At 68.2% G+C, this 55,105-nt stretch carries 59 protein-coding genes, 2 tRNA genes and 1 pseudogene; 23 read left to right on the forward strand and 39 right to left on the reverse strand.

What is annotated here, in order from left to right; genetic code table 11:
- Positions 1-681: rhamnogalacturonan lyase family protein (locus tag ACFFR3_RS34570; RefSeq protein ID WP_446686061.1), on the forward strand; the 681-nt coding region annotated here is incomplete at its 5' end.
- A 40-nt stretch (positions 682-721) separates the two neighbouring features.
- Here the strand turns inward: ACFFR3_RS34570 and ACFFR3_RS34575 are convergent.
- Complete coding sequence (locus ACFFR3_RS34575) at positions 722-1,162, reverse strand: hypothetical protein (protein ID WP_379484496.1); 441 nt, start codon at positions 1,160-1,162, stop codon at positions 722-724.
- Between the two features lie 133 nt (positions 1,163-1,295).
- On the opposite strand from ACFFR3_RS34575, the gene ACFFR3_RS34580 reads away from it, so the two are divergent.
- Positions 1,296-1,568 carry a hypothetical protein gene (locus ACFFR3_RS34580; RefSeq protein ID WP_379484497.1) on the forward strand — a complete coding sequence of 91 codons (273 nt, stop codon included), beginning with the start codon at positions 1,296-1,298 and terminating at the stop codon, positions 1,566-1,568.
- Here the strand turns inward: ACFFR3_RS34580 and ACFFR3_RS34585 are convergent.
- The 8 genes from ACFFR3_RS34585 to ACFFR3_RS34620 all read right to left on the reverse strand — a co-directional run bounded on the left by ACFFR3_RS34585 (position 1,552) and on the right by ACFFR3_RS34620 (position 7,050).
- Positions 1,552-2,094 (reverse strand): RNA 2'-phosphotransferase, encoded by a 543-nt coding sequence (locus ACFFR3_RS34585; RefSeq protein ID WP_364385474.1) that lies wholly within the window; start codon positions 2,092-2,094, stop codon positions 1,552-1,554. The two genes, ACFFR3_RS34580 and ACFFR3_RS34585, sit on opposite strands and share 17 nt — an antisense overlap.
- A 169-nt stretch (positions 2,095-2,263) precedes the next feature.
- A complete protein-coding gene (locus tag ACFFR3_RS34590; RefSeq protein WP_345390428.1) occupies positions 2,264-2,632 on the reverse strand; it encodes a nuclear transport factor 2 family protein in 369 nt (122 codons plus the stop codon).
- Positions 2,633-2,689: 57 nt separating this feature from the next.
- Complete coding sequence (locus ACFFR3_RS34595) at positions 2,690-3,019, reverse strand: DoxX family protein (protein ID WP_364385471.1); 330 nt, start codon at positions 3,017-3,019, stop codon at positions 2,690-2,692.
- A gap of 109 nt (positions 3,020-3,128) precedes the next feature.
- Positions 3,129-4,004 (reverse strand): sigma-70 family RNA polymerase sigma factor, encoded by an 876-nt coding sequence (locus ACFFR3_RS34600; RefSeq protein ID WP_364385468.1) that lies wholly within the window; start codon positions 4,002-4,004, stop codon positions 3,129-3,131.
- A gap of 133 nt (positions 4,005-4,137) precedes the next feature.
- Complete coding sequence (locus ACFFR3_RS34605; protein WP_379484498.1) at positions 4,138-4,614, reverse strand: hypothetical protein; 477 nt, start codon at positions 4,612-4,614, stop codon at positions 4,138-4,140.
- Positions 4,615-4,619: 5 nt separating this feature from the next.
- The gene (locus ACFFR3_RS34610) at positions 4,620-5,636 is read right to left on the reverse strand and encodes a methyltransferase domain-containing protein (RefSeq protein ID WP_364385462.1); all 1,017 of its coding nucleotides are present in this window, start codon (positions 5,634-5,636) and stop codon (positions 4,620-4,622) included.
- 74 nt (positions 5,637-5,710) lie between these two features.
- Positions 5,711-6,316 (reverse strand): LysE family translocator, encoded by a 606-nt coding sequence (locus tag ACFFR3_RS34615; RefSeq protein WP_345390446.1) that lies wholly within the window; start codon positions 6,314-6,316, stop codon positions 5,711-5,713.
- The gene (locus tag ACFFR3_RS34620; protein ID WP_345390449.1) at positions 6,313-7,050 is read right to left on the reverse strand and encodes a metallophosphoesterase; all 738 of its coding nucleotides are present in this window, start codon (positions 7,048-7,050) and stop codon (positions 6,313-6,315) included. Before ACFFR3_RS34620 ends, ACFFR3_RS34615 begins: the two co-directional genes overlap by 4 nt.
- 60 nt (positions 7,051-7,110) lie before the next feature.
- Here ACFFR3_RS34620 and ACFFR3_RS34625 point away from each other — a divergent pair, with 60 nt between their 5' ends.
- Complete coding sequence (locus ACFFR3_RS34625; RefSeq protein WP_345390452.1) at positions 7,111-7,728, forward strand: CGNR zinc finger domain-containing protein; 618 nt, start codon at positions 7,111-7,113, stop codon at positions 7,726-7,728.
- A 217-nt stretch (positions 7,729-7,945) separates the two neighbouring features.
- On the opposite strand, the gene ACFFR3_RS34630 is transcribed toward ACFFR3_RS34625, so the two are convergent.
- On the reverse strand, positions 7,946-8,545 hold the full coding sequence (locus tag ACFFR3_RS34630) for a trypsin-like peptidase domain-containing protein (protein WP_379484499.1): 600 nt from the start codon (positions 8,543-8,545) through the stop codon (positions 7,946-7,948).
- 294 nt (positions 8,546-8,839) lie between these two features.
- Between ACFFR3_RS34630 and ACFFR3_RS34635 the strand changes: the two genes are divergently transcribed.
- Positions 8,840-9,337, forward strand: coding sequence for a SigE family RNA polymerase sigma factor (locus ACFFR3_RS34635; RefSeq protein WP_345390458.1), 498 nt, complete (start codon positions 8,840-8,842; stop codon positions 9,335-9,337).
- A 4-nt stretch (positions 9,338-9,341) separates the two neighbouring features.
- Positions 9,342-10,331, forward strand: coding sequence for a hypothetical protein (locus tag ACFFR3_RS34640; protein WP_379484500.1), 990 nt, complete (start codon positions 9,342-9,344; stop codon positions 10,329-10,331).
- Positions 10,332-10,392: 61 nt separating this feature from the next.
- On the opposite strand, the gene ACFFR3_RS34645 is transcribed toward ACFFR3_RS34640, so the two are convergent.
- The 4 genes from ACFFR3_RS34645 to ACFFR3_RS34660 form a co-directional block, all read right to left on the reverse strand.
- Positions 10,393-10,536, reverse strand: coding sequence for a hypothetical protein (locus ACFFR3_RS34645; RefSeq protein ID WP_345390464.1), 144 nt, complete (start codon positions 10,534-10,536; stop codon positions 10,393-10,395).
- Positions 10,537-10,670: 134 nt separating this feature from the next.
- The gene (locus ACFFR3_RS34650; RefSeq protein ID WP_379484501.1) at positions 10,671-10,832 is read right to left on the reverse strand and encodes a hypothetical protein; all 162 of its coding nucleotides are present in this window, start codon (positions 10,830-10,832) and stop codon (positions 10,671-10,673) included.
- Positions 10,833-10,912: 80 nt separating this feature from the next.
- Complete coding sequence (locus tag ACFFR3_RS34655; protein WP_345390467.1) at positions 10,913-11,932, reverse strand: hypothetical protein; 1,020 nt, start codon at positions 11,930-11,932, stop codon at positions 10,913-10,915.
- Positions 11,929-12,285 (reverse strand): PadR family transcriptional regulator, encoded by a 357-nt coding sequence (locus tag ACFFR3_RS34660; RefSeq protein ID WP_379484502.1) that lies wholly within the window; start codon positions 12,283-12,285, stop codon positions 11,929-11,931. The genes ACFFR3_RS34655 and ACFFR3_RS34660 overlap by 4 nt, the downstream gene beginning before the upstream one ends.
- A gap of 327 nt (positions 12,286-12,612) precedes the next feature.
- Between ACFFR3_RS34660 and ACFFR3_RS34665 the strand changes: the two genes are divergently transcribed.
- Entirely contained in the window at positions 12,613-14,049 is a 1,437-nt protein-coding gene (locus tag ACFFR3_RS34665; protein ID WP_379484503.1) for an MFS transporter, read from the forward strand.
- A gap of 373 nt (positions 14,050-14,422) precedes the next feature.
- On the opposite strand, the gene ACFFR3_RS34670 is transcribed toward ACFFR3_RS34665, so the two are convergent.
- Both ACFFR3_RS34670 and ACFFR3_RS34675 read right to left on the reverse strand, forming a co-directional pair.
- Positions 14,423-14,794 carry a beta/gamma crystallin domain-containing protein gene (locus ACFFR3_RS34670; RefSeq protein WP_345390476.1) on the reverse strand — a complete coding sequence of 124 codons (372 nt, stop codon included), beginning with the start codon at positions 14,792-14,794 and terminating at the stop codon, positions 14,423-14,425.
- Positions 14,795-14,958: 164 nt separating this feature from the next.
- Positions 14,959-15,117 carry a hypothetical protein gene (locus ACFFR3_RS34675; RefSeq protein ID WP_379484504.1) on the reverse strand — a complete coding sequence of 53 codons (159 nt, stop codon included), beginning with the start codon at positions 15,115-15,117 and terminating at the stop codon, positions 14,959-14,961.
- 330 nt (positions 15,118-15,447) lie between these two features.
- On the opposite strand from ACFFR3_RS34675, the gene ACFFR3_RS34680 reads away from it, so the two are divergent.
- Positions 15,448-16,377, forward strand: coding sequence for a helix-turn-helix transcriptional regulator (locus tag ACFFR3_RS34680; protein ID WP_379484505.1), 930 nt, complete (start codon positions 15,448-15,450; stop codon positions 16,375-16,377).
- 144 nt (positions 16,378-16,521) lie between these two features.
- On the opposite strand, the gene ACFFR3_RS34685 is transcribed toward ACFFR3_RS34680, so the two are convergent.
- From ACFFR3_RS34685 to ACFFR3_RS34695, 3 genes and pseudogenes are all read right to left on the reverse strand, one after another.
- Entirely contained in the window at positions 16,522-16,647 is a 126-nt protein-coding gene (locus ACFFR3_RS34685; RefSeq protein WP_345390485.1) for a hypothetical protein, read from the reverse strand.
- Between the two features lie 751 nt (positions 16,648-17,398).
- Positions 17,399-17,599: pseudogene (locus tag ACFFR3_RS34690) on the reverse strand (dihydrofolate reductase family protein); the annotation flags it as partial.
- 272 nt (positions 17,600-17,871) lie between these two features.
- On the reverse strand, positions 17,872-18,840 hold the full coding sequence (locus tag ACFFR3_RS34695; RefSeq protein ID WP_379484506.1) for a helix-turn-helix transcriptional regulator: 969 nt from the start codon (positions 18,838-18,840) through the stop codon (positions 17,872-17,874).
- 56 nt (positions 18,841-18,896) lie between these two features.
- Here ACFFR3_RS34695 and ACFFR3_RS34700 point away from each other — a divergent pair, with 56 nt between their 5' ends.
- From ACFFR3_RS34700 to ACFFR3_RS34710, 3 genes are all read left to right on the forward strand, one after another.
- A complete protein-coding gene (locus ACFFR3_RS34700; RefSeq protein ID WP_379484507.1) occupies positions 18,897-20,087 on the forward strand; it encodes an epoxide hydrolase family protein in 1,191 nt (396 codons plus the stop codon).
- Between the two features lie 63 nt (positions 20,088-20,150).
- Positions 20,151-20,993: an NAD(P)H-binding protein gene (locus tag ACFFR3_RS34705; RefSeq protein ID WP_345390488.1), complete on the forward strand. Its 843-nt coding sequence runs from the start codon at positions 20,151-20,153 to the stop codon at positions 20,991-20,993.
- A 58-nt stretch (positions 20,994-21,051) separates the two neighbouring features.
- Positions 21,052-22,197, forward strand: coding sequence for a winged helix DNA-binding domain-containing protein (locus ACFFR3_RS34710; protein ID WP_379484508.1), 1,146 nt, complete (start codon positions 21,052-21,054; stop codon positions 22,195-22,197).
- Between the two features lie 349 nt (positions 22,198-22,546).
- Here ACFFR3_RS34710 and ACFFR3_RS34715 read toward each other — a convergent pair.
- From ACFFR3_RS34715 to galU, 7 genes are all read right to left on the reverse strand, one after another.
- A tRNA-Ala gene (locus ACFFR3_RS34715) sits at positions 22,547-22,620 on the reverse strand.
- Between the two features lie 49 nt (positions 22,621-22,669).
- Positions 22,670-23,254, reverse strand: a complete 585-nt coding sequence (sepX, locus tag ACFFR3_RS34720) for a divisome protein SepX/GlpR (protein WP_345390491.1) — start codon at positions 23,252-23,254, stop codon at positions 22,670-22,672.
- A gap of 127 nt (positions 23,255-23,381) precedes the next feature.
- A complete protein-coding gene (locus tag ACFFR3_RS34725) occupies positions 23,382-24,035 on the reverse strand; it encodes a GNAT family N-acetyltransferase (RefSeq protein WP_364385486.1) in 654 nt (217 codons plus the stop codon).
- Positions 24,036-24,086: 51 nt separating this feature from the next.
- Positions 24,087-24,563: a MogA/MoaB family molybdenum cofactor biosynthesis protein gene (locus tag ACFFR3_RS34730; RefSeq protein ID WP_364385483.1), complete on the reverse strand. Its 477-nt coding sequence runs from the start codon at positions 24,561-24,563 to the stop codon at positions 24,087-24,089.
- Positions 24,563-25,039, reverse strand: coding sequence for a cyclic pyranopterin monophosphate synthase MoaC (gene moaC / locus ACFFR3_RS34735; RefSeq protein ID WP_364385416.1), 477 nt, complete (start codon positions 25,037-25,039; stop codon positions 24,563-24,565). Before moaC ends, ACFFR3_RS34730 begins: the two co-directional genes overlap by 1 nt.
- Positions 25,036-26,223, reverse strand: a complete 1,188-nt coding sequence (gene glp, locus ACFFR3_RS34740; protein ID WP_379484509.1) for a molybdotransferase-like divisome protein Glp — start codon at positions 26,221-26,223, stop codon at positions 25,036-25,038. Before glp ends, moaC begins: the two co-directional genes overlap by 4 nt.
- Positions 26,210-27,112: a UTP--glucose-1-phosphate uridylyltransferase GalU gene (galU, locus tag ACFFR3_RS34745; protein ID WP_345390494.1), complete on the reverse strand. Its 903-nt coding sequence runs from the start codon at positions 27,110-27,112 to the stop codon at positions 26,210-26,212. Before galU ends, glp begins: the two co-directional genes overlap by 14 nt.
- Before the next feature lie 25 nt (positions 27,113-27,137).
- Between galU and ACFFR3_RS34750 the strand changes: the two genes are divergently transcribed.
- From ACFFR3_RS34750 to mscL, 6 genes are all read left to right on the forward strand, one after another.
- Positions 27,138-27,707 (forward strand): 5-formyltetrahydrofolate cyclo-ligase, encoded by a 570-nt coding sequence (locus tag ACFFR3_RS34750; RefSeq protein WP_345390497.1) that lies wholly within the window; start codon positions 27,138-27,140, stop codon positions 27,705-27,707.
- A gap of 25 nt (positions 27,708-27,732) precedes the next feature.
- The gene (locus ACFFR3_RS34755; RefSeq protein WP_345390500.1) at positions 27,733-29,238 is read left to right on the forward strand and encodes a potassium/proton antiporter; all 1,506 of its coding nucleotides are present in this window, start codon (positions 27,733-27,735) and stop codon (positions 29,236-29,238) included.
- A gap of 69 nt (positions 29,239-29,307) precedes the next feature.
- Complete coding sequence (locus ACFFR3_RS34760) at positions 29,308-29,631, forward strand: FmdB family zinc ribbon protein (RefSeq protein WP_345390503.1); 324 nt, start codon at positions 29,308-29,310, stop codon at positions 29,629-29,631.
- Positions 29,632-29,951: 320 nt separating this feature from the next.
- Positions 29,952-30,758, forward strand: a complete 807-nt coding sequence (locus tag ACFFR3_RS34765) for an S-methyl-5'-thioadenosine phosphorylase (protein WP_345390506.1) — start codon at positions 29,952-29,954, stop codon at positions 30,756-30,758.
- On the forward strand, positions 30,755-31,345 hold the full coding sequence (locus tag ACFFR3_RS34770; protein WP_379484510.1) for a CpaB family protein: 591 nt from the start codon (positions 30,755-30,757) through the stop codon (positions 31,343-31,345). Before ACFFR3_RS34765 ends, ACFFR3_RS34770 begins: the two co-directional genes overlap by 4 nt.
- A gap of 23 nt (positions 31,346-31,368) precedes the next feature.
- Positions 31,369-31,767 (forward strand): large conductance mechanosensitive channel protein MscL, encoded by a 399-nt coding sequence (gene mscL / locus ACFFR3_RS34775; RefSeq protein WP_345390512.1) that lies wholly within the window; start codon positions 31,369-31,371, stop codon positions 31,765-31,767.
- 2 nt (positions 31,768-31,769) lie between these two features.
- Here the strand turns inward: mscL and ACFFR3_RS34780 are convergent, their stop codons facing one another.
- The gene (locus tag ACFFR3_RS34780; RefSeq protein ID WP_364385397.1) at positions 31,770-32,714 is read right to left on the reverse strand and encodes a M15 family metallopeptidase; all 945 of its coding nucleotides are present in this window, start codon (positions 32,712-32,714) and stop codon (positions 31,770-31,772) included.
- A 1,021-nt stretch (positions 32,715-33,735) separates the two neighbouring features.
- Between ACFFR3_RS34780 and ACFFR3_RS34785 the strand changes: the two genes are divergently transcribed.
- Both ACFFR3_RS34785 and ACFFR3_RS34790 read left to right on the forward strand, forming a co-directional pair.
- A tRNA-Arg gene (locus ACFFR3_RS34785) sits at positions 33,736-33,808 on the forward strand.
- A 557-nt stretch (positions 33,809-34,365) separates the two neighbouring features.
- Positions 34,366-35,241 carry a hypothetical protein gene (locus ACFFR3_RS34790; RefSeq protein WP_379484511.1) on the forward strand — a complete coding sequence of 292 codons (876 nt, stop codon included), beginning with the start codon at positions 34,366-34,368 and terminating at the stop codon, positions 35,239-35,241.
- Positions 35,242-35,433: 192 nt separating this feature from the next.
- On the opposite strand, the gene ACFFR3_RS34795 is transcribed toward ACFFR3_RS34790, so the two are convergent.
- Entirely contained in the window at positions 35,434-37,317 is a 1,884-nt protein-coding gene (locus tag ACFFR3_RS34795; RefSeq protein ID WP_379484512.1) for a DNA/RNA helicase domain-containing protein, read from the reverse strand.
- 467 nt (positions 37,318-37,784) lie between these two features.
- Between ACFFR3_RS34795 and ACFFR3_RS34800 the strand changes: the two genes are divergently transcribed.
- The 4 genes from ACFFR3_RS34800 (at position 37,785) to ACFFR3_RS34815 (ending at position 45,094) form a co-directional block, all read left to right on the forward strand.
- A complete protein-coding gene (locus tag ACFFR3_RS34800; protein WP_345390524.1) occupies positions 37,785-38,018 on the forward strand; it encodes a hypothetical protein in 234 nt (77 codons plus the stop codon).
- Positions 38,015-40,132 carry a hypothetical protein gene (locus ACFFR3_RS34805; protein WP_379484513.1) on the forward strand — a complete coding sequence of 706 codons (2,118 nt, stop codon included), beginning with the start codon at positions 38,015-38,017 and terminating at the stop codon, positions 40,130-40,132. The genes ACFFR3_RS34800 and ACFFR3_RS34805 overlap by 4 nt, the downstream gene beginning before the upstream one ends.
- Positions 40,133-40,875: 743 nt before the next feature.
- Positions 40,876-44,313 carry an ADP-ribosylglycohydrolase family protein gene (locus ACFFR3_RS34810; RefSeq protein ID WP_379484514.1) on the forward strand — a complete coding sequence of 1,146 codons (3,438 nt, stop codon included), beginning with the start codon at positions 40,876-40,878 and terminating at the stop codon, positions 44,311-44,313.
- A complete protein-coding gene (locus ACFFR3_RS34815; protein WP_379484515.1) occupies positions 44,285-45,094 on the forward strand; it encodes a carbohydrate kinase family protein in 810 nt (269 codons plus the stop codon). The genes ACFFR3_RS34810 and ACFFR3_RS34815 overlap by 29 nt, the downstream gene beginning before the upstream one ends.
- A gap of 51 nt (positions 45,095-45,145) precedes the next feature.
- Here ACFFR3_RS34815 and ACFFR3_RS34820 read toward each other — a convergent pair whose 3' ends face one another.
- The 10 genes from ACFFR3_RS34820 to ACFFR3_RS34865 all read right to left on the reverse strand — a co-directional run bounded on the left by ACFFR3_RS34820 (position 45,146) and on the right by ACFFR3_RS34865 (position 53,254).
- Positions 45,146-46,099: an HD domain-containing protein gene (locus ACFFR3_RS34820; RefSeq protein WP_379484516.1), complete on the reverse strand. Its 954-nt coding sequence runs from the start codon at positions 46,097-46,099 to the stop codon at positions 45,146-45,148.
- Positions 46,096-46,404, reverse strand: a complete 309-nt coding sequence (locus ACFFR3_RS34825) for a PadR family transcriptional regulator (protein ID WP_379484517.1) — start codon at positions 46,402-46,404, stop codon at positions 46,096-46,098. The genes ACFFR3_RS34820 and ACFFR3_RS34825 overlap by 4 nt, the downstream gene beginning before the upstream one ends.
- 886 nt (positions 46,405-47,290) lie before the next feature.
- On the reverse strand, positions 47,291-48,643 hold the full coding sequence (locus ACFFR3_RS34830; RefSeq protein ID WP_379484518.1) for a tyrosine-type recombinase/integrase: 1,353 nt from the start codon (positions 48,641-48,643) through the stop codon (positions 47,291-47,293).
- Entirely contained in the window at positions 48,640-48,831 is a 192-nt protein-coding gene (locus tag ACFFR3_RS34835; protein ID WP_345390569.1) for a helix-turn-helix transcriptional regulator, read from the reverse strand. Before ACFFR3_RS34835 ends, ACFFR3_RS34830 begins: the two co-directional genes overlap by 4 nt.
- Positions 48,828-50,156: a replication initiator gene (locus tag ACFFR3_RS34840; RefSeq protein WP_345390573.1), complete on the reverse strand. Its 1,329-nt coding sequence runs from the start codon at positions 50,154-50,156 to the stop codon at positions 48,828-48,830. Before ACFFR3_RS34840 ends, ACFFR3_RS34835 begins: the two co-directional genes overlap by 4 nt.
- A 235-nt stretch (positions 50,157-50,391) precedes the next feature.
- The gene (locus ACFFR3_RS34845) at positions 50,392-50,553 is read right to left on the reverse strand and encodes a hypothetical protein (RefSeq protein ID WP_345390576.1); all 162 of its coding nucleotides are present in this window, start codon (positions 50,551-50,553) and stop codon (positions 50,392-50,394) included.
- A 12-nt stretch (positions 50,554-50,565) separates the two neighbouring features.
- Positions 50,566-50,898 (reverse strand): hypothetical protein, encoded by a 333-nt coding sequence (locus ACFFR3_RS34850; RefSeq protein WP_345390579.1) that lies wholly within the window; start codon positions 50,896-50,898, stop codon positions 50,566-50,568.
- A gap of 13 nt (positions 50,899-50,911) precedes the next feature.
- Positions 50,912-51,550 carry a DUF2637 domain-containing protein gene (locus tag ACFFR3_RS34855; RefSeq protein ID WP_345390582.1) on the reverse strand — a complete coding sequence of 213 codons (639 nt, stop codon included), beginning with the start codon at positions 51,548-51,550 and terminating at the stop codon, positions 50,912-50,914.
- Positions 51,551-51,555: 5 nt separating this feature from the next.
- Positions 51,556-52,926: an FtsK/SpoIIIE domain-containing protein gene (locus ACFFR3_RS34860; protein WP_345390585.1), complete on the reverse strand. Its 1,371-nt coding sequence runs from the start codon at positions 52,924-52,926 to the stop codon at positions 51,556-51,558.
- Positions 52,919-53,254 (reverse strand): SCO3933 family regulatory protein, encoded by a 336-nt coding sequence (locus ACFFR3_RS34865; protein WP_345390588.1) that lies wholly within the window; start codon positions 53,252-53,254, stop codon positions 52,919-52,921. Before ACFFR3_RS34865 ends, ACFFR3_RS34860 begins: the two co-directional genes overlap by 8 nt.
- 145 nt (positions 53,255-53,399) lie before the next feature.
- Between ACFFR3_RS34865 and ACFFR3_RS34870 the strand changes: the two genes are divergently transcribed.
- Positions 53,400-53,786 carry a GntR family transcriptional regulator gene (locus ACFFR3_RS34870; protein ID WP_379484519.1) on the forward strand — a complete coding sequence of 129 codons (387 nt, stop codon included), beginning with the start codon at positions 53,400-53,402 and terminating at the stop codon, positions 53,784-53,786.
- A gap of 349 nt (positions 53,787-54,135) precedes the next feature.
- Here ACFFR3_RS34870 and ACFFR3_RS34875 read toward each other — a convergent pair whose 3' ends face one another.
- On the reverse strand, positions 54,136-54,456 hold the full coding sequence (locus ACFFR3_RS34875) for a hypothetical protein (protein WP_379484520.1): 321 nt from the start codon (positions 54,454-54,456) through the stop codon (positions 54,136-54,138).
- Positions 54,457-55,105 lie beyond the last annotated feature (649 nt).

Here is a 55,105-nt window from a genome sequence, read left to right on the forward strand (position 1 = left end):
TGGTCCACCCGCACCGGCCACGGCGACGCCCAGCACCTCGGCGACTTCGACCCCGCCAGGTCCGGCCTCGAATACTTCAAGGTCAGCGAGTCCACCTCCCAGCCCGGCTCCCTCTACATCGACCCCCGCAACGGCGGGATCCTCTGGTCCTCTCCATCCGGTTCTGACAACGGCCGCGGCGTCGCGGGCGACATCTCCACGGTCAGGATCGCGAGCGAGTTCTGGTCGGCCGCCGACGCGAACCTGCGCAGCGTCACCGGCAACAACGCCGGCCGCAAGCCGTCCTCGATCAACTTCCTCGTCTGGTGGGACGCCGACCCCGTCAGGGAGCTGCTCGACCAGACCCGCATCGACAAATACGGCACCGACGGCGACACCCGCCTCCTGACCGCCTCAGGCGTCCACTCCAACAACGGCACCAAGGCCACCCCGTCCCTGTCGGCCGACCTGTTCGGCGACTGGCGCGAGGAGGTCATCTGGCCCACCAGCGACAACCGCGCCCTGCGCATCTACTCCACCCCCACGCCCACGGACCGGCGCATCTACACGCTGATGCACGACCCGCTCTACCGCGTCTCGGTGGCCTGGCAGAACACCGCGTACAACCAGCCGCCGCACACGAGCTTCTTCCTCGGCGACCGCATGCCCACGGCCCCCCGCCCCGACATCTACGTCCGCTGACCCCGAGGGGTGGCACCGGCCAGGCCCGGTGCCACCTCCCTCACGCCAGGAGCAGCATGACGGCCCAGATGGTGAGGGAGGACAGGCCGGTCGCCACCCACAGGCGGAAGCGGCCGGGGGCGGAGGCCCAGGCGGCGACCGTGTACGCGATGACGCCGCTGAGCGCGTACACCTCGAAGGAGAAGCGCCCGAGCGCCCACAGCGCCATCAGCAGCAACAGGCCGAGCACGGCGGTCGGCCAGGCCGGGCGGAAACCCAGGAGGTGCAGCAGCGGCCAGGCGAGCAGGGTCATGGCCCAGCGGCCTGTCCGCAACGACTCCACGAGCAGCCCCAGACAGCCAAAGTATTCGCCGCAGTACCGGGAGTCGGGGAAGAGGCGGGCTATCAGCATCGCGACCACCGCGAGCAGGGCCGTCAGGGTGAATCCGGCCAGAGCGCCGAGCAGGAGGCGTCGGCCCTCGGTCATGGATAAGCCGTCCATTTCCGCATGGTGACATGTCGTGATGTGCGGCGACCACGACGGAGATCAGCTTGATGCGAAGCCGTCACCCAGCTCGTCCCGCGTCAAGGAACCCACCCAGGCGTCGACCCGCCTCCCCCGGTGGAAGAGCCGCTTGCGCAGCGTCCCCTCCACCACGAACCCGGCCTTCTCGGCCACCCGCCGCGACGGCGAGACCGTCGCCTGGGACACCCACCCGGGCGACGGCAGCGTCTCGGAGGACGACTCCGTCGAGGAGATCCTCAGGGCATACCTCTACCAGGGCGCGGCCGTGGCCTACTGCTACGCGGGAGCGGGCCTGCTGCCGTCCGACGCCCGCTCGCTGACCGAGGAGGCCGGCACGTGGGTGACGCTCCCCGACGGGGAACAGCTCAGGAGGGAAACCTGAGATGGGACGGCGGCACGTGGTCCACCAGCCACACCCCGTTGACGCTGCGCATGAAGGTGTGCCCGTCGGCGTGCATCGCTCCCGACGCCACCACCAGCACCACCGGCACTCCTCGCCGCGCCCCCACCCGCGTCGCCGTCTCCCGGTCGGGCGACAGATGCACGTGGTGCCGGCTCATCGGCCGCAGGCCCTCCCGCCTGATCGCCGCCACGAACCGGCCGATGGTGCCGTGGTAGAGCGCCTCGGGCGGCTCCACGGCGGGCAACCCGAGCTCCACCGGCACCGAGTGGCCCTGGCTGGCCCTGATCCTGTCGCCTTCGATCGTGTAGCGGCGCTTGTCGTTGGCCGCGACGACCTCCCGCAGCTCCTCTGGCGTGATCGGGAAGCCGTGCGCGGCGGCGGCCCGCAGCAGCTCCCCGACGTGGGCCCAGCCGCCCTCGTCGAGGGTGAGCCCGATGCGGCCGGGGTCGTGGCGCAGGTGCCGGGCCAGATACTTGGAAACGCGGATCAGCCGCCGTTCGTCCATCAACGGCCATGCTGCCCGCTCCCAAGCGCCGTCCGCCAGCCGATTTCTTCGCTGTGAACGGTCGCAGGGGACGGAGGACGGTTTCACCTGGCCCCGCACCTCGCCGCCACCTTCGGCGTCACCCCCTTCACGCTGACGGGTGACATGGAGGTGCGGGGCGCCGGTGTGCTCAGCGGTGTTCGTTCTCCTTGAGCTCGATGACCCAGGCGCGGCGCTCGGCGATCTTCCCGTCCCGCAGGACGAACACCTCCGCCATCGACATCCGCATCTCATCGCCGTCCGCACGCCGTACCCACCCGGTGAGCTCCGCCATGACCACGTCGCCCTGCTCGACCATCCGCACGACCTCCAGGTGCGGCGGGTTGACGAACTCGGGTGGGCCGTCGATGGCCTGGTCGTAGGCGTCCTTGCCGGTCAGGTGGAAGGCGCCGAAGACGGTCCACTCGATGTCGTCGGTCAGGCAGGACAGGATCTGCTCGTGGTCGTTCTTACGGAAACCGTCCAGGTAGGTGTTGACGGTCTCGATGTTGCGTGACATGTCTGCTCCTTTCGCCGTAGGCGAGTCGGAGCGGCCGGAGCGTTCTCGACATCCTCCTCAGATCATGAGGGTGACGGCCACGGGGACGAGGTACAGGATCGGGAAGACGACGGTCTTGTACGACCGGGCGCGCAGCACGGTGACGACGGCGCCGAGGAAGTACACCACCAGCCCGATCCCGGCCAGCACGCCGATCACCGGCACGGCCAGACCGGCCAGCAGCCCCGCCGCCCCCGCGGCCTTGGCCGCGCCCAGCCAGGGCCACCACGAGGCGGGCACCCCGTACGTCCGCAGCGGTTCGACGACCCACGCGGCGCGGGTGAGGATCGCGTACGCGGAGAAACCCACCCAGGCGGCGGCCAGAACGGTGACGATGATGGGAAGCATCGGATGCTCCTTGCTCTCGAATGACGCCGGGCCGGTAGCGCCCGTCACCGCCCTGACCCGCCGCCGGACGGCGATGTGACCGGCGGCGGGAGTGACGTACGTCACCTCGTCAGCCGGGCACCGCCACGTCGAGCAGGCCGAGCCGCTCGGGCTCGGCGACGACGTCGATGGCGGTGATGAGCCCGTCGTCGACGGTGAAGGTGAGCGCCACCCGCAGCCTGCCCTGCGCCGCCATGACCAGGCCGACCGCGCCGTCGAGCAGCGCGGGACCGGTGAATCTGGCCCGCTGCATGGCGGCCATCGCGCCCTTGGCGACGGCCTCGGCCCCCTGGACGGTGACGGGCGCGGCGGTGAGCATGACGGCCGCGTCCGCCCGCAGGGTGACCTCGGGATGCAGCAACGTGATCAGCGCCCGGAAGTCCTGCCCGCGCGTCGCCGACAGGAAAGCCTCGACGATCTCCCGCGTCCGGCCCGGCTCACGGTGCGGCGCGGGCGCCCCCTTGACCCGGCGACGCGCCCGGCTGGCCAGCTGCCGGGTCGCCTCGGGTGAGCGTTCCAGCAAGGGGGCGATCTCCTCGAACGGCACCGCGAACAGATCGTGCAGCACGAACGCCACCCGCTCGGCCGGGCTCAGCCTGTCGAGCACCACCAGCAGCGCCACCCCCACCGAGTCGGCCATCTCCACCTCGGCCTCGGGGTTTCCCGCCGCCGGGCCGAGCAGCGGGTCGGCAGCCTGCGTGTCCAGCGGCTCCTCCTGGCGGTGGGCACGGGAGCGCAACATGTTCAGGCACACCCGGGCCACGATGGTGGTCAGCCAGCCGGCGAGGTTCCGCACCTCCGCGGTGTGGGCGCGATCGGCCCGCAGCCACGCCTCCTGCAACGCGTCGTCGGCCTCGCTGAGCGAGCCCAGCATCCGGTACGCCACCGCGCGAAGGTGCCCCCGATGCTCGGCGAACCGCTCCGCCAGCCACTGCTGTCCGTCCATGTTTCCTCCGTCAGGCGAGGTGAGCACGCTCATCCTCGCAAGCCCCGGAGGTGAGGCTATGTGCCGGTGGCGCCGTTGTGGCGGGCGTACTCACCGTTCATGTGCACGTACGCCCGCCGCAGGCACATCGGACTCACGGCACGACACTCAGGAACGCCATCTCATCCAGGGGCAGCCCCCGATCATTGACCTGCACTCCGCTGCTCTTGAGCGACTCGACCGAGACGATGACGTACGGCCACGCGGCCGACTCCAGCCAGATCTCAGACCGCTCGCGATCCGACACCCGCCAGCCCAGCAGCTCCAGCCGGCGCTCGATCGCGGCGACCACGCCTTCCTTCGCACTCCCTTCGAGGTGGACTACGAATTCGGTCACCTCGACATAGTTGTTCTCCCACTGGTGCATGACGAGAGTCTCTTCATGAACGACCCGGCCGACGCCCCGCACCTCGGTGAGCGCGGCCGCCTCCACCCGCGCCACGCGAGGGCTGAACTGTAAGTGCAGCGCAGCCACCGCCAGGAGCACGACGGCCGAGAAAGCCACGGGCAGCACCACGACCTTCTGGAAGCTCAGCCGCTTCTTCTCCTGCGGCGCCCTGGCCCGGCCCATGGGCCCTAGTCAAGCGCGCGCCGGCCCAGGACGAGGCGGCCAATGGGCGTCGTCGTCACCTCGACGTCCTCGAAGCCGCCGTCCCGCAACTCCGCGGCCAGTTCCTCCGCCGTACGGACGGGTGGGACGCCCCGGGAGTCGGCGACGAGCGCGTCCAGGGCGGAGTGCAGGCGGGCCTCCGGAGCGTCCTGTGCCGGCGGCGTCAGCTCCTGCACCAGGAGCAGGCCGCCAGGGACCAGCGCGCGCCGCGCGGCTTCGAGGGTGACCGCGCGGGCGTCGTCCGGGAAGAACGCCTGTGCCCAGTACGCGACCTCGTACGCCGCCTCGTCGTCGATCTCCTGGGCGTCGGCGCACCGGATCTCCAGGCGGGACGTCACGCCGGCCGCCTCGGCCCGCTCCCGCAGCTCCTTGACCACGTCCTCGGCTCGCTCGACCCCGACCGCCCGCAACTCAGGGAACATCGTCAGCGTCGTCAGCAGCGCTCCCCCGATGCCGCTGCCGATGTCGAGCAGCGGACCGCCCGCGGCCAGCCGGTCGCGGTACGCGGGCACCGCGTCGTACGCCATCGAGAAGATCGCCCGCGTGGCGGCGGCCGGCAGCATGCCCCAGTTACGGGCTACGACCAGCGCGTCCTGCTCCCAGGTCCGCCGCACGTCCGGCGAGAGCGCCGAACGCACCCGGTCGCGAGCCGCCGTGACCATGTCGATCGCGTCGTCCAGCCGCACGCCGGCGGGAGCCCCGTTCAGCGCCGCGAACTCCTCGGTGAGGACGTAAGCAGGCCCCTCCCCATCACGTACGACCCCCGCGGCCACGAACACCTCGACCACCCGCCGCGCCCGCTCGGCGGACACCCCACCGGCCTCGGCCAGCGCCTCGACGGTCGTAGGCGTGGTCAGCAGGTCCAGCCACCCCGCCCCGGACGCGGCACGCAGCAGATCGACCACCAGCCCGCCGTCCGCCCACTGCAGCAGCCGCGCGCGGGCCCCCAAGGCGGCCTGTACGGTACCGAGCTCTTCGTTCATCCTGATCCCCCATGTCGGTGTTCAGGAGGCTAGCCAAGATGGCGGGCGCGGTCAAGACCGAACGTTCTACCCACCTAGGCCGTGGCCGCCCGAACGCCCAGCACGACGAGCACCACCGCCGTCACCTTGCCCATCACGCGCCTGAACCGGGCCCTACGCAGGAGGCCCGCCCCTCGATGCAGCAGCGCCGTCCACCCCAAGAGCCACACGATCATGAGCAGAGCATGGGCACTGGCCAGGGCGAAGATCTGCCCGCCGAAAGGACGCCCGGGCGCGAGGAACTGCGGCACCAGCGTCAGGTAGATGGAGGCCGCCTTGGGATTGAGCACGTTCGCGAGCAGGGCCTGGGTGTAGGCGGAACCGGTGCGCTCCGGCGGATCATCCGGCATGGGAGGCCGGGAACGCCAGGTCCACAGCCCGAGGCCGATGAGATAGGCGGCGCCGGCGAGCTTGACGACGGTGAACGCCTGGCTGGAGTGCATGACGAGCGCCGACAGCCCGGCGACCGCGAGGGCGGCGTGGGCGTACAGGCCGGTGATGGTGCCGAGGACGACGGGTACGGCCTGGCGGCGGCCGCCGGTGGTGACGTGCTGGATCAGCAGGGTCAGGCTGGCGCCCGGCGTGGCGATGATCGGCAGGATCGCCAGGAGGAACCCGGCGACCGCGTACGGATGGATCACGGCAGCACGACGCGGTAGTGCGTGGTGAGGCGGAGGTCGTCGTCCAGGATGTGGAACGCGAGCCCGGGCGGCTGCTCGCGGTCGGCGGGCCGATCACCCTCCCAGGGCAGGCGCAACGTCCAGGTGACGGCCGGCCCGACGATCAGCGGACGTCCCCCGAACATCGACGCGGCCGCGGTGTGCGCATGACCGGTGAGCACGCCGACGACCTGCGGATGAGCGTCGAGCAGCGCGGCGAGGTCGCCGGGCGACTCCAGCCGGCCCGAGTCGGGCAACGGGTGATGCAGCTCGACGGGCGGCTGGTGGAAGGCGATCAGCGCGGGCGTGTCAGGGTCGAGGACGTCGTGCATCCAGGTGAGCGTCTCGGCGTCCAGCCGGCCCTCGTCGCGGCCGGGGATGGTGGCGTCGCACATCAGGATGGCGACGCCGCCGATGTGATGCACCTCATTGACGGGCTCGTCGGCGGGCGGCCGACCCAGCAGCGCCTTCCGGTACGCCGCCCGGACGTCGTGATTGCCGGGACACGTGAGCACGGGGAAGGGCGCGTCCAGGATGCGGGCGGCCTCCTCGTACTCGGCCTCCTCGCCATGGTCGGCGATGTCCCCGGTGACCAGCAGGGCGTCGACCAGGCGAGGCAGTGCCCGCAGATGGTCCATGACCTGGGTGGCGCGCCGGGTCGCCCTGTCGCTGCCGTCGAGGTGCAAGTCGCTGATCTGGGCCAGCAGCAGTCTCATCAGGCTCCTAACGGTTAAACTCAGCTTTAGCGTTAGGGACCATAAGCTACAAAGGACGGCATGAGCAACCGGGAGGTTCGAGTGGAGCGCTGGCCGGCTCTGGAACTGGCGAGCACGATCCGCCACGACGGCAACGGCGGCGTCGCCGACGACCTGGCGACCCTGGATGACGCGACCCACTGGCTCCACCAGCAGGTCGATCCCGCGGACATCACCGTGGACGAGCAGCTCAGAAGCGAACTCGTCGAGCTGCGCCGCGCCATACGAGCCCTGTTCGCGCACGCGGTCAGCCCCGCCCCTCCCAGCCGCGCCGACGCCAACCGCCTGATGCCCCTCGACCAGGCCATGACCCATCTCAACGCGGCAGCCGCCCGCGAGGCGATCGTCCCGCAACTGACCTGGCCGGAGGGCGGCACACCGCGTACGGACGTGCTGTCGACCGAGCCCGACGGGAACGTCCGCCTGATCGCCACCCTGGCCCGAGCCGCCATCGACTTCCTGAGCGGCCCGCACCGCGAGCAGTTGCGCGCCTGCAACGCACCCCGCTGCGTCCGCTACTTCGTCAAAACCCACGGCCGCCAGGAATGGTGCAAACCCTCCTGCGCCAACCGCGCCCGCGCCGCCCGCCACTACCAACGCCACAACACCACAGCCACCGGAGAACGCGGCCGTTCCTGACGCACACCAAAAAATCAGTTCAAGTCACCTGCAGGCGAGCAGAGAACGAAAAGCATTCCAAAGCCGGCAGCACCCCGGCCATCGCGGCGGCCGTCAACATCCTCATCAGGTTCCTCTTTTCCACGGGGAACCCAAAAGGTAGAAGTCCGTGCAGGCAGCACACAGGACACGATCGTCTGGCCTTCCCCCTGAGTTTCGTCAGGTGGACCCTCGTTCGTCACGGACCTGCATCGCACTTGCGTGTCGACACATGCTTCGTGGCTTTGGCCGCGCGCTTGGCGATGGGCAGGATCTCCTCGGCGGCCAGCGCGTACCCGCGCTTCGGATCCTGCTTGGTCGCGGCGACGACCATCCCCGCGACCGTGCCGCCTTCGACGAGCAGCGGGGCGCCGCTGATACCCGGGCGCACGTCGAAGGCGAGTTCGAGCACCGTCCTGGTGACCTGACGTCTCTTGTAGATGTCCGGCCCTTCCGCCTCGAACCGATCGAGGATCTCGACCGGCTGCGCGACGACGCCTTTCGCCCCCTTCGGATAACCGAGCAAGCGCGCATCGCCGAGCGACCCTCCGGGCACGTCCAGCCAGAGTGCAGGGGCAGGCAGATCAGGTACGTACAGGACCGCGACGTCGACATCAGGATCGAACGCCACGACACGCCCTTTATAGACCTCACCGTCAGCAGCCGTGACGCGGACGGACACCGGGCGGACACCGGCCACCACATGCGCCGGGGTCACCACCCGCTGGGGGGCGTACACGAAACCCGTCCCCTCGATCTTCTTGGCACACGACGGCGCCACTCCCGCCAGATGAACCACGCTCCGCTCCCCGACAGCGTCCCCCGGCGCGCCCGCCACCTCACTGGCAGCAGCCGTGGAACGGACGGGCACCGGCGCGGGAGGCGCGGTGGTGGCCGAGCATCCGGCCAGAACGAGAACGACAGATAACCAGCCCCAGCGCAGCACGCCTCGCCACTTCCTCTCATGGGGTCCACCGAGACAGCGTGGATCTTGCAGGATCCTCCCAGAGACGACCGCTTCCTGAGCCTGAGCAACCTTCCGCTCCTCCGGCGGCGTATGGACGGGTGACTGTCGCTCGAGGAAGGACCGTACATGGCGGATGGATCGGAGTACGACGCGTTCGTCGAGGCGTCGTGGCACCGGCTGCTCCGCACCGCCTACCTGCTCGCCCGTGACTGGGGAGCGGCCGAGGACCTGGTGCAGACGGCGCTGCTGAAGGCGTGGCAGGCCTGGCCGCGCCTGGGCGACGAGCGTGAGGCGTACGTCCGCAAGATCATGGTGAACCTGCACATCTCCTGGTGGCGGCGGCGCTGGAGAAGGGCCGAGATGACCAGCGAGTCGCCGCCCGACCAGGCGCAGGCGGCCGACCACATGGGACAGGCCGACGATCGCGAGCTGGTCTGGCAGGCGCTCGGCCGCCTGCCCGCCCGGCAGCGGGCCGTCATCGTGCTGCGGTTCTTCGAGGACCTGAGCGAGGCCCAGACCGCTGAGACGCTCGGCTGCAGCGTCGGAACGGTCAAGAGCCAGGCGAGCAGGGCGCTGGCCAAGCTTCGGGTGGACAAGTCGTTCACGTACGACAGGAGGGGGTAGCGCCATGCCCATCGACCAGCGAGAACTCCGCGACCTGCTCGACGAACGCAGCAGCCCCGCCCTCGACCGCCCGATCCCCTGGCACTCACTGCGCGCCAGGGCGCGCGGCGCGCGGCGGCGCCGGCTCGCGACCGTCGCCGCCGCTGTCAGTTTCGCCGTCGCGGTCGTCGCCGGCGGTACGGTCGTCAGCCTGCGCGGGCCCGATCAGCCGACCACTGCGAACATGACCGAAAAGCTCCCCAGCCGGTACGAGGAGTCGGACGGCACCGTCTACCGCAGGCTCGCCACCGCAACCTTCGACCCAGCGCGCCAGGCATCGGTGCTCTTCGAGGTGGAGGTGAGCGGCAAACCGGTGGCCATCCTGCCTGACTGCCCATCTCCCAAAGCGGCACCACCGCAGGTCATCGCAAGCGTGCCGGGCCTGGACAAGACCTTCACGCTGTCCCCGGCGCCCTTCCTGATGAACGCGTGCGAGCGCGGCAAAGCGGTCGACATGCAGCCCTTCCCCGCCGGGACGCGAACGGTGATATTCACCGTCAAGGGCTCCCCCGAGCGCACGGCTCCCGGGAAATGGCGGTTCGGCGTGTACGAGTGGACGCCGCCGGCCACGATGAAGCCCGCCTCGCCCCCGCCCGAGCCGCCCGCGAAGGTCCGGAAGGAGCTCGACCTGGCCGCCAAGGCCACCACCACCTGGCCCGACAGCCGCGAGGTGACGGTCACCGTGCCGAACAAGGGCCTAGGCCTGGCCGTCGCCACCTCCTGCGGAGACGGTCTCGGCGACCGGCTCAGCCAGAAGGTGTGGGTGAACGGACGCCTGATCAAGGGCAGCGTCGACTGCTCCTCCTCGCCGGTCGGGGGTGGGTTCCTCTACCTGGGCAAACGGCTGCTCAGCGGGAAGACGACCACGATCAGGGTCCGGCTGGAGACGTCCATCCCCGAATACCTGCGACGCCCCGGAACCCTGACGGTGGCCGTCTATGCCGGCGACATGTGACGAGGCATGAGCCCGATCTCAGCCTTGGAGGTCCGCCACCGTACCCGCAGGAAGCAGGCGATCACTGCATGGTGGCCTCGGTCGTCCGCCTGAGGTGCTCGTTACGCAGCAGGATCAGCTTGGTCATGTAACGGCGCAGGACGAGAGCCTCAGCGAGCGTGCCCAAGGGGCCGGCGGGCGCGGCGAAGTCGACGATGTCCTTCATGAGGGTCGCTTCGACGCCACTGTCGGCATCAGGCGTCGATTCGAAGGTGTGCTCGTGGCGCCAATACCGAAAGGGGCCGCGTACCTGTTCGTCGACGAAGTACGAGGGCCGGACATAGGCGCTGATCGTCGAGGTCAGGTGCCAGATGAGGCCGAAGTGCCGCGCTCGCCACCTGACCTGATCGCCCAGGGAGAGCCGTCCGGAATGGAAGAGGCGTGCAGCTCGACTGATAAGGACGCATCGAAGACGACCGGCAGCGGCGCGAGAACCAGAGTGGCCACCTCGAAACGAGACATGCGCGGATCCTAACCGCCGCCCGGCCGGTGGCCCGCGAAGGGCCACCGTCGCCTATACGGGAGAGAGCGAGTTCGGGACGCTAGCTGCCGTCTCGAAGGGGAACAGCCGGACGGGGCAGGACACGCAGCCCCGCAACGAGCAGCGCCAGACACAGCGTCGACAACGCCGCAGACTGAACGATCGCAGTGATGGCAAGCGACTGTTCGGGCCTTTCGACACCGATCAGAAAGACCGGTGACCGCTCAACGGCCATCGACGCCGCGACGATGGCGAGACCCAATCGCCAGGCCGGCGTGGTGTCGCGCACCAGGCACAGCAGGCCTGCCATCAGGAGCGCCGCCACGATCACGCCCTGCGGATCGATCCACATGGCCACCCACGCTGTCGGGTGACCAGGCGTGGCATTTGTGCCCGTGAGGTTGGCGAAGGCGAGCGCGATGGCGATGTACGCGGCGGTCAGCCCCAGCGGCAGTGCGGTCATCGGCAGGGAGCGCCGCACCGGCGCGTCCACGTGGTAGCCGGTCAGCAGAGCCAGGACGGGCACCATGGCGCCCAGGACGTGAGGTGCGGAGTCGATGACCGATCGAGGCCAGGTGAGGGCAGCGATCCCGACCATGACCAGCACGTGCACCAGGCCCAGCACGGCCAGGAGCTTGGCTGCCCGCACCTTGCCGAGCGCGAGCGCGGCGAAGGCGGCGACCTGGGCCAGACCCCCCGCTGTCGCCAGGAGCTGCGGCACCTGCCGGCCAGGGGTGACGACCAGCGATCGTCCCGGCAGGTAGCCCAGGGCGTGTAGCGAGAAGAGCACGTCGATCCAGCCGATCACAGCCTGGTAGCCCAACCCGAGCAGGGCCACCAGCCTGACTGCGTCACCGACGGCGCGGTGGCGGGGTGCGGCGCCGAGACCGCCGAGCCTGCTCCTGACCGCCAGCGCGGCGATGGAGACGGTCTCTCGCCAGCTCGGCCGCGCGTTGTCCTCGTCGCGATCTTGCCCGGCGCCTTGAAGGAATGCCTCGACCATTTCCTCCTCACGCTCGGCCCGGTAGGAGGCGGGCAGCATCTTGAGGATGAGGCGGTAGCGCTGCTCCAGCAGGCTCACGCCGAACCTCCAGCGATCGATGGCCGGCTGGTGAGGCTGCTCCGGCGGGCACCGAGTCGCTCGACGGCGATCTGGAGGGTGCTGTTCAGCCTGGCGAGCTCCGCCGCAAGGGCCTCCTCCCCCGCGTCGGTGATGCGGTAGTAGCGGCGCAGACGTCCCGAGTGCGCCTCTTCGTGGTCGAGTTCCACCAGGCCGTCGGCGGTCAACCGGTCGAGAACGCCGTACAAGGAACCGATCTTGAGCTGCACCGTCCCCGCAGACAGCCGGTCCACTTCCTGCACGATCCCGTAGCCGTGCCGCGGCTCATCGAGGAGTGCCGTCAAGGCCAAGAACATCGGCTCCGTCATAGTCATTTCACCACTATAACCTGTGTCACAAGATATAGGCGCATCCATGTTGCCCTCCCTGGCAAGGCATCGTGAACGGTTCTCAGGAGTGCCCAGCCGATGACGAGCGAGGTCCAGGGTTGGATCACCGGTTGAGGCTTGCCCGTTCGCCGTCCTGGCCGGGAGCGGTGAACGGCGCGAAGGTTTCCGGCGACGGTTCAACGACATCGTGGAACGCATGAGTGCTGACCACGACGAACGGTTCGGCGGCCCGTCATCCGTCCAGCCGCCAGGAGACGAGCGCAACTCCCTCGCGATCTGTGGAGGAGCGCGGAGCGTCCTGGAGGAAAGCCGGTGAACGCCCTTCCGCCCGCCACCCCACCCTCCACGCCGCCCTCCACCCCGCCCGCCTGGCGGGAGCTATTGGGCCGCGAGCATCTCGGCTCGGCAATCGTGCTGGCCGGCGGGGTGCTGGTCGGCGCGATCAACATCTACCTGGCCGCGAGCCTGCTGCCGACCGCGGTGGCCGAGCTCGGCGGAGCGAGCTTCTACGCCTGGAACATGACCGTCTACATCGTCGCCATGGTGGTCACGACGATGCTCACCGGCCGGTTCCTGACCCGGTGGGGCGACGTCGGCGCCTACCTCGCCGGCTTCGCCACCTTCGCCGCGGGCTCGCTGGCCTGCGCGCTGAGCCCGGCGATGACGGTGCTCCTGCTTTCGCGGGGAGTTCAGGGGCTCGGCGCGGGATTGCTGTCCGGGCTCGGATTCGCCGTCATCCGGTCGGCGCTGCCCTCCCGGCTCTGGGCCCGCGGCGCCGCACTGATGTCGGCGATGTACGGCGTCGGCAACTTCACCGGCCCGGCACTCGGCGGCCTGTTCGCCCAGTTCGGCTCGTGGCGGCCGGCGTTCGCGACGATGGCGCTGATCGGGGTCGGATGCTGTGTACTCGTGCTCCGTGTCCTGCCGCGCAGCCGGCGCAGCGGGGCGCGGGTGCCGATCCCGGCAGGGTCCCTGCTGCTGATCACGGCCGGCGCCGGAGCCGTGAGCGTGGCCGGGGTCGTGGCCGGCACGCTGCAGAAGGGCGCCGCCATCGCGCTCGCGCTCCTGCTGCTGGCCGGGTTCGTCGCGCATGAGCGGCGCAGTGAGCAGCGGGTCTTCCCGCGTACGACCTACCGGCGCGGCTCGCCGTTGAAGTGGATCTACCTGACGCTGGCGCTGCTGGCCTTCGGCGTCGCGGTGGAGTCGTTCCTGCCGCTGTTCGGCCAGCGGCTGGCCGGACTGCCACCGCTCGTGGCGGGGTTCTTCGCCGCGGCCATCTCACTCGGCTGGTCGGTGACCCAGATCTGCAGCTCGTCGGTGACCGAGCAACGCACGGTGCGCCGGCTGCGCGTGCTCGGGCCACTGCTGCTCGCCGCCTGCCTCCTCCTTCAAGGGCTGCTCCAGCGTACGGACACACCGGTCTGGCTGGTGGTCGTCTGGGTGCCGGTGCTGTTCGCCGCCGGGGCCGGGATCGGCCTCGCCTATCCGCACCTGTCCGTGGGGGCGATGTCCAGCACCCAGGATCCGGAGGAAGGCGGGCGGGCCGCGGCGGGCATCGCCACCGTGACGAGCCTGGCGATCGCGTTCGGCACGGCCGTGGCCGGGACGCTGATGAACCTCGGCGGGGACTCGATGCTCGACGCGGCACGGTACATGCTGTTCGGGCTCGGACTCATCTGTGCGATCGGCGCCCTCACCGCCCATGCCGCCAACCGCACGAGCCGGACGCAGCCGGACGCGGCCGGCTGATCAGGCTCCGCGCAGCCGAGCCTCGTGACCGAAATCCTCCGAAACGACGAGATCCCGCCCGATCGCGATGATCGGACGGGATCCCGTCAACTTCAGTCCGCCCGTCTCAAGAACGGCCCGAACAGGGGTATACGCGGACTACGTGCTGGAAGAACCCCTGGATATTTGTCCGCGACGTCGCTCAATCCCACATGGCGTACATGAAAGACGGCCATCCGGAAACCACCCCGCACTGACTTCCGAAGATGTCAGTGGCGGTGACGCGAGCTCGCGACCTCAATGCGGGGGCCCGGCTTTCCCGGGGCTGTGCCCCGGAGCCTTGCCGGCCGGAGCGGCGATCGGGCAGGACCGCCGCCCCGATGTCGCCGGCAGTTCAGACGATCCTGATCCCCTGGATGCGGACCCCACCGGGATGGTTCGGCCAGGTGAATACGGTCCACTTCGGGATCGGCTGAGCCGGCTGCCATCTTCCGTCCCCGTACCACTGAACGCGATTGTTACCGGTCGAGATCAGGGTGACCCACCAGACATCCTGGACGTACATATCCGTTCCGGCGTTGGCGTAACAGTAGTTGGCTGACGAGGCGCCGGTTGCGTGGATTGTGGCGCGTACGAGGTCGGACCGGCCGGCGCACGGGACCTCATTGATCGCGTACGCCGCCGTCGGGAGGGCGACGGTAAGCGAGGCCGTCACCGCGACGGACGCCAGAGTGGCCAGGGCCGCGCGTTTGGTGATGCGTTTCATGGACTTCTCCTTTGCAGGTGAGATTCATGCGGTGGAAAGGGAGCCGGACTATCCGCAGACTTGACCAGGAGATCTCTGGCCGCCTGCCGGGGTGGCTGTCTCGCTTCCGGTAGGAACACCACGGCTCACGACCGGCTGCGATGCCACGGGGTGTCAGATCTGCCTCAGACGGGCTGGCCGACCGGCCGGATGGTCAGGGTGTTGAGGTCGACGCCGGCCGGCCAGAAGGCGGTGCCGGTCATGCCGGGGTTGACGAGCGTGACGCCGACGCCACGGTTGGTGGCGTACATCCGCAGGTTCTCGGCCATGCCGGTGACGGCCACGCGTGGCCGCGGTCGAGGAGCAGCCGTGCGGTGTGGGCGCCGATGCCGCTGGTCGCGCCGGTGATCAGTACGGTCTTGCCGGTCATGGTCACTCCCGGGTGCTGGAGGTCCTGGTGGTGCATCACAGGAGGGCGTCGACGGTGATGGGCGGCCCGATCATCACTACAAAAGCTGGTCGGACAGGGTCCATCTCCGTGTCGCAGGTCGCGTTCGATTCGCTGATCCCAGGAAACCCACTTGGCCGGGCGCGAGACAGAGCGCATTTATAGGGGGATAATCGCACCCCCCTTACCGTCAGCGCCTGCGAAGCCCTGCGGTTACCGTGGGAGCATGGACGACCGGTCCGACAACCGCGACCAGATCCGAGATTTCCTCACCATCCGGCGCGCGAAGCTCACTCCGGAGCAGGTCGGGCTGCCCACCGGCGGTCGGCGCCGGGTCCCCGGGCTGCGCCGCGAGGAGGTCGCGGTGCTGGCCGGTGTGAGCACCGAGTGGTACACCCGGCTGGAGAAGGGCCACATCAGCGGCGTATCGGAAGAGGTACTCGACGCGGTCGCCCAGGCCCTTCGCCTGGACCAGGACGAACGCACCTACTTGTTCGACCTGGCCCAGGCCGCCCGGCCCGCCCGCCGCGCACCTTCGCGCCGCAAGGACGTCCAGGTCCCGCCGCGCGTCCAGTGGCTGCTGGACTCCATGACGATATCGGCGGCGTTCGTACGCAACGGCCGCCAGGACATCGTCGCCCACAATGCGCTGGCTCGCGCCCTGCTCGCGTCGGTCTTCGACAGCCCTGCCACCACACGTCACGGCCGCGCCAACCTCGCCCGCTACATCTTCCTCGACCCGGGCTCCCAGCGGTTCTTCGTCGACTGGGACGCGGCCACCGCCGTCAGCGCCGCGCTGCTGCGCGCCGAGGCCGGACGCGAGCCCCACGACCGGGCGTTACGCGACCTCGTCGGCGAGCTGTCCACGCTCAGCACCGCGTTTCGCGGCCAGTGGGCCGCCCACGACGTGCGCATCCGCCACGCCGGCGGCAAGCGGCTGTGGCACCCGCAGGTCGGCGGCCTGGAGCTGACCTACCAGTCCCTTAACCTGCCCATCTCCAGCCAGGCTGTGTACGACCTCACCATCTACACCGCGGAACCGGGCAGCACCTCCGAAGAGCGGCTCAAGTTCCTGACCAGCCTGGCAGCCACCCAGCCGGCACACCCCACCAGCCAGCCGCAGCCGCGGCGCCGCCGGGCACCGCGCGAGTTGTAACGACGCGCTTCGGAAACGCGCCTTGGGGCCGGATGATGACGACCATGTCTGTGTCTGCGGAGAGCATGGTCCGGGGTGCGCTGAAGGCGGACGGGGTGGTGCACCGGAGAGTTTCACGCTGGCCACGTTCGATCCTGAGACCGGTCACCGGAGCGGTCCGGTCGATGCGCACGAGGTCGCGGCGGAAATCGCGGCGTCGGCGAGGTCGGCCAGTTCGCTGGAGGCCGAGGCGGGGTCCTGGATGCTGGAGTCGCGGCGAAGGACGTGCATGAAACAGCTCTCCCGAGCCGGTGGGGAACGAGCCCGACCGCAGCAGCGCCGACGGCTACTGCCCCACCCGCAACGCCGCCGCGCTGGCGGTAGCGCGCTGGCACGATGCGGACCTCGACACGGCCGTACGTCAATAGGCCGCCACTGCTCCACGTACCAGATCCCGACGCGAGAGGACGCGAACCGATGGGATGACTGGACCAGGACAGAGACGCACCGCACGCCGCCCAGCGCCGCCCGCAGGTCGAGGAAGCCCGGCCGGGGCGCCGCTGCCACCGCCGCGCCCGCTGGTGGACTCGGTCGGCGACATCGCCGGATTGCGGCCACGCCGGCGTTCCCGTGACGGCGGTGAGGTGCCCGGCGCCGACGTCGAACTCGTGGACGCGCTGCCCCGCGAGAACGACCTAGCGACCGGACCCTTCTCACCTGCAACTTCCTTGTGGGGTGTTCACGAGTACAGCTGACCTGCGGAGCAGTGGCGTCGTCAGAGATCGCTTCCCGGACAGGAGTTGATCGTTTCCCGGGCTGTCGGGTACGGCCGGGCGTCATCGGCGGGTCCTGCATGTGGGTTTCGCCGCATTCCGGCCACCTTTCCGAGCAAATACATCAACGGTGCGGGGGCGCCCGGGAGGGCCGCGTAAGCCCGCCAGGCCGGGCTCGGCGGCTCCGCGACGACCTAGAGATGAGCGTCCAGCTCCATGCCCCGGCCAAGGCGATTCCGGACAGGCCCGCTCAGCGATGACGGGTCATTTCACGATGCGGTAGAGCAGATGGGTGGCCAGCGGGGTGTCGACCACGTTGACCACCTCAAGCTGGATGTGGTCGCCCCCAGGTGGTCGAAGAGCCGCTGGCCCCCGCCGAACAGCACAGGCACCAGATGGATCCCGATCTGGTCGACCAGCCCCGCCCTCATGAACTGCCGCCCGAGGTCCGCGCCGCCCATCACGGCGACGTTCTTGCCGCCGGCGACCTCCCTGGCCTTGCCGCAGGGCGCTTTCGATCCCGTCCGTCACAAAGGTGTGGACGCCGCCCTCGGGCACGTCCTCGAGCGCCCGGTGGGGGTCCTTTCACGCGGCTGATAGACCTCTCGACCATCCATCTACGCGCCGAACGCGAGCAACCTGCTTGCCTTACGTGTCTGAACGACCCTCAGGCGGCTGACCAGCCAGTTCGCTTGACTACCCCAGATAACCGCAGGCCCACTTGACAAGGGCGCCCGCCATATCAGGTGTGCTGTGGCTCGGTGGCGCGGTGATAGCGGTCGGCGAGTGCACGCACGAGTTCGACGAGTTCCGCGGGCTCCGTCACGGTGAAATCGACGCCGAGCAGGCCGAGGTGAACGGCGAGCGCCTCGATGCTGTCCGCGCCGGTGTCCAGCAGGCAGCGGGTGTCGTCGACCGGCGTGATCGTGCCGATGGCGGCGTTGATTCGTTCGGCGAGCTGTTCGGCTGGTACGTGCACGACGACCTGGGCCCGGTATCGCCAGGCAGCCGACGACACGCCCCGGCGTACCTGGTCGATGGCCTCCTCGGGGAGATCGCGGGGGGTGAATCGGGGACCCGTCGGGGTGCGTGGGTGGAGCCGGTCCACCCGGAACGTCCGCCAGCCGGCCCGCTCGACGTCGAACCCGACGAGGTACCACCGTCGTCCCCAGTTGACCAGCCGGTATGGTTCCACCTCGCGCCGGCTCTCGGAGCCGTCGTGGCTTCGGTAGTCGAATCGCAGGCGCTCGTGATCCCGGCAGGCGGCGGCGAGGGCGCTCAGCGTGTCCGCGTCCACCCGTGGGCCCAGGTCGTCCCGGGGTACCGCGACGGCGTACCGCTGGAGGGCGTGGACACGGCGCCGGAGCCGGGTCGGTAGCACCTGCTCCAGTTTGGCCAGCGCGCGCAGCGAGGTCTCCTCGACTCCGGTGATCGTGCCCCCGGCGGCGGTGCGCAGTCCGATCGCCACCGCGACCGCCTCTTCATCGTCGAGCAGCAGCGGCGGCAGCGCGGCCCCGGCACCGAGCCGGTAGCCGCCCACCGCGCCTCGGTTGCCGTGCACCGGATAGCCGAGGTTTCGCAGGCGTTCCACGTCGTTGCGGATGGTGCGGGTGCTGACCGACAGCCGTTCGGCCAGTTCGGCGCCGGTCCACTCGCGGGGCGTCTGGAGCAGCGAGAGCAGGCGCAGCAGTCGCGCCGAGGTTTCCAACATTCTTCGAGTCTGCCCGTTCATTAGGAACGGGTCTTACCTAATTGGTTCCTACGCTGATGACCATGACGAACGACAGCACGATCGCCCCGTTCCGGATCGACATCCCTCAGGCCGAGCTCGACGATCTACAGCAGAGGCTGGCCCGGACTCGGTGGGCGGAGGAGCTGCCCGCGAGCGAGTCGGCGCCGGTCGGCCCGGTGCCGCCGGATTGGGAGTACGGCGTCCCGGTGGGCTACGTCAAGCAACTGGTCGAGCGGTGGCGCACGGGGTACGACTGGCGGGCCTGGGAGGCGAAGCTGAACGCGTACCCGCAGTTCACCACTGAGATCGACGGCCAGAACATCCACTTCCTGCACGTGCTGTCGCCGGAGCGGGACGCGACGCCGCTGATCCTGACCCACGGCTGGCCGACCTCGGTGGTCGAGTGGCTGGACGTGATCGGCCCGCTCACCGACCCGCGTGCGCACGGGGGCGACCCGGCGGACGCGTTCCATCTGGTCATTCCGTCGGTGCCGGGCTTCGGCTTCTCCGGGCCGACCCGGGAGCGCGGCTGGAATCGGTACCGGGTGGCCCGGGCCTGGGCCGAGCTGATGCGCCGGCTCGGGTACGACCGGTACGGCGCGGCTGGCAACGACGGCGGATCGCTGATCTCGCCCGAGGTGGGCCGGGTTGACCCTGGGCACGTCTGTGGAGTGCACGTGACGCAGGTCTTCTCGTTCCCGTCGGGCGACCCCGCCGAGTCGGCCGGTCTGTCTGAGGAGGAGCGCGGAAAGCTCGCGTTCGCCGAGTGGTTCACCCAGAACCGGGGCGCGTATGACAAGCTCCAGTCCACCGAGCCGCAGAATCTGGCGCACGCACTGGCCGACTCACCGGCCGGCCTGCTGGGCTGGCACGCGCAGCTGCTCGGCGCTTCGCTCGACCCGGATTTCGTGCTCACGAACGTGATGATCTACTGGCTGACCAACACGGCCGCTTCAGCCGCCCGGTTCTACTACGAGGACGCGGCGGCGGCCCCTGTACAGCAGAAGTCGAACGGCCGGGGCACCTCCGTGCCCGAGCCGACCACCGTGCCCCTCGGCCTGGCCAATTTCGCCTGGGACTTTCAGTCGATCCGGACGTTCGCCGACCGCGACCACAAAAATATCTTCTCCTGGAACGTTTATGACCGGGGCAGCCACTTCGCCGCTCACGACGCCCCCGATCTGCTCGTCCACGACATCCGGCAGTTCTTCCGCAAGGTTCGCTGACCGCCGCCGGTTTTTCGGCGGACCCCCCTCAGCCCTCATGTCTTCGCGCGAAAGGAAACACTCATGTATCTCGTCATCGGTGCCACGGCTCACTTCGGACGTCAGGCGGTAGAGGAGCTGGTCGCCGCGGGCGCGCCGGTGCGGGCGCTGACCCGTACTCCGGAGCGGGCGGAGCTTCCGGAGGAAGTCGACGTCGTCCGGGGCGATCTGACCAAGCCCGAGACGCTGCCGGCGGCGCTGGCCGGCGTCGAGGCCGCCTTCCTGGTTCTGCAGTACGGGATGGATGTCGCTCCGCTGCTGGCGGCCGCGGGCCAGGCCGGGGTACGGCGGCTGGTGTTCCTGTCCTCCGGGGCGGTCGTCCCAGGCGCCGAGCGGCAGCCCGACGTGATCGCCCAGTACCACCGCGATGTCGAGCGGGCCATCGAGGCGTCCGGGATCGAGTGGACGTTCCTGCGGCTCCTGTTCCCCGCCATCAACTCGTTGACGTTCGCGATGCAGCTCCAGGGCGGTGACGTCATTCGCGCGCCGTACGCCGAAGCGGCCTTCAGCGCCGTGCACGAGAGGGACGTCGCCGAGGTGGTCGCGCGGACGTTGATCGGCGGCGGGCACGCGGGGCGGGCCTACGACCTGACCGGCCCCGAGTCGCTGACCCAGGCACAGCAGGTCGGCATCCTCGGCGAGATGCTGGGGCGCCCGCTCACCGTCGAGGACCTCGACCCGGAGGCGGTGCTGGAGCAGATGAGCCGGTTCATGGACCCTGAGTTTCTGGCGGCGCTGTTCGGTCTCATGGCGCAGGCGGTCGGCAAGCCCGCGCCGGTCAACGACGTCATCGAGCAGATCACAGGGCACCCCGCGCGCGCCTACGCCCGGTGGGCCGCGGATCACCGGGCCGACTTCGGCGGATGATCAACGAGGCAGGGGCGGCATCCGCCGCGCCTGCCGGATGGACGGAGAGGACGGCACGGTGGCACAGGTGCTGAGGCGACGGGAGTTGGGACGAGCTCTGCTGGCCCGACAGTGGCTGCTGGAACGGGCCGAGGCGACCGCCGAGGAGACGGTCACCCGGCTGGTCGGCATGCAGGCGCAGGCGCCGTACGCGCCCTACTTCGGGCTCTGGAGCAGGTTACGGAAGTTCGGCACCGCCGACCTGGCGGACGCGCTGACCGAGCGCCGCCTGGTGCGGGTCGCGCTGATGCGCAGCACCATCCACCTGGTCACCACGGCGGACTACCGCTCGTTGCGGCCATGGGCGCAGCCTGCGCTCGACCGTGAGCTGGACACCGCGTTCAAGACGATCCTGACCGGTCTGGACCGTGCGGCCGTGGCGGAGTCGGGCCGGGCGCTGCTCGGCGCACGGCACCTCACCCCCAAGGAGCTCAGGGCGGCGCTGCACGAGCGGTGGCCCGATCGCGAGCCCCGTGCGCTCGCCACCGTCGTGCGCAACCTGGTACCGCTGGTGCAGGTGCCACCACGCGCCGTCTGGGGCGTCGGTGGCACCACCCGGTACGCGACGGCGGCCGACTGGACCGGAGCCGAGCCCGCCCCCGCCGCCGACTCCGAACACATCGTGCTGCGCTACCTTGCCGCGTTCGGCCCGGCCTCGGTCACCGACGTGCAGACATGGACCGGCCGAACCCGGCTGCGTCCCGTCCTGGAGAGGCTGCGGCCGCAGCTGGCGGTCTTCCACGACGAGCGCGGGATCGAGCTGTTCGACCTGCCGGATGCGCCACGCCCCGGCGCCGACGCCCACGCGCCGGTTCGCTTTTTGCCCGAATACGACAACCTGCTGGCCTCCCACGCCGACCGCACCCGCGTGATCTCGGAGCAGGACCGCAAACGGGTCATGACGCGCAACGGGATGCGCGCCACCTTCCTGGTGGACGGGCAGGTGACGGGCGCCTGGAAGCTCCATCTGGGCAAGGCATCAGCGACTCTGGAGATCGACCCGTTCCGGCCGCTGGCCACCACCGAGCGCGCCGAGGTCGAGGCCGAGGGCGCCCGGCTGCTGGAGTTCGCCGCGCCCGGCACCGACCACGACGTCCGCAGCGGCAGGGCCACGTTCATCGGCCGCGAGGATGCGGTGACCGGCGAGGAAACCGATCGGCACTGATCAAGCCCCGCTTGAGGAAGTACAGCCGCAGCCCGGGGCGTGGCAGGCTCGCAGCTCGGCGATACCGGGGCCGCCGAACAGGTCGACGGCCTGCTGGGCGATCTCCGCCCGGGCCGTCGCCATCAGGTCCGCCGGACTGTGCGCCCGTACCTGTGGACCTTCACCCCAGGTCAGCTCGCGCCCGCCTGTCGTATGACCCGGAACCACCTTCCCGGACACCTGCTCCGCGGCCCCCAAAACAGGACGAACCCGATTCGCAAACCCCTGAAACGCCGAGATCCCGCCTGATCGCAATGATCAGACGGGATCCCGTCAACCTCAGTTCAGCCGTTTCAAGAACGGCCCCTTGTGGAGATGAGGGGATTCGAACCCCTGACCCCTTCGATGCGAACGAAGTGCGCTACCGGACTGCGCTACATCCCCAAGGACTCGACTAGATTAGCAAACTCCAGAGGGTCCTCGCGCCACCGTTTCAGTCGCCCACCGCCCGCTTGGGTGGTTCGGCGTACTGGTCGAAGAGGACGTCGGCGTGCATCGGCGTGAAGTCGATGACTTCGGCCTCCGCCTCGGCGGCGGCGCGGCGCTGCTCGCGTAGCCGCCGCCGGCGCTCAGCGCGCGCCTGGCGGGCGCGTTCGCGGCGCTCCCTGTCCACCTGTACGGCGATGCGCAGAAACGCCATGTACGTCAGCGTGACGACGACGGACGGCGCCACCCCCCACCACGGGATCATCTCGACCGCGGCCGTCACGATGGAGGCCAGCACCAGCAGCGCGGTGAAGAAGAGCAGGCGGCGCCGGCGGGCGACGATGATGGCGCGGCGCCGGAGCCGGAACTGGCGGACGTCGACCTTCTCGATCTCGACCGGCGGTGTGCCGTCGTCCTCATCGGGATCGGATGGGGCGAGGTTGTCGAGATCGGGCAGTTGGTGCTCGCCGGTGTAATACTCTTCGAGCTCGGCCAGCTCGGCGAGATTCGTCTTGTCTCTGCGCAGCCACATCGGAATCAGGACGCAGAGCCACATGACGACGATGGCGAGATAGAGGAGGACGGGGCTCATGACCACCACCTCCGGGCAGCACAAAGACGCGGTTGTGCTCGTCGCGCCTTGAATGTGCTCACGTCACGCACCGTAAGACCGCGTGTCACTGATTGACGAGCATTCGGTGCGGTGTGTCGCGAGATCGTCAAACCTCTTCGACGGAGGACCCCCCGTGAGCCGCTGACTCACGCGCGCGACGCCATTGCACGAGCAGCCCGCCGGGAACGTCCTCGACGGTCAACGCGTAGCAAATGTGGTCGCGCCAGGCTCCGTCGATGTGGAGTTGGCGCCGCCGAATGCCTTCTTCCCTGAAACCGAGCTTCTCAACCACCCTACGGCTGGCGTGATTCTCGGGGCGGATGTTCGCTTCGAGCCGATGCAATCCGGTGGTGAAAAAGCAGTGGTCAACGGCCATCGCGAGGGCCGTGGGGGTGATGCCGCGGCCGGCCACGGCGCCGTCGATCCAGTAGCCGACCTGGGCAGAACGGGCGGACCCCCACACGATGGCGCCGACGGTGAGCTGGCCCGCGAAACGCCCGTTGTACGTCACCACCCACGGCAGCGCCAGCCCCTGCCTGGCCTCGCGCCGCAGGGTGCCGACCATGGACACGTAGGGGCCGAGACCGGTCCTGAACAGGGGCGTCTCGGGGTTGCTCGGCTCCCACGGGCGCAGCCAGTCGGCATTGCGCACTCGTGTCTCGCGCCATACGCGTACGTCGCCCAACCGTAGCGGCCGGAGGCCTACCGGACCTTCGCTGAGTGTCGCCGGCCAGCCACGAAGTCGATCCACATCTCTCATCATCCCCCTATCGGGCACGATGTCGCCACGGGGTGACCGACCGAATCCCCGTCAGCGCGGATGATCACCGCCGCGGATCTGATCGACGGCATGGCGGAGAATGGGCGCGAGTACGGCGACGCCATCGCGTACGCCACCGGAGGATCCGGGCAAATTTATGATCAAGGTTTCCCCTGCCTGTCCGGCCAATCCGCGCGAGAGGATCGAGGTCGGCACCTTCTCGCGATTAGCCTGACGAATTGCCTCCGCTATACCGGGAATTTCTCTAGAAATCACCCGCGCGGTCATCTCCGGCGTCAGATCCATCGGCGTCAACCCGGTGCCCCCGGTGGTCACGATGACGTCGTAACCACCCGCCACCCCGTCACGCAGCGCAGTCTCCACCGGCTCGCCGTCGGGCACCACCACGGGCCCCTCGACCTCACAGCCGACCTCGTCACGCAGCAACGACGCCAGCAACGGCCCGGATTTATCCGCATAAATCCCGGCCGACGCCCGGTTTGACACCGTGATCACCAAGGCGCGCATCATTCCCCGTCCCGCGTCCACCGGCCGGTCTTGCCGCCGAGCTTCTCCTCCACCCGCACGTCGGTGATCACCGCGCCGGGATCGACCGCTTTGACCATGTCGATCAGCGCCAGCGCCGCCACCGACACCGCGGTCAGCGCCTCCATCTCCACACCCGTGCGGTCGGCGGTCTTCACCCGGCACGTGATGGCCACGCCCCAGTCCTCGACGTCGAGCGTCACCTTCACGCCGTGCAGCGCGATGGGATGGCAGAGCGGGATCAGGTCGGGCGTACGTTTCGCCCCCATGATCCCGGCGATCCTGGCCACGCCCAGCGCGTCGCCCTTGGGCACCTCCCCCGACCGCAGCAGCGCCACCGTCTCGGCCGTCAGCAGCACGCGTCCGCTGGCGACGGCCGTACGGGCGGAGACGTCCTTGGCCGAGACGTCGACCATGCGGGCGGCGCCGGTCTCGTCGATGTGGGTCAGCTCGCTCACAGCCTGATCACCTCCACCGAGGACCCCGCTTCGACCTCGGTCACGTCTTCCGGCACCACGATCAGCGCGTTCGCCGCGGCCAGCGCGGCGAGCTGGTGGGAGCCCTGCCCGTGGGCGGGCGCCACCGTGCCGTCGTCGGCGAGGACACCGCGCAGATAGGACCGCCGCCCGGACGGCGACCGCAGCGGCCCCGCGGTGCGCGCGGTCAGCGTGCGGGGCATGCCGCCGGGCAGACCACGCATCTTGTCGAGAGCCGGGCGGACGAACAGCATGAACGACACGAAGGACGACACCGGGTTGCCCGGCAGGGCGAAGATCGGCACCTGGTCCTCCCCCAGCACGCCGAAGCCCTGCGGCATGCCCGGCTGCATGGCCACCTTCTCGAAGCGGACGGTGCCGAGCGGCGCCAGGGCCTCCTTGACGGGCTCGTACGCGCCCATCGACACCCCGCCGCTGGTGATGATCGCGTCGGCGCGTACGAGATGGGTGTCGAGGCGGTCGAGCAGGATGCCCGGATCGTCCCCGACCGAGCCGGCGCGGAAGCCGTCGGCTCCGGCCTGGCGTACGGCGGCGGTGAGGGTGTAGCTGTTGGAGTCCCAGATCTGGCCGGGCGCGAGCGTGCCGCCCGGCTCGACCAGCTCCGCGCCCGTGGAGATGACGACCACGCGCGGACGCGGCCGCGCCCGCACCCGCCGCCGCCCCACCCCGGCGATGATGCCGAGCTGGGCGGGGCCGATCACGGTGCCGGCCTTGAGCACGACCTCGCCGGCCTGCACGTCCTCACCCGCCCGCCGCACGGCGTTGCCGAGCTCGGCGGCGCGGTCGATGCGTACGGAGACCGTGCCCCCGTCCGTCCACTCCACCGGCACCACCGCGTCGGCGCCCGCCGGCAGCGGGGCACCGGTCATGATGCGCACGCTGTGGCCAGGGCCCACGGCCCGCAGCTCCAGCGACCCCGCCGCGACGTCGTCGATCACCGGCAGCGTCACCGGCGCGCCCGCGACGTCCTCGGCCCGCACCGCGTAGCCGTCCATGGCCGAATTGTCGAAGGGCGGCAGCGGCACCGGCGAGGAGATGTCCTCGGCCAGGGTCGTGCCGAGCGCCTGCTCCAGCTCGAGCTCAAGGGGGGCCAGCGGACGTACAGTGGCCAGGATCTCGGCCAGATGCGCGTCAACTGATTTCATCGAGGAACTCCCGCAGCCACGGCACGAACTCCGGCGCCAGATCCTCCCGGTTCGCCGCGAACTTCACCACCGTCCGCAGATAGTCGAGCTTGTCGCCCGTGTCGTAGCGGCGTCCCCTGAACAGCACGCCGTGCACGGGACCGCCCTCGTCGCGGCCGCGCTGGGCCAGCGTGCGCAGCGCGTCGGTGAGCTGGATCTCGCCGCCGCGCCCGGGGGGCGTGTTCTCCAGGACCTCGAAGACCGCGGGGTCGATGACGTAACGGCCGATGATCGCCCAATTGGACGGCGCCTCGTCGGCCGGCGGCTTCTCGACGAGGTCGGTCACGCGGACGACGTCGTCCTCGGCGGTCGCCTCGATGGTCGCCACGCCGTACAGCGAGACAGCCTCCTTGGGCACCTCCATCAGCGCGATCACGCTTCCGCCGAACGTGTCGCGCACCTCGATCATGCGGCGCAGCAGGTTGTCGCGATAGTCGATGAGGTCGTCACCGAGCAGGCAGGCGAACGGGTGGTCGCCCACGTGGTGCTTGGCGCACAGCACGGCGTGGCCGAGCCCCTTGGGCTCGCCCTGGCGTACGTAGTGCAGCGTCGCCAGCGAGGCCGGCTCGCGGACCTGGGACAACCGGTGCTCGTCGCCCTTCGCCTCCAGCGCCTCCTCCAGCTCGAACGCCCGGTCGAAATGGTCTTCGATCGAGCGCTTGTTCTTGCCGGTGACCATGAGAACGTCGAGCAGCCCGGCGGAGGCGGCCTCCTCGACGACATACTGGATCGCGGGCTTGTCGACGATGGGCAGCATCTCTTTGGGTGTCGCCTTGGTCGCCGGAAGGAACCGGGTGCCCAGACCCGCGGCGGGCACGACGGCTTTCGTCACAGGGTCGAAGTCAGCCATGAGTTAGACCCTAGTGGAGGGATCTGTGGACAAGTTGAACCTCCGTCGCGAGCTGAACGCGGCGCGTATCGCACTCTCCCCCGATCAAGTGCGGGCAAACGCCATCAAGGTCCGCGAAACACTGCTCGAACAACCGTGGGTGCAGATGGCCGGTCTGGTGGCCTGCTACTGGTCAACAGGGTCGGAGCCGGAGACGCACGGGCTGGTGTTCGCTCTCTGGAAACATGGCGCCACCGTCATCCTGCCGGTCCTGCGTGCCGACAATGACCTGGATTGGGCGGTGTACGACGGGCCCGACACGCTCGCGCCCGGCCGCTACGGGATCATGGAGCCGGTCGACACGCGGCGCGGCGTCGACGCCGTACGCACCGCCGCCCTCGTCATCGTCCCCGCCCTGGCCGTCGACCGCGTCACCGGCGTCCGCCTGGGGCGGGGCGGCGGCTCGTACGACCGCGCGCTCGCCCGCGTCGGCCCCAACGTCCCGACCGTGGCGCTGCTGCACGACGGCGAGCTGATCGACGGCGTCCCGCACGAGCCCCATGACCAGCGCGTACGCTACGCCGCCACACCCTCGGGCATCACTAGGCTGATGTGACGGCGGCGCAGGAGGAGGGGGCCAGATGACGCTTGACGTCTCGCTCCTCATCGGCGCCGCCGTCGTCATCGCGGCCATCGCGTCCGTACGGCTGGTGCACCGCACCGGCTTTCCCAGCCTCCTGGTCTTCCTCGGTTTCGGGCTGGCCCTGGAGCTCTCCGGGGTCGGTTTCCCCACCGAGAACCCACAGGTCGCCCAGCAGATCGGCCTGTGGGCGCTGGCGGTGATCCTCGCCGAGGGCGGGCTCACCACCAACTGGTCGCATGTACGCCGTTCCGTCCCCTTGGCCCTGGTACTGGCCACCGTGGGCGTGGCGGTGAGCATCCTCATCGTCGCGTTCGCCATCAAGGGGCCGCTCGGCTTCGACGTGAAGACCGCGCTGATCGTCGGCGCGGTCCTCGCCTCCACCGACGCCGCCGCCGTCTTCTCCGTGCTGCGCAGGCTGCCGTTGCCGCCGCGCCTGGCCGGCGTCCTGGAGGCGGAGTCCGGTTTCAACGACGCTCCCACGGTCATCGCGGTCGTCCTGCTCACCGGCGCTTCGCAGGCGTCGGCGGGCCTTGGAACGTTCCTTCTCGAGACGGCCCTGGAGCTGGTCATCGGCGCCGCGGTCGGGCTCGCCGTCGGCCCCGCCGGCGCGTACGCGCTGCGCCACGTCGCCCTGCCCGCCTCCGGCCTCTACCCCATCGCCGTCCTGGCCCTGACCTTCGTCTCGTACGGCGGCGCCGTCCTCCTGCACGGCTCCGGCTTCCTGGCCGTCTACCTCACCGGGCTCATCCTCGGCAACTCGCACCTCCCCCACCGCGCCGCGACCAGGAGCTTCGCGGAAGGGGCCGCGTGGCTGGCGCAGATCGGGCTGTTCGTCATGCTCGGCATGCTGGCCCACCTCGAGGAGCTGCCGTCGGCCGTCGTACCCGGCCTGATCATCGGCACCGTCCTCGCGCTCGTCGCCCGCCCGCTGTCCGTCGCCGTCTCCTCGCTGCTCGCCCGGGTGCTGCGGCTGGACCGGGTGACCTGGCGCGAACAGGCGTTCCTGTCGTGGGCCGGTCTGCGGGGCGCCGTGCCGATCGTCCTCGCGACCATCCCCTGGGCGGCCGGCATCGAGGGCTCCAAGGACATCTTCAACCAGGTCTTCGTGATCGTCATCGTCTTCACCCTGCTCCAGGGGCCGACCCTGCCGTACGCGGCGCGGCTGCTCGGGGTGAGCGCCCCCGCCGAGGCACACGATCTGTCCGTCGAGTCGGCTCCCCTTGAGGAGCTGCACGCCGACCTGTTGCAGGTCAAGATCCCTCCGGAGTCGCTGCTGCACGGGGTCGAGGTCTTCGAGCTGCGGCTGCCCGCCGGCGCCGGCGTGACGCTCGTCGTACGGGACGGCCGATCGTTCGTCCCCACCGGCTCCACCCGCCTGCGTACCGACGACCAGCTCCTCATCGTCGCCACCGCCGCCTGCCGCGACCAGGTCGAACGCCGCCTCCGCGCGGTCAACCGCCGCGGCAAACTGGCCGGCTGGTACGGAGAGCGGGGGCTGGAATAGGTGTTTGGACCTATCGGTTACCATTAGCAGTCGCATCGCTCGAGTGCCAAAGCTTGTAAGGAGGAGCGCGTGCCGACTTATCAGTACGCCTGCAACGACTGCGGTGAGCAGCTCGAGGTGGTCCAGAAGTTCACAGACGATGCGTTGACGGTCTGCCCGAGCTGCCAGGGGAACCTGCGGAAGGTGTTCTCCGCGGTCGGCATCGTGTTCAAGGGCTCGGGCTTCTACCGGACCGACAACCGCTCGTCGTCCTCGACGTCCTCTTCTTCTTCCTCGTCCCCTTCTTCGTCTTCTTCGTCGAAGTCCGGGGAGAGCAAGTCGTCGTCGTCGGACTCGGGGTCGTCCAGCTCGTCCTCGACCAGCTCCCCCGCTCCCGCCGCCGCTTCCAGCTGATTGCCGCAGGTCAGCTGACCCGCCGTCGCCCGCTTCCCCTGCCGGCCGCAGGTCAGCTGAACCTCCGCGCCTGATCCCCCGCGGCGTGGCTTGCCCGCGCCCGGTCGCTCGCCTGCGCTCTGGGGGCGGAACCCCGCTCTTTCGCCCTAGAGCCGCAGCACCGGTCGCGCACGTCCACAATGGATGCACCGGTCGCCCACGGCTCCTCTCTCCCCCGCACATTCTTCGCACCAGCCGGCGAAATCACCCCGCGGCCGCGTTATCCACAGAACCCCGTTCGGGTTCCATCGCCGCCGGCCACTGCGGCTACTCTCAGCGCCATGGTCACTCGCGCAGACATCGGCGTCATCGGCGGTTCCGGCTTCTACTCCCTGCTCGACGATGCGGAGGAGGTCGAGCTCGCCACCCCCTACGGCCCCCCGAGCGACGTCGTCACCATCGGACGCATCGGCTCCCGCACGGTGGCGTTCATCCCCCGCCACGGCAAGGATCACCGTTTCCCACCCCACCGCATCCCCTACCGCGCCAACCTCTGGGCGCTGCGCTCGCTCGGCGTCCGCCAGGTGCTGGCGCCCAGCGCCGTAGGGTCGCTCAAGGCCGAATACGGCCCCGGCACCCTCGTGGTCCCCGACCAGCTCGTCGACCGCACCTCCGGCCGCGCCCAGACCTACTACGACATCGACGGCGCCGTCCACGTCTCGTTCGCCGACCCCTACTGCCCGTCGGGCCGCGCGGTCGCCGTACAGACCGCCCGTTCCGGCGGCTGGGAGACGGCCGACGGCGGCACCCTGGTCGTCATCGAGGGCCCGCGCTTCTCCACGCGCGCCGAGTCGCAGTGGTACGCCGCCAACGGCTGGTCCATCGTCGGCATGACCGGCTTCCCCGAGGCGATCCTGGCCCGTGAGCTGGCCCTCTGCTACACCTCCGTCTCCCTGGTGACCGACCACGACGCCGGCGTCGAGGCGGGCCAGGGCGTCACCCACGACGAGGTGCTCGAGTTCTTCGCCCAAAACGTCACGCGCATGCGCACCCTGATCGCGCAGACCGTCGAGTCGCTGCCCGAAGAGCGCACGTGCTCCTGCGGCCGGGCGCTCGACGGCATCAAGCTCCCGTTCGAGCTGCCGTGATCGGAGCCTGGCTGTCCCGCTACGGCCGTCGCCGCCGCCTCATCGCGGCGGCGTTCGCCGCCGTCTCCGTCGTGACCGCCTACCTCGCCACCCGCCCGGCGCCCGCCGGCCCCACGGTCCTGGTGGCCGTACGCGACCTGCGCCCGGGCCCGCTCAGCGCCGCCGACTTCCGCCCCGCCGCCCTCGACCCCCCGCCTGCCGGAGCCGTACGCACCCTCGCCCCAGGCCAGGCCCTCGCCACCCCCATGCGCCGCGGCGAGCCGCTGACCGACGTCCGCCTCCTGTCCACCTACCCGTTGCCGCCCGGCCTGGTGGCGACCCCGGTGCGCATCGCCGACCCCGCCACGGCCTCCCTCCTGACCCCCGGCTCGACCATCACCGTCCTGGCCGCCCACGACCAGGCGGCGCCGGCCCGCGAGATCGCCACAGACGCCACGGTGATCACCATCCCTCGGTCCGCCCGCTCTGGCGCGTCCCAGGAAGGCGCCCTCCTCGTCCTGGCCACCACCCCGTCCCAGGCCGCCGAGCTGGCGACTGCCCAGGCCCACGCCCGCCTGTCTATCACCCTGCGCACTAACTTAGAGTAATCACTCGGATACGATTCCCTGTCATGACAGGTTTCCGGAAGTTCCTCATGCAGGGCAACGTCATCGACCTGGCGGTGGCGGTCATCATCGGGGCGGCGTTCAACGCGATCGTGCAGTCGTTCGTGGCCGACCTGCTCACGCCGCTGATCTCGGCGTTCGGCGGGCTGCCCGACTTCTCCTCGCTCAAGGTCACGGTCGGCCAGTCCAACTTCATGTACGGCAACTTCATCAACGCGGTCGTGTCGTTCCTGATGGTCGCCGCGGTGGTCTACTTCCTGATCGTGAAGCCGTACACCCACGTCAGGGAGCGCAACGCCGCCAAGATCGAGGCCACGACGCGCGACTGCCCCGAGTGCCTGTCGGAGATCCCCAAGGCCGCCTCCCGCTGCGCCTTCTGCAGCGCCGACGTGCCCGTGATCTGACGTCAGAGCAGGGTGTCGATCTTGGGGTCGTACTCCCAGTGCCACGGCTCGAACGGGCTGCTGTAGGCCCAGGAAGGATGGAACCACCCATACCGCTTGGAGTTCTTCTCCATCCACACGAACTCCGCCGACCCCGACCTCTCCACCCCTCCACAGAGGTCCACGGCCAGTCCGAGCCCGTGGTTGCTTCGCCCCGGCACCGCCGCGAACCCGGGCCGCCGGTAATAGACCGACTGCTGTTCGCCGAGGCTCCGGTACGCGTCCGTCACACACATCGGCTTGCCGAACCGCCGCCGGTACGCCTCGTTGAGGCTGACGAACGCGATGGTGGCGTCCGCCCGGAGACTGTGCCCCTTCTGCTGGAGCGGGCAGAGCATGCTCTGGGGGATGAGCCCGTTCGGATAGTGGTCGGCGTTGGCCGCCTTGAGCGGGTTGCACCCCAGGGCCGCCCGCCCCACCTTGTCGATCTTGATGCCCAGCTTCACCAGCGCCGCCGTGAGCGACTTCACGATCTTGTCCGACCGCTGCCGCAACGTGTCCACCTCGGCGGCCAGCTGCGCCTCGGCCAGCAGGTTGCCGGCCCGCAGCTCCTGCGCCTCGGCGGCCAGCCGCTCGGCCTCCTGGTAGAGCGCGCTGGTCTGCTCGACGGCCCGCTGACGTACCGACACGATCTGGTTCGCGTCCATGAGCGCTCGCAGCGTCTTCTCATCCGCGCTGCCCGACACGAACGGAATGATCCCGCCCGCCAGCAGGGGCTGCTGGTAGAGCAGCTCGGCCATCTGCGAGACGGGCTGCCGCATCACGGAGAGCCGGTTCTCGAGGCTCTGCAGAGCGGTCAGCTTGCTCTTGAGCGTCTTCTCGGAGGCCGCGATGTCGGCTCGCCGCTTCTCCAGGGCCTTGGTGGCGTCCTCCAACTCCTTGGCGGACCGCTCGGCTTCCTTCCGCAACTCCGTCAGATTGGACGGATCGGGCTTCACCCGCTCTTGCCTCACCTGCGTATGGGCCTGCGCAGGCGTCTGCCCCCCGGGCGTGAGGAGAGAAGCCACCGCCATGACGACCGCGATCAGACCCGCTGATCGAGGGGCTGGCACGTTCGACTCCTCCGTTTGCAAACTCGTTACCCGGGTCAGGCACGCACGTTACTACAGCCCCCCGAGTGCCCGGACCGAACTCCGAAGAGCTGTTATGAGACAAATAGCCCCCTTTGTACAGCCCTCCACCACAAACCTCCCGAGGATGCACGACCAACGCCTGGCCTCATGAGGAAGCGCGCGGCCTCATGAGGAAGTACGCCACCCCACCCGGGGAGGTTCACACCCCCGGCACCCAACTCTCCTCACCGGCCGCCTCCTCTTCCCGAACATCACCGGACTCCCGAGCCCGCTGCTCACTCTCCCAATCCCGACACAAATCCCCCAGCCACGTATCCACCCACTCCCCCGCGCACCCACCCGGAGCCAACTCCACCTCCTGTTCCGCAGCCGCCTCCTCCCGAGCCTCCTCAACAGACCGCTCCGGCACCCGAGGCTCCGATACAACCGGCGCACTCACCTCCTCCCGCACCCGAACCCGCACAACCCCCTCATACCTCCGCTCCGGCACCTCAGGAGCCGGCACCAGCCGCGGCTCCCAAACCACAGCAGCACTGACCTTCCGGGCAGGCGGCGCAACCCACGGCACCTCCACCTCCAGCCCCTGCACCTCCCCCGCCAACAACCCACCCGCAAGAATCGCCGGCGCCAGCAACGCACCGAACAACACCACAGGCCGCCGCCGAGCCTGCGTTCTACGGACCTGAGCACCACGCCTACGAGTCACAGGCAGAAGCTATCCACCCCCGAACACCCCGATTCTGATCACTTGTCATGCCTTTACCGCAGCTCAGAGCACCCATAACCAACGCCACCGAACTGATCGCCCCCTGACGTCGCACGCAGTGCCAGTCTTTCGCTAGGCTTACGAGAGTCCGCCTCCGTAGCTCAGGGGATAGAGCACCGCTCTCCTAAAGCGGGTGCCGCAGGTTCGAATCCTGCCGGGGGCACTCATCTCAACCAGGCTTTTCGCCCTCCGACCTGCGGTTTCTCAGCCGCAGGTCTTTTGCTTCCCAGGACCCTCCAAGGCAGCCGAGAGCAGCCATCTGCAGCCATAGGACAGAGTTCTGGGGATATATGGGGGATGATCTTGACGCTGCAGGTTAGGGACAGCGCCCCCGTTCTGGTCCGCCAGCCCTACAGAGGATGCCATGGCCACGGGCGGTTCGATCATCAATCGAACCGCTCTCTGCAGCAGGCGCCGCAAGCGCTTCGAGCTGGGACCAGGATCAGCCAGGGTCGACTTGCGGAGCCGAAACTCGTCCAAGGTGGGCCGGAAGCCGTGCCCATGACCAGCCTCCTGCCGGCGGCGGTGATTCGTGGCGCGGTTGACCGGCACCGTCCCTTCGACACCGTCGTTGAGCGTTCGCCGCATGTCTGGTGCAGGGAGATAGCACGCACTATTCTTCGTCTCCGAAGCTGAGGATGAGCGCTTTCCTCCCAGGATGGGGAAGTCATGAACAGGGGACGTCCGAGTTGGGGGCGGAGACTTCTCGTGCTCCTGGGCATGATCCTTTACCTGGCCTTACTGACCAACATCGCTCGATATATCAGCCCCTCCGCCGCGCTCGAAACGCTCTTGCTGACCGTCGCTGCCATCACTGGGGTCTTCATCGTGCGAGCACGACGTCGCGCGGCGATCCAGCGCGCCATAGCGGCGCGCAGACTGGCGGCAGCCCGCGACCGCGTTCTGCGCATCAACGACATCGTGTTGGACCCATCCCTGACGGAAGAGGAACGACTGCTCATCATCGACGGATTCATCCCCGAGTTCCGCGCTCAAGGTGTCCCCGATCCTCGGTACGGACCTCTGAATGACCGATTCGTTGTCGTGAGCGATCTGCTGCCCAAGTTCAGACAGGTCCTGGAGCGTGTCCGTAAGGCTGCCTCAATAGTTCACGCTTCAGACGTCAAGCGCTTGGGATTATTGGACGGCGTAGGCAATGACGTCATCCTTCCTCGCGAAACCTGGGAAATCGCCCGACTCTTGCTCAGGCAAACTTTGTTGATACAGCGCCAATCAGAGGCCCGTCGTGGTGTTGTGCTCACCCCCGAACTCAAGGCGGTCCTGGCTCCGCAGGAGGCGGCGTTGGTCCGCTCGTTCGAAGCGACGCTGCATCGAGTCGGCATCGTCGAAGAGTACGCCAGACGGGTCCAAGAGGCGGACGCCGCGCTCCGTGCTCAGGCGTTGCTGGGGGACAACGATCAGTACCGAGCCCTGCTGGCACAGACCGACGACGTCGAGGGCATGCGATACCTGAGCCAGCAGTCGCTAGCGGTGAGTGGGGTTCTCGCAAAGAGCGTCAGAGAGGCGGTCCAAGCGGGTCAGACACTCACCCTGCCGCAGGGTTCTGCCGGTCCGGCTACTGACGTAGGCGTATAGAGAGTCGGTCACCCGGTGCCCATCCGCAGGCCTTCCCCTCGTCGACGTCGCCTGCAGGGGGCGCACCTGAGCCTGCCGTAAGGCCTCGTTCTGAGGATCTTGATGCGGGGATCTTGCGACAGGCGGGAAGACAGGAGCTCGGTCACGTCGAATGCTTCTATTCAGGCCAGCTGAGCGCGGACGAGTTGCTGCTCACATACCCGTCTCCAGCAGTTTCGACAGAAACTCTTGCGTGTCCGGATCGACCGAGTACACGGCGGTGCCCATCATGCCGCGGGTCAGCAGCACCTTGTAGGTGTTGCGAATCAACTGGTCCGCCTGCTCATCACTCACGCCCTTACGCATCAGGGCCGGGTCCTTGCTGGCGCTGCGTACGGTGACCAGCTTGCCGTCACGGTAGACGAGATCTGGGCCGAAGATCACGCCGTTCCAGTCGTACTCGAAGCCCTGCGCTGTGTAGACGCACCCCACCTGCTCGAAACCGCCCGTTGCCGAGGCCCACAAGGCGCTGGCCGGCGCGTTCCCCACGGCCCTGTCGCCCTTGACGTTCCATGGCCTGGCCCAGTCGCCGATCCGGACGTCGGCGACGAGGCTGTCATCGTCGTTGGGGCTGCTCCAGGGCCAGCAGAATCCTGCCGTGATCCGTGCCGAGTAACCCGCCTCAAGCCGCGCCCGCAGCAGAGCCTCCAGCTCGTACGGGGATTCGGTGAGGGAGACGGCGAAGTGGTCGTCTCCCTTCCACACCTCTGGAGCCTCGCCGTCCAAGCCCAGCAGGCGCAGTACCCACTCCTCGTACTTGCGGCTCCCGCCGCAGCGGAATTGCGCGTCCAGATCGACCTGGTGCACGTCGAGGCCGAGCGAGTGAGCGTAGGCGGTGATGTCGGCGACACGTCCCATCTCGCCCGGCCGTACGACCTGATGCTCGTCGAGCAGGAAGACGGGCACCCTTGCAGCGCTGATCAGTTCATCCACCTGCGGCCGGCCCGTTCGCTGAGCAGCTTTGGTGAACCTGTTCTCTGAGGTCTCCCGAATGCGGTGTGCCTCGTCGCAGATGAGAACGTCCAGATCGTTGGGCGTGGCGGTCATGAAGTTGTTGAAGTACTTGAACATGGCCTTCAGCCGGCTCGACCCCTTGGCGACAACTTTCCTCATGGTCTCGGTGAAGGAGCGCGAACCAGTGGCGTGCAGGACCGTGTATCCGCGCTCGGAGACCTCGCCGAGCAGGGACAGCGCGATGACGCTCTTGCCGGAGCCAGGGCCTCCGGTGATGATGACGACCTGCTTGGAGTTGCTCGCACGAGCCTTCTCCACCGCGTGCATGACCATCTCGAAGGCTAGACGCTGCTCGGCCAGCAGGACGAACTGATCACGATTCTTGATCTCGCCGGCAGCAGCCTTGAGCAGTTGCTTGGACGGCCGGATAGAGCTGGAGAGCAGGCGATCGGCCGCGCCTCTTCCAGGCTCGGGTGCGAACTGCGCCTTCAGATAGTCAACGAACTGACCGCGGCGCGTCTTGCTGAAGAGTCGGGTGCGCTCATCCTCGACGTGGTCGTAGAGATCGTGGATGTCCAGGTCATTGGCGTTGTGCAGGTAGGCCACCCCGCGTACCGCGTTCCGGTGCTGGTCCAGCGCTCCGACGAAGTCCGCCAGGTATTCGCAGTAGCCGCGAACCTGCACAACCGGATGGAGCTTGGGCCGCTCAGCCATGCCCGGCACCAGGACGAGTTCGGCATCGTCCTCGTACAGCTCGGCATGGCTCCATTGCTTGAGTTCGACGATCAGGTAGGAGTCGGCTCCCGTGCGTCTGTCGCGGCCGGCCAGGATGACATCTGCTCGCTTGCTGGTTAACGGCAGCTGGTACTCGATGAGCATCTCGACGCCGCCCAGCCCAGCCTCGACCAGGTCCCGGGCCAGGATCGGGATGCTCCTGTCCCATGACCTGCGCTCTCCCTTACCCGGATTGATGCCCTGGCTGGCCCGCAGGTTCTCAGCGATCACATCGCTGAGGACGCGCTCAGGCACGGACTCAGACACCAACTGGACCAGGCTTTCCGCCGAATGCCGGAAAACGGCCACGGACCTACCCCCAGGCAGCACGAAAGACTCGTGCGGTATGGGGGCGTGTCCGCTACCGAGGCGGAAGCCCGTCGGGCCGCATCACCGATACGCCCCGAAGATTACCTAGATCTTGGGCGCTGCGCTGGGCCGAGGAGTTCGTGAAGCAGATCCTGCGATCGAGGAGGCGCATCACCTGGTTGTTTCTCCGACTGCTGCCAGCGGACGTCCCTATTTGGCTGCTACGCCTGCCCTGTCGAGACCGGACCATCCGCTGACTGCGGTTCGACAGTCGTGACGGATGACATGGCGAACACACACCTGCCTGCGACGGCAGGCGCAGCCGCCATTTCTACTTGTACGTACGGCATTCGAGCCCTGGGTCAAACGCATCGGGAGAAATCACAAGAAAGTTGGTTACAGGGGCAATTGACTCGCGCCGGGTTATCGTCAGTTGGGGCCCTTGACAGTTGCACGAGGAGAGCGGCATGCCCGGTCCTGATCGCGAGCTCATCCAGGCAGCGGTGCAACGCATCCAGAAGCTGTCCGACGACAACTGGTGGGCTTTGCATGCCTCCTGCCAGCTCATGGAAGCTGACGCATGGGTGGGGCCAACGGGTGACCGCTTCGGCCAGTCGGTGCACAACTGCCAGCGCGAGCTGCACATGATGCTCGCTCAGGCGGTCGCCATGGCCAGGGACGAGGCGGCGAGGGCGAAATGAGCTACAGCGGAGTCAAACTGCCGGAGTTCGACACGCTCGTCGCCCGCCACACGGCAGCTGCCACTCAGATGGAAGAGCTGGCTGCCCGTTTGTATCAAGAACTCACCGGCGCAGGTCTCGACACCACTCCGGCAGAGCGGATCAGGAAGCTCGCGGCACAGGTCGGTCAGGAAGCCGAAGACCTTCGTAAACGCCAGCGGATCGTCCGCGAGATGGAGCGTCACAAGATCGCCTTCGGAGCGTCCATCGCGACGGGATCCATCATTACGGTGCCGGACTCGCTTGCCGAGGCCCAAGGACTGCTCGATGGAACTCTCGCGGCCAAGGCGGCCAAGGCTGCGGCTGCCGGAGACAAGAATGCGTTGAAGCAACTGCAGGCGTACGCAGCGAAGACTCGGGATCCCTCATTCGCGAAGACCTTCCTCCGCCAGCTCGGAGCCAAGGGGGTCACGGAGCTGCCAGCCGCGATCGCCGCTCAACTGCGTGCCGACGCCGCAGCAGGAAGTGCCGGCGCCACGGCGAGGCAAGCCCAAGGAGCGATGCGATTACTCGCAGAGGCTCTGTCCAAGGGCACCAACCCAAACGATCCCGCGTACATGGGCGATGCCTTCCTCGATGATCTGGTGAAGCACGGACGCAGCGAATTCAAGGTGAACGGCATCTCCTACTTCGGCTACCAGTCTCAGGCACTGATCTGGCGGGCGAGCGAGGGGAAGCCTCCGTTCTCGGAGAAGTTCATGCAGGTCGTTGGACGAGACGCCATCGTCTTCGAGAAGGAGAAGTTCCAGGACCGTTGGGCAGCCTCCAAGGACGCCATCGGCAGTGCCTTGGGCAGCCAGCAAGTACCCATGGCAGACCTGGCCACCGTGCTCGGTGTCACCGAGTGGATGATCCCCGCAACAGCATCGATCGGCCCCGCGAAGCAGCCCGTCAATCAGTCGCCGCACCGGGTCGGCTCTGCAGTCATCGATGATCTGTTCCACGCGGCGTCGAGCAACGCCAAGTCCGCTCAGGCTCTGCTGAATCACACGCCGGCCGGGTGGAAGCAGTCCGTGTTGTCGTACATGCTGACGGACCGCCTCGCCGCGTTCCAGTTCCACGGCAACACCGACCCGTTCGCCGAGGCACTGCGCAAAGCAACAACCGGCAAGGACCCGGTTTCTCTGACCTTGACGACAGAGGCGTTGAACACTCTCAAGGTGCATGCCGACAAGGTGTTCCAGCCGGGTGACGACAATCGGCTCTCCATCGCCGACCGCAAGCTGTACGACCAGTTGAGCTTCCTCAGAGGGCCTATGGGCAGCGCCCTGGCCGCGCACATCGACCAGGTGTACGGCACCTACATCACCAAGTCCAAAGGGTTCGACGGATTGGACAAGGCTGATTTGGATCGACTGCTGGTGCTGGTAAGCAGCGACAGAGACGCTGCGGTCGAACTCCAGGCCGCTGAGGCGGCTCGTGTGGTCGATCGGGTCAACGCCCACTACCCGACGAGCAACGAAAAGGGGATCAAGGAACAGCTCATCCCCGAAGCCAAAGTCTTCGGCCATCTAGTGGAGGCACGCAGGCTGGCCTTGCTTGCCAACGCTTGGAACGAAGAGCAAGCGAAGAAGGATGTGAAAGATACGCTGAACTCCGCGTTCGCTCTGTTCACCTCGCCCATCGGTGCACTTGGCACCAAAGTCGCCGGCGAACTCGGCGGGCTGGCCGGCGGAAAAGGCGCCGAATTCACGTTCGATCGACTCTCGTCGTACATCGCCAATCATATGATCCAGACCAGTGTCACCTCAGGTGAGGCATTGAGCACAGCCTCGGACCAGAATGAGATGGTCGACTGGCTGATGCAGAGCGCCGTCATCAGCGCCAAGATCGCCACAGGTGAGTGGTCGGACGAGGCAATGAAGGATGCCAAGGGCTCCAGTTACGTTACCGACGATCAACCGCCGAAGCTCAAACCCATACAAGAGATCATTGCGAATCCCAAGACCTTCGACGACTTCATGGAATGGGCCCGCCGGCATTCCACCATTGAAAGCACCTCGAACGAGCTGGCGAACACCGTGCACACAGCCCGCGACAAAACGCACGACAACCTCAACATCACCGGATACTGACATGCCGTCTCTAGTTGCCCGACAATCCCGCAGCGCCGTCGCCGGCCTGACGCTGTTTCTCCTACTGACCGCTGGTTGCACCGGTGCCGATCCAACAACATCGCCCCGCCCAGAGGCCACGGCTTCGGTCAGCCCTGTCGTCGACTCCCCGCCCTACTGGTGTGACTTCCTCCCCCAGCAGGCAGTTCGCGAAATAACTGGCCTTAGTGCAGCGATTGAGGAGCGCAAGAGTGGCGTGCCTACGACTCATGGGCAGTGCGCGCTTCGCAACGACTACGACCGGCTCTCACTCGTGTGGTCGATAAGGGATGGCGACAACGTCCTGGACACCGCACGCGAGAATTTCGGCAAGCGCCAACTGGCTGGCCTACCCAAAGATCTCGGCACCGGACTCATCGCCTATACTGCGCGACTGCCGCGCACCAGGCCGTACTACACGATGATGTTGTTTCAATGCGGCGACGAGCGACCGTGGATCAGCGTTGACCTCTCCGAAGTTAGTGATGGGCGCGATCCTGTGAGCGACTTGACACAGTTGCTCACTATTGCCCGCAAACGCTACGGGGAACTCCACAATTGCACCCCCCGGGCAACCTAACGAGGTGGAAGCGACCCGGCGTCCGGTGTAAAACCGATCGAGGACAGCCGTCCTCTCATCTAGGTTTTGCCGTACAACGCTTTCGAAACGCTCGTCTACCCGGGACGGGACACACATTGCTACCCACATACGTACAGGGCTGACCATGCCGATCTTTCACGACGGCGCAGCCCGTTCAATAGTCGCGCACGACCGCTCGCTCGACCTGTTCGCCAACCGCTTCGAGCTGACCCGCCACGTCGTCACCCTCATCAACGACGACCCATCCCCGGAGCGGATCCTCTACCTGTACGGCCTCGGCGGCAACGGCAAGTCGCTGCTCCTCCGCCACCTGGAGAAACGCGCCTGCCTGTACACGGACCGCTGGGCGAACATCAGTGACGCCCCCGACACCGAACTGCTCGACCGCCTCGCCGAGCACGGCCAACAGGTGCCGGTGGGCAGGATCGACTTCGGCGCCCGGCCAGCCGGCGAGAACCGGCCGCAGGAGGCGTTCTCGGCGCTGTTCATGCTCAAGCGCCAACTGGCCCAGCACCGCATCGCCACCCCGCGCTTCGACTTCGCCGCCATCACGTACATGCACAAGCTGGGCTTCGACATCGCCCACCGCATCCCCGAGCTGTTCCCCCGCAGCGAGGTGGACATCGCGCTCGACATCGCCGACGCCGTACTGTCGCTGCCGATCCTCCGCGTCGGCCACCAGCTCCTGCAGCTGCTCAACTCACGCATGGACGAGACCTTCACCCGCCGCCGCATGCGACGCCGCCTCTCCCACGAGGACGCCGACCACATCCTGACCCTGGTCCCTGAACCAGACCTCTTGGACGAGCTGCCACGGTTGTTCGCCCAAGACCTCAACGACGCCACCGCCGACCATCCCAAAATCGTCCTGCTCTTCGACACCCACGAGGCATTCTTCGGCGAGGCGATCGGCGACGCGGACAGCCTCATCCATGCCGACAAGCTGATGCGCGACGAGTGGCTACGCTGCCTGCTCGGCCACCTCGACCTGAGCGCCGGCCTCGTCGCCATCGTGGCAGGCCGCACCCGCCCGCCCTGGCCAAATGCACCCGTCTTCCCCATCCCAGAGCAGTACATCGATCACCGCCTGGTCGGCCACCTCACCACCGCGGACGCGACGCAGTACCTCACCCTCGCCGGCATCACCGACCCCGCCATGCGCACGGCCCTCGTCACCTACGCCTCCACCGCACCGAACGAGGTACACCCTTACTTCCTCGGGCTGTGCGCAGACGTGGCCCTGGCCGCCGGCCCCCGCCTCAACCCCGGTGACTTCGCAACACTGATCGACAAGGAACGCGACCTCGCCCGCCGCCTCCTCCAGTGGACACCCGCCGAAGCCGAGTACGGCATCCTCGCCGTAAGCGCCTGCCGATCCTTCACCGCCGACACCTTCCACCACCTCGGCCAAGCGCTCGACTTCCCGTCCGACCGCAGCGCCTTCGCCAAGCTGACGGCCTACTCCTTCATCTCACCGATCCGAGGCGGTACGGCCAGCGGCACCGGCGCGTACACCATGCACTCCATCCTGCGACGCTCACTGCAACGCGTCCGCCCGGACGAGGTGCGCAAGGCCCACGAAGTCCTGGCCAGGCACTACGGGGAACGCCAGGAGTTCACCGCCGAGTTGGAAGCCGCCTACCACCTAAGCCAACTCGACTCCAGCGAAGGAGTGGCAGCCTGGGTCGCACTCATGGACCGCAGCCTCGCCACCGGCCGCTTCGACCGCTGCCGCGCCCTGGCGAACCTCCTCAGTGACCTGCGCATAGATCGCGACGAGGACAAAGGACGCTGCCTATACCGGGTGGCCCGCGCCCATCTCGGCCTCGGCAACTGGGCCCAGGCCGAAGCCCTGATCGACGGTCTTCCCTTCAGTTCAGCGCACGCCGTCCTGGTACGCGCAGAGGTCGCCTTCTGCCGCGGCGACTTCGACCACGCCGAACACCTGGCACACGCAGCCCTGGCGCTCACAGGCGAGGACGCCCGGGAGGGCTTCCTGTTCCGGCTGGCCGAGATCGAGCTGTACCGAGGACGCTTCGCGGACGGCCGCAGGAACGCCACCGAAGGCATGAGCACCTCCACCGACCAGGCGCCGTGGCAAAAGCTCCTCGGCGAGATCGAGTACTTCTCCGGCAACGTGGAACGAGCGGACACGCTGATCACTCAGGCCCTTTGGGACGTCGCCACTCGCCCCGTCCATCAGCGCGACCAGGCCCTGTACGCCGGCCTGCTCCAGGACGCGGCGCTCGTCGCCGAAGCCACCGGCACCTGGCAGACCGCCCTCGACAGCCAGACCGAAGCCCTCGCCATCCGCAAGGCATCAGAGGACGCCCGCGGCATCGCCCAATCCCTACACGGCCTCGGCAAGGCGCGATGCGGCCTCGGCCAGATGCGGGAAGCCGCACAAACCCTCGCCGAAGCCGGCCGCATGGCCCGCGACCTCGGCGACGGCCTCCTCGCCGCGAAGGTCACCCACAGCGAAGCCGACGTCCGCCGCGCCGAAGGTGACGAGACGGCCGCATGGGAGCTGACCGTACAGGCGCTGCAGGAGTTCGAGCACCACGGCACCCCCTATGACGTGGCCTCCGCTTGCCTCTCCCTGGCTCGCCTCGCCCCAAAGGGCCGGAAACGCGTCCAGTACGCCGACCGCGGCCGCCGCGCCATCGCATGGGGCGGCTTCGGCGTCCTCACCCAGCTCTTCCCGGACCAGATGGTCCCGCCCGCGCAGCGCATCCTCAACGGCCTTACCGGCTTCTGCTGCGGAGACGCCTTCGGCGTCCCCTGGGAAGGCAAACCACCGCAGGACATCCACCTCACCGAGACGATCGCCGCCCGAGGAGACTGGCCACTCGGCAGCACCTCCGACGACACCGAGCAACTCATTCTGCTCGCCCGGAACCTCATCAACACCGGCGGCTCAGAGGTGGCCTTCCTGGAAGCCCTGGCCGCGGCACTGCCAACGATGCGCGGCGCCGGACCCACCACGCGCAGAGCGGTGGAACGCTTCACCACCACCGGAGCAGCGACAGCCGAGGGCGGGGCAACCAACGGCGCCATGATGCGTGTGCTCCCCATCGGCTGGGCCATGCCCGCAACGAAGGCCGACCGCCGCCGCGAGCTGGCCATACGCATGACGAAGACCACCCACGCCGACCCGCGCGCCATCGCCACCGCCTGCGCAGTGGCGGCCATGGGATCGTGGGCGCTGGAGGGCTGCCCCGCCGAGGACCTCATCGCCGTAGCCTGCGAAGAGCTGGATCACTTCGCGATCCCCATCCCCACCGGATGGGTGCTCAGCCCAGGCGGGGTGTCACTGGACGTCATGGACACCTTGGGCGCGATCCTCCACGTACTGCACCTTCACGACGAACCGGTAGAAGCTATGCGGTATGCGGTCAGCCTCGGTGGGGACACTGACACCGTGGCTGCAATCGTCGGAGGCATCCTGAACTGCCGCCAGGACACGGCGGACATCCCCTGGACACCGCAAGTCGCGCTCCCACCAGAGCTGGAGACCCTCGCCGAAGGACTACGTGCCATGCGGCAGGCCGCATATGGCTGACTTCTGGATCATCGGCCCCATCGCCTGGGACCTGGCCCTGTACGTCGATCACATCCCACCCAGCGGCCATTTCGTCCAGGCCAGCGAGAGCGTCGAACGCCCCGGCGGCACAGGCGCCAACGTCGCCGTCGCACTGAGCCAGGCCGGGGGCCGAGTCCACATGGTGGGTTACATCGGAGACGACGCCGCCGGCCGCAACATGACGACGGCCCTGACGGCGGCCGGGGTCAATGTCGACCATGTCCAGGTCCTGCCAGGGCACACGTCCTCAGTGGTCCTGCTCATCGAACCCGACGGTGAACGAACGATCATTGGCATCCACCCCGACCTGTTGCACACCATCACCATCCCCACCGATGAGGTCGCCCCCGGAGACATCGTCTACTTCGCCGCCTGGCACGCCCCCTTCACCGTCCCGGCCCAGACGATGGCAGCCGCAGGAGCACTAGTCACCAGCGTCCCCCCGGGCACAACCCCAGCCATGCGTTACCTGATCGGATCCCGCAACGACTTCTCCGCCATCCCCGAGGACGCGACCGCGATCGTGACCGAGGGGCCCGAGGGCGTCACCGTCCACTCATCAGGCGAGCGCACCCACTACCCGGCCATCCCCACGGAGGCGGTGGACGTCACGGGAGCCGGCGACGCCTTCGCCGCCGGCTTCCTCTGGCAACTCGCCGAGGGACGGACCCTCGCGGAAGGCGTGAAGCTGGGCCTCACCTGGGCCGCAACCACCGTTCAGACGAAGTCTTCTATGCCAAACCGGACCTCGGTTCTCTGACGCGAGCACTACCAGTCCCAAAGTAGAAACTGCCGCGCCTTCCCACCGATGTCACTCGTTCGATGCGGCAAGTCCTACTTTCGCTCGGGCGTACTTGACAGCGGTGTGAAGAACGGGAGGCAAAGTTATCAAGGCCACGACGGCTTCACCGAGGCTGTTCTGCGCGATCTCCAGAACCACCCAGTTCACCAGGAGGACCAAAGGAGTCCACGTGCGCAGGTTGGAGCGCAGGATCCAGCGGGCAATCATCAGCAACCAGGGCGTTGCGATTCGATCTGGTGAGCGGCGCAGGAACAGGGCGAGCTTCGGCATCCCACAGAGCAGGCCGAGCACGAAGCGAGCACGAGCCTGACGGCCTCGCACGACATCCAGCTCACCCAACCATTCGTCGAGGTAACTTGTCCTCAAGGCCATCGGGAGAACGAGCGACCCTACAGCGAGCGCACGACCTGCGATGCCGGTTCCGCTCGGCAGGTAAAGGCGTGCGAGCGTTTCGAGTTCGTCGGCAATGGTCTCCAGGCCGAGATGCCTTGCGGCCGGCGCGATGACATCCAGCGTCTGTCGGCTCTTGAGCTGTTGCCTGTCATGCGTCAAAGATCGGAGGGTACGCATGTTGTGCAGTCGATCGAGTACCTTTAGGGCGAGGACACGATCGTCAGCGGCGTTAAGGACGGCTTGGTCGCCTTGACGGTCTAGGTCGATCATGCCTTGGACTAACCCGGCAACCTCGTAACCAAACTCAGCAGATAACGCCTCAGATGTGCATTCCGTGTCAGCAAGCACGTCATGAAGTAATGCGGCACAGACAAAATCGCAGTCCAACCCTACCTCGGTGGCTATTTCCGCAACAGCGACCGGATGAGTGATGTACGGATCGCCGCTCTTGCGCACTTGGCCCGCATGGTGGTGCGCGGCGAGCTGGTAGGCACGCTGGATCTTCTCTCGTTCCGCAGTTGTGAACCTGGCGCTCTGCTCGACCGACAGCGGCGCCGCTGGGAGGCTCATGACGTCGCCGTCCGGAGTTTCACAGCCGCTCGCTTCCACTTAGCTCGTTCAACGGCAGCGCGCGCTTTGACAGCGCCCTCGTCGGTCAGCAGGTAGTAGTGGCGAGCACGGCGGCCTTCGGCTAGATGCTCCGCAGGAGATTCCACATGACGCTCAATCCAACGGTATTTATGCTCCAACCGAGCCAGGATCAGGTAAACCGTACCGGGAAGCTGGTTAGTCTTTTCGCACAGTTCGAGTCCGTAACGGCGCTCAGTCGGATCAGACAGCAGCACTTGCAGCACCAGCATCGTCTGCAAGGTCATTTTAGGAGCGCCTACCATATGTAGAACATTAGATAGACAGCACGGAGCGTGACAGTATCGCGTCAGCGATACCAGCCTGACCTACTCTTCGGAAACGCGAAGCAGCCGCAAGCCGACTTCAGCCGAGTAGAGCACGGCACGCCTGGTTGCGGATCCGGTGCTCAGGACGGGACGGCGGGAACAGCTCATCGCACCTACCGGCGTACGGCGAGACCTTCCGCGGCTCATGGTGAACGTTCCTACGTTCCTCCGCGCGCTTGGGCCGAGGTTCCGGGTTTCCCCGTTCGACATGGCTGTTCACGGGAGGCGGAACCGGACGCGGCACAACCGGTACTGCTCGTCGCCGACGCTTCCTGTCGTTCTTCGACGCCTTGAGGCGCGGCTTGGGCTTCGCTGAGGGTGGCGGCGTTCGAGTCGCCAGGCTGGAAGGCGAGGAGGTTGGAGAGGGCGAAGGAGGAGGGACGACCACCTCAGCAGGGGGTGTCGGCATCGCGACGACCGTCGTACGAGGCGTGGAGCTGTTGGCGTGCCACGAGATCGACCAGACGCCCACGCTGATGCTCCCGAGCAGCCCGGCGACGATCGCGAACCGCGGCAGCCGAAGACGCCGGCCACGAGGAGCGGGCGGGACCGGGGTCGCGTACCGTCTCCAGCCGAGCGAGTCGGACGCGGCGGTGGATCGGCGGCGGTCGCGCATCGGCAGACCGTACGGCGGGCGCCCCACTCGGCGCGGCTCTTCGGAGGGGTTCTGATCGCTGTTCATGGTCCTCCTCTCGCGGCCCGTGCATGCCAGGGTGGCGCAACGTGACGGGCCCCAGCGGGAATGACTCGGGTGTCGAAGGTCAAGGCCCCGGCCACGCCGGGGCCGAACCTGATGAGAACGGGATCAGCTGCCCAGAGCGTCGTTGATCTTGCCGTTGATCTGGTCCTGCTGCCCGTCCATGCACTTGGCATAGACCCGCAGGAGGACATCGACGCTGTGCCCGGCACGCTTGGCGACCTCGACGGCCGGGACGCCCGCGTTGAGCCAGAGCGAGACGGCCGCATGGCGCAAGTCGTACGGACGGGCGGCGAGTGACGAGGCGACCTGTTCCGGGGTGAAAGCCAGCTTCCGCGCTTCCTGCCAGACGTAGGAGTGCGCCGAGCTGGAGTAGGTCCCGCCGGTGCTCGTACGGAAGATGCGCCCGTCTTCGGCGGTGCCGTACGTCGCGATGTGCTCCCGAAGCAGCTCGACCAGGACGGGCGGGATCGGGATTTCTCGCGTCTCCCTTTCGGCGCGGTGCTTGAGGCTGCGCGACTCGTGGGTCTCGCCGGAGTTCGTCCACCGCTTCGTGCCCTGCGGACGGGCCTTCTCCAGCACGATCAGCCCCCATCCCTCCTCGGGCAGCGTGCAGTTCCGCACCCGCAGATCGGCCGCCTCCTCAGGCCGGAGCGCCGCGTAGTACATGCAGGCGAACAGCGCCTTGAGCCTCGGGCCTCGCTTGCGGCCGACCTTGGGCACGGCGTCCAGGAGCAGCCGGGCCTGAGTGGGATTGACGACTGTCCGAGGATCGACGGACGTCACCGCCTTCGGCACCGACCACTTGATGCCGTCCAGCGGGTTGGTGTTGAACACCTTCTGCTCCACCGCGTGCTCCAGAAGGTGATGGAGAACGGCACGCTTACGCCGCACGGTGTTCGCCCCAGCCGGGGTGCCGGCGAACGTCACCGAGATGGCATCGAGCGCCGTACGCAGCACGTCGGCCTCCCCCAGCGCCGTCAGGGGCACCGACGCCCCTTCCAGCCAGCACAACGCCGCGGCTTGCGACGGGTTCAGCGCGGCGCGCCTGCCCTCCGGCAAGAGAGCGTGAATGCGCAGCACCTCGCGCAGCGCCTCGGCGGCGGGACGGCGAGGAGCGTCCTCGACCAGGGCGGGGATCAGCGTGAGGAGCGCGTACGCGTCCGTCTCGCGGGTCCGGGCCGCCGAGGAGTTCCAGCGACGCAAGACGTACGCCTGCCCGAACTCCAGGAACGACGGCCCTTCCGGTTCAGCCGCCACCATCGACACCGGCAGCCCGGTCGCGACGTCGAACTCCTCCCCCGCCTTCGCCGCCTGCCGCAGGTCCGAAAGGAAGGCGTTGGCCAGCCCTTTGGTGCGAAAGCTCTTGGACCTCCCCTTGCCGGCCACCCGCCAACGCGCGATGAAAGCGTTGGCACGCTGCTGCACCTGGCCGAGCTTCACGTCGTACGTGGTCTTCACTTGCCCTCCCGCCGCGCGTCGAGCCAGGTCATGAGGTCGCTCCGCCAGACGCGGAGTTCGTGATTGGGAAGCTGGACGCACACAGGCGCTCGGCCCAGCTCCCGCCAGCGGTAGAAGGTGCGGCGGGAGACTCCGCCGAGTTCGGCGCAGACCTCCGGGACGGTCATCAGCTGGTCGGATCTGGTCATCGACGACCACCAGCGCTCGGTAGAGGAACGCCGGACAGCGCCGCCGCGAGGAGCTGTTCGCCCAGGGACAGCCCTTGTCCGGCGTACTGCCAATGCGCGACGACCAGGACGGTGTCCTCGTCGAAGAGCGGCAGGCGCCCAGTGGTGATCTCCTCGGTACGCCGGTGCTCCTCGCGGGCGGCCCGCAGCGCGCCCAGGGTGGTGGAGTAGCGGCGGCTCTTGGTGGAGAAGTGGCCGCGGAAGCCGAGCATGTGAGCCCAGTGGGTGAGCCGGAGATCGGCCAGCCCGGGTTCGCTGCCCAGCCGCATGCAGGCGGCGATCAGACGCCGCGCGTGATCACGTACGGGAAGGGCCTCCAGGTCGTCGAGAGGTTGGACGCGGCGGTCCAGGGTGCCGACGCATTCGGCCGCCTTGGTCGCGTACTTGGCGATGTAGGCGGCTACGGCCTGCTCAGTGAGATCACCGTCCAGGGTGATGCTGCGGACGTCGAGCTGCGCACCCCAGCGGAAGGTCCGGCCCACTGGCTTGACCTCCGCCGTGACCACGTCCGCCGCATGGCGGACGGACTCTTCGAGCGCGTCGGCCATCGCCCACGGCGGCGGCGGTGAGTCCGGTCCGTCCGGACCGTCGAGCCGGATGACGGCGTGGAAGTGGACGACGCCGCGACGCTGGTATTCGGCGACCTTGGCGAACGCGATGCCGACGTGCTCGCGCAGCGCCCTGACGGTCAGCCCGTTGAGCCGCGCGAACCTGCGGCGCAGAGCGAGCGTGAAACGCCGCCACAGCTCGGGACTGATCGCGTTGAACAGCACCGAGCCGTCATAGTCGTAGCAGTCCGGGCAGAGCGGCTCACCAAGGCAGGGATCGTCGGCGCGGTGCCGCTTCGCGCAGGACATCGTCCGCCCGTGCGGACAGACCTCGGCGTCGCGGCGTGCATGGCAGGGCAGGACCTTGCCGTTCTTCTCCCGCCGCGCGTGGACCGTCCCGAACGACGGCGCGGTCAGGGTGACGAACAGGCACGGGTGCGTGCTGACCGTCTCCGGCACACCCTTGCCGCCGACGAGGCCGGCCCGGATGAGCTGGTACGTGTCGGCGCGGTAGACCTCGGCGCAGGCCGGGCACCGCGAGGCGCGGCGGGTCTTGCAGGCCACGCGCAGGACGCCGTTCGGCTCGTGTCGGGTGCTGTAGCGGTGGAGCAGCCGGCCGGTGGCCCGGTCGTAGTGCTCGACCTTGCCGCGCAGGTGGATGGGTTGACGGCAGCCGCCGGTGCGCTTGATCTGGCAGGCCCAGCGGTTGTATTCGGGGTCGTGAAGCCGGGAGATCATCCCAGCTATGGCGTGTGGGTGGTGCAAGATGGGATCCGTCCTGTCCGGATGCGATCTGGATGGGGATGGCCCCTCACCTGGCGCGGAACTTGGCGGTTGTGTGGCCAGGTGAGGGGTTCGTCGGCTAGGCGCCGTGGTTGTCGATGCCGGTGCCGTGGCAGTCACGGCAGGTCTGGTCGTCATAGAGGCCGGTGCCGTTGCAGGTGCAGCAGCAGCCCCGCTCTGGAGTCATGCGTCACTGGTCCTTGCGCGGGCTGATGGTCAGGTAGAGCCGGTAGTGCCGCGCCCGGTGCCGGGCGGGGTAGGCGCGCGACATGGAGGTGACGGTGAAGAGCTGGCGGAGGTGGATCATGCCGAGGGCGAGTTCGGCGCGGCTGCCTTCGAGGCGGATGCGCATGGTGCTGTCTCCTTACGCGTTGTCGATCTGGACGGAATCGCGGTAGCTGTTAACGGCGTCGTGGTGAGCGCGAGCGGCAGCGAGAATCGCGGTGAACTCGTAGCGGACGGGCCCGAACTCGATGGCCGTCTGGTAGTGGCCGTAAGGCGTGTGGGCGGGGTCGATCTCGGTACCGAGCAGGTCGGCGACCTTGTCGACCTCGGCGCGCATCTCGTCGTCGGGGCCCCTGTCGGGGAAGGCGTGGGCGACGACCGGCGCGACCGGTATGGGCAGCTTCGGGTTGGCCTTGAGGAGGCCGGCCAGGGCGATGAGACCGGCGATGAGAGCGTCTCGCTCGTACTGCATGACGATTGGCCTTTCAGATGGTGTGGAGCAGGTCGGCGGCGAGTTGGTCGGACACGCCCAGGCGGGCGCGCAGTACGTCCCGGGTGATCGGCTTGCCGTGCTTGGTGTGGTGCTCGTCGGCGACCCGGCGCGCGAAGTCGACGAGTGCCGGGGACGGTCCGGGCCGTTCGTCCTGGCCGGTGTCGAGAGCAGGACGGTCGGCCGCGGGGACGGCGGGACGAGGTTCAGGCGACTCCGTCTCAGCGGCGTCGGCTGGCGGTGCAGCCACCGCGCTCGACGCCCGGCGTTCGAGCATGGAGACGGCGACGAGGAAGGCGGCCGGTGGCGTCGCGGCGGTGATCCAGCCCCATACGGTCGGGTCGGCTTGCTGCAGGTTGGCGGCGAGGGACAGGACGATTCCTCCGCTCAGGACGAGGACGGGCCACGAGATCGGGCCGCGCCGAGAGCGGCCGGTCTTCTTGTCGCGCTGGCGTTCGCGGGCGGCCATGACGCAGGTCAGATCGATGCAGACGGCCACGGCCCAGGCCATCCAGCCGGATTGGCCGTGTTCGCGGGCGGTGTCGCGGATGTGGGTGAAGGAGCCCGCTCCGGCGATCAGGGCCAGGACCAGGACGGGGCCGGTGTCGATGAGCCAGCGGACCAGGCATCGCATCGGTCTCACGCCTTCCGCGGGTCCGGGATGGAGTCGAGGAAGTCGGCGAGATCGGCGTCGCTCATCCGCACGGCGTGGCCGGAGATGAGGTCCTCCCAGGACGGGGCCAAATCGGCGTACGCGGTGGCCGCGTGTTCTGCTGCCTGCTCGCTGACATAGAAGGAGCGGGCGCGGTACCACTGACCGTCCTGCGAGGCGACGATCGCGACGCCGGGTGTCTCGGCGGGGATGGCCCGCGCCGAGGCGAGGGCGGCAGGGTCGAGGTCACCGAGGGTCATGGTGGCGGTCTCGGGATCGTTGACGCGATGGCAGATCCGGCCGGAGCACTGGGCGCGCAGCGCGGTCACGCCGGGGCCGAGGTCGGAGCCGATGCGCTGACCGGAGCAGAACAGGTAGATCCCGAACGCCCGCCCGAGCTGCGCGACCCGCAGGAGCGCGGTGGAGGTCTTGGCAATTTCGTCCTTTTCACTCTTGTCGGCCATCAGGTACAGCTCCGCCAGCTCGTCCACCAGGACCACGACGGGCGTGGGACGCTGCTCGTCCGGCAGTTGCCAGATGTTGCGGGTGCCAGCCTCGCGGCACACGGCCATGCGGCTGGTCATGAGGCCGACCAGGTCATCGAGGAGGGCGACGGATTCCGTGCGGGTGGTGGCCAGCGCCGAGAGCCGCGGCTCGTACGGCGTGAGCTCCACCCCGCCCTTGAGGTCGAAGCCGACGAGGGCGACCGGCTGCGGCGCGAGGCCCTGCACCAGGACGTTCGCGAGGTTGGACTTGCCGGACTGCGTGGCACCGGCGTTGAGGTAGTGCGGGACGGTCCTGAAGTCGATCACCCACGGCCCACCGGTCTCCAGTCTGCCCACGGTGACCTTGAGCAACTCGGCCGAGGTGGGCACGGTATCGACCCGGACGAGCGGATCCCGCACCGTGGCGCACAGGACGACGCGCCCGGGGCGCGGCGAGGAGACGCGGACGGCGTGCACACCCCAGGAGTGCGCGAGGCGTTCAGCGGCGTCGGCGAAGTCGCCCGGAATCTGGCCTTCGAGGGTGTGCAGGGTGACCCGCCACCCGTACCGGGTCGGCATGGGCAGCCACATGAACGGCCTGGTGTCCACGGCTACCCGCTGGAACCTGCGCCTGACCCGTACGACGCCGGTCGAGGAGACCAGCCCCGGCACGGTGGTGAACCAGAAGCGCTGCCGCTTCTTCGTCAGCCCACAGCCGAGAGCGACCTTGCGCCAGGTGGCCCACACGCTGAGCGCGGTGAGCGGGAAGGCGACGACCAGCCAGTACGACCGGTAGTGCCAGCGGCGCCAGGCCCAGAGCCCGGCCGCCGTGGCGGCCAGGACTCCGAGCAGCAGGAGGTGCGCGTCAGACACGGAGGGGCTCCCCCGTGTCGGCGGGCAGGAGCGCCGCGGCGCGGTAGGAGATGCCCCACCGCCCGGCCATCTCCCATACGTAGCCGACCAGGCCGGTCGGGTTGACCTGCTGGCCGGCGGTGATGGGAGGTTCGCCGGAGGTGCCGATCCGGACGAGCTCGATCCGGCCGAACTCATCCTCGACCGACACGGTCACCTCGTACACGGTGTTGCCGTTCTTGTCGGTCTTGATCTCGCCCGTGTCCTTGTTGAGGAGCCGCGGCTTGGGCGACTTCACGCAAGTGATCACGAGCTTGGTGGTGTCGACAGGGATAGGGATAGTGCGCATGAGAGCTGGTCTCCTTGGAAGACGATGACTAGATACAAAGATACCTAGGTATCTAGATTCTGAAACCGAGTTAGCTGGACGGAGCTCCAAGTTTCCCGAGAGATTGCCCAGAGACCTAGGCATCTAGAACCGCTACTGTGGAGGTATGGCAACCACCGACCGGCGCCGGCCATACCTGAGGATCGCCGAGGACATCAGGCGCGACATCGCATCAGGCCGGTACGCGGTCGGCGAGCGCCTCCCGGTGGCCCGCGAGCTGGCCGACCAGTACGGCGTCGCCATGATGACCATCGGCAACGCCCTGGCCGTCCTCCGCGACGAAGGACTCATCGAGACCCGTCAGGGCGCCGGCAGCTTCGTCAGCCGTACACCAGACGACGACACCACCGCCGACACCACCCCGGACGGGCACAGCGAAGAGTTCCGCATCATCTCCGAGCAGCTGCGCGAGATTCGCGAGCATGTGGAGAGCCTGACGATCAGGTTGGACGAGTTGGACGCTCGGACGCGTCCCGATCGAGACGAGAAGTGATCCTGCTCGCGTGACGCTGAAGCTCGACCAGGTCGGCCGCGATCTTCGCCAGTTCGCGCAGCAGGACCTGTCGTTCTATCTCACTTAGACCCACGAGTTACTACCCCGTTCGTGAAGGCAGGACGCCGAAGCGACCCCGGGTTACCTGACGGGTGGGGAGCGATCTCGCCGACCAGCTGGTGAGCCGCGCCGGCGAGGCTGAGCGTTGAGGCGGTGAGCCTCATGTCGAGGACGTGGTCGCCGATCGTCTCGGCGGGTGTGGTCCAGGAAGGCCGCTGGATGCCAGGCTCGTCTATCGGCGACTCCCCCGTTACCGCCGTCATCTCCTCCGGCCGGACACGAGGAAGCATCACTCGCCGCCCTTGAGACCGCCCTCTTCTACGTGGGTGAGCGTCGCGGATCGCGCCGCACGCATCTCCGCCGTAATGAACGAGTACGTCGCGCGACCTCGCCGGTCAGCGCACAGCTTTCTCCACCCCTCGGCTCTTGCCGGCACCTGGACGAACGACGACGAGAGGGGCGTTACCAGCTCCGCCTTCGAGATGATGTTGACCGTCGTGAATGCGCTCCACTGGTCACCGCCCGGCGATGAGGCGGAACGCGCTCGTGCGGCCGTAGCCTGATCCCGCACCGCCGGGACCAGTCGGTCCTTCGTGCTCGCGTCGAGCATCCCGGATCTTCCTCTCACAGCTCGACAACCGCAGAGACGCACGGTCGTGCGAACAGCGAGGACAGGACTTTGTAGGGCCAATCGCAACTCCTTGCCGCGAACTCGTGGACTCGCCTGAGTAACGGTTCAGCTACTTTCCGCGTTCCCTGGTTTTCGCAGCTCAGAGGCTCAGTCACGGATCAGAGGAGGACGCCCACCGCCCGCGATAGCAATCAAAGCCTGCTATTACCGGCATCTCTTCTCACGAACACGCGGCGATGAACAGTGCATATCGCCACAGATTCCTAGCGGTGCCGCTGCTGCCGTGATTCACATCACATCTGTCGGCGAGGCCGATCACGCATAGCCTTCAGCGTCAATTGGCTTCGCCGGCCATGAGCTTCTGCCAGAGAAGCTGCGCCTCGGAAACCCTCACCCATGGACTGTCCATGACGACCGTCGCAGGCCCCGTACGGTCGTAGCGCCGCACGAACCCCAGCCCGCCGGCTACGCACTGCTCGAAAACCACAGGCGAACAATCGCAGGTGTGAGCACGCACCCGGACACTGCTCGCCCGCTTCCGCTTCCGTTCCCACTGCACCGGAACCGCGTCTGCGCGAGACGGGCCAAAGTGCGCGCCGTGATACTCACCGAATGCGGCCACCAGGCC

It is taken from the genome of Nonomuraea salmonea (assembly GCF_042428605.1).
In the GTDB taxonomy this organism is placed as follows: domain Bacteria; phylum Actinomycetota; class Actinomycetes; order Streptosporangiales; family Streptosporangiaceae; genus Nonomuraea; species Nonomuraea salmonea.

Bases quoted from the DNA above. Each gene is read 5' to 3' on its own strand.
- ACFFR3_RS34575 (WP_379484496.1), bottom strand. From the start codon at position 1,162: ATGGACGGCTTATCCATGACCGAGGGCCGACGCCTCCTGCTCGGCGCT.
- ACFFR3_RS34680 (WP_379484505.1), top strand. From the start codon at position 15,448: ATGGACGACCGGTCCGACAACCGCGACCAGATCCGAGATTTCCTCACC.
- ACFFR3_RS34620 (WP_345390449.1), bottom strand. From the start codon at position 7,050: ATGAGACTGCTGCTGGCCCAGATCAGCGACTTGCACCTCGACGGCAGC.
- sepX (WP_345390491.1), bottom strand. From the start codon at position 23,254: ATGAGCCCCGTCCTCCTCTATCTCGCCATCGTCGTCATGTGGCTCTGC.
- ACFFR3_RS34875 (WP_379484520.1), bottom strand. From the start codon at position 54,456: ATGCTCGACGCGAGCACGAAGGACCGACTGGTCCCGGCGGTGCGGGAT.
- ACFFR3_RS34800 (WP_345390524.1), top strand. From the start codon at position 37,785: ATGCCCGGTCCTGATCGCGAGCTCATCCAGGCAGCGGTGCAACGCATC.
- ACFFR3_RS34840 (WP_345390573.1), bottom strand. From the start codon at position 50,156: ATGATCTCCCGGCTTCACGACCCCGAATACAACCGCTGGGCCTGCCAG.
- ACFFR3_RS34610 (WP_364385462.1), bottom strand. From the start codon at position 5,636: ATGAACGAAGAGCTCGGTACCGTACAGGCCGCCTTGGGGGCCCGCGCG.
- galU (WP_345390494.1), bottom strand. From the start codon at position 27,112: ATGGCTGACTTCGACCCTGTGACGAAAGCCGTCGTGCCCGCCGCGGGT.
- ACFFR3_RS34670 (WP_345390476.1), bottom strand. From the start codon at position 14,794: ATGAAACGCATCACCAAACGCGCGGCCCTGGCCACTCTGGCGTCCGTC.
- ACFFR3_RS34585 (WP_364385474.1), bottom strand. From the start codon at position 2,094: ATGGACGAACGGCGGCTGATCCGCGTTTCCAAGTATCTGGCCCGGCAC.
- ACFFR3_RS34645 (WP_345390464.1), bottom strand. From the start codon at position 10,536: ATGAAGGACATCGTCGACTTCGCCGCGCCCGCCGGCCCCTTGGGCACG.
- ACFFR3_RS34595 (WP_364385471.1), bottom strand. From the start codon at position 3,019: ATGCTTCCCATCATCGTCACCGTTCTGGCCGCCGCCTGGGTGGGTTTC.
- ACFFR3_RS34835 (WP_345390569.1), bottom strand. From the start codon at position 48,831: ATGACCAGATCCGACCAGCTGATGACCGTCCCGGAGGTCTGCGCCGAA.
- ACFFR3_RS34845 (WP_345390576.1), bottom strand. From the start codon at position 50,553: ATGCGCATCCGCCTCGAAGGCAGCCGCGCCGAACTCGCCCTCGGCATG.
- ACFFR3_RS34635 (WP_345390458.1), top strand. From the start codon at position 8,840: ATGGCGGATGGATCGGAGTACGACGCGTTCGTCGAGGCGTCGTGGCAC.
- ACFFR3_RS34660 (WP_379484502.1), bottom strand. From the start codon at position 12,285: ATGACTATGACGGAGCCGATGTTCTTGGCCTTGACGGCACTCCTCGAT.
- ACFFR3_RS34625 (WP_345390452.1), top strand. From the start codon at position 7,111: ATGAGCAACCGGGAGGTTCGAGTGGAGCGCTGGCCGGCTCTGGAACTG.
- ACFFR3_RS34685 (WP_345390485.1), bottom strand. From the start codon at position 16,647: ATGCACGTCCTTCGCCGCGACTCCAGCATCCAGGACCCCGCCTCGGCC.
- ACFFR3_RS34650 (WP_379484501.1), bottom strand. From the start codon at position 10,832: ATGTCTCGTTTCGAGGTGGCCACTCTGGTTCTCGCGCCGCTGCCGGTC.
- ACFFR3_RS34695 (WP_379484506.1), bottom strand. From the start codon at position 18,840: ATGTTGGAAACCTCGGCGCGACTGCTGCGCCTGCTCTCGCTGCTCCAG.
- ACFFR3_RS34725 (WP_364385486.1), bottom strand. From the start codon at position 24,035: ATGAGAGATGTGGATCGACTTCGTGGCTGGCCGGCGACACTCAGCGAA.
- ACFFR3_RS34790 (WP_379484511.1), top strand. From the start codon at position 34,366: ATGATCCTTTACCTGGCCTTACTGACCAACATCGCTCGATATATCAGC.
- ACFFR3_RS34700 (WP_379484507.1), top strand. From the start codon at position 18,897: ATGACCATGACGAACGACAGCACGATCGCCCCGTTCCGGATCGACATC.
- ACFFR3_RS34730 (WP_364385483.1), bottom strand. From the start codon at position 24,563: ATGCGCGCCTTGGTGATCACGGTGTCAAACCGGGCGTCGGCCGGGATT.
- ACFFR3_RS34825 (WP_379484517.1), bottom strand. From the start codon at position 46,404: ATGACCTTGCAGACGATGCTGGTGCTGCAAGTGCTGCTGTCTGATCCG.
- ACFFR3_RS34850 (WP_345390579.1), bottom strand. From the start codon at position 50,898: ATGCAGTACGAGCGAGACGCTCTCATCGCCGGTCTCATCGCCCTGGCC.
- ACFFR3_RS34870 (WP_379484519.1), top strand. From the start codon at position 53,400: ATGGCAACCACCGACCGGCGCCGGCCATACCTGAGGATCGCCGAGGAC.
- ACFFR3_RS34705 (WP_345390488.1), top strand. From the start codon at position 20,151: ATGTATCTCGTCATCGGTGCCACGGCTCACTTCGGACGTCAGGCGGTA.
- glp (WP_379484509.1), bottom strand. From the start codon at position 26,223: ATGAAATCAGTTGACGCGCATCTGGCCGAGATCCTGGCCACTGTACGT.
- ACFFR3_RS34590 (WP_345390428.1), bottom strand. From the start codon at position 2,632: ATGTCACGCAACATCGAGACCGTCAACACCTACCTGGACGGTTTCCGT.
- ACFFR3_RS34640 (WP_379484500.1), top strand. From the start codon at position 9,342: ATGCCCATCGACCAGCGAGAACTCCGCGACCTGCTCGACGAACGCAGC.
- ACFFR3_RS34820 (WP_379484516.1), bottom strand. From the start codon at position 46,099: ATGAGCCTCCCAGCGGCGCCGCTGTCGGTCGAGCAGAGCGCCAGGTTC.
- mscL (WP_345390512.1), top strand. From the start codon at position 31,369: ATGACAGGTTTCCGGAAGTTCCTCATGCAGGGCAACGTCATCGACCTG.
- ACFFR3_RS34855 (WP_345390582.1), bottom strand. From the start codon at position 51,550: ATGCGATGCCTGGTCCGCTGGCTCATCGACACCGGCCCCGTCCTGGTC.
- ACFFR3_RS34765 (WP_345390506.1), top strand. From the start codon at position 29,952: ATGGTCACTCGCGCAGACATCGGCGTCATCGGCGGTTCCGGCTTCTAC.
- ACFFR3_RS34810 (WP_379484514.1), top strand. From the start codon at position 40,876: ATGCCGATCTTTCACGACGGCGCAGCCCGTTCAATAGTCGCGCACGAC.
- ACFFR3_RS34605 (WP_379484498.1), bottom strand. From the start codon at position 4,614: ATGGGCCGGGCCAGGGCGCCGCAGGAGAAGAAGCGGCTGAGCTTCCAG.
- ACFFR3_RS34805 (WP_379484513.1), top strand. From the start codon at position 38,015: ATGAGCTACAGCGGAGTCAAACTGCCGGAGTTCGACACGCTCGTCGCC.
- ACFFR3_RS34865 (WP_345390588.1), bottom strand. From the start codon at position 53,254: ATGCGCACTATCCCTATCCCTGTCGACACCACCAAGCTCGTGATCACT.
- ACFFR3_RS34600 (WP_364385468.1), bottom strand. From the start codon at position 4,004: ATGGACGGACAGCAGTGGCTGGCGGAGCGGTTCGCCGAGCATCGGGGG.
- ACFFR3_RS34755 (WP_345390500.1), top strand. From the start codon at position 27,733: ATGACGCTTGACGTCTCGCTCCTCATCGGCGCCGCCGTCGTCATCGCG.